A 57,671-nucleotide genomic window follows, 5' to 3' on the forward strand; every position below is an offset into this window, starting at 1 on the left:
AGCGCGACGAGGCCGCCGACTGGCTCCGGGGCTTCCTGGCGGGTGGGCCGGTGCCAAAGGCTGAGGTCGTGGCCGCTGCAAAGTCGAACCGCCACGCCTGGCATACCGTGCGGCGGGCCGCCGACAGCATCGGCGTGGAACACCCGCGCGACGGTTTCGGGCGTGGGTCCAAGGTGCTGTGGAAGCTGCCCGATGGCGCATAGTTGCCCAGAAAGCCCATACATGCCCACGCCTGAGAGTGGACAAGTATGGGGGAAGTGGGCAAGTATCAGGCTGGGCGTGGAATCCAAGCGTCAAGGGTTCGGGCGGGGTCCGACGCACGGGGCCGCAAAGAATCGGACTTGACAAGCGAATGGAAGTATGGTAACATAGATTAGCATGAACACCAGACAAGTGAAACCCACGATGGCTGAGTTGCTTCGGGAGGCCCTGGAGGGCCGCACGGAATCGCTGCGGGCAATCGAGCGGGCCACGGGGGTGAAACACCCTGCGATGGTCAACTTCCTGTCGAGGAAGCGCTCGTTTCACCTGGACAGCGCGGACAAGCTGGCCGCCTACTTTGGGATCGAGGTGAAGCGGCCGCGGAAACGGCGAAAGGGGTAACGCATGGCGTCCATCTTCAAGCGCGGGGGGCGCAAGGCCCCCAAGGGTGCCCCGTGGGTGATCGCCTACTATGACGAGCACGGGGTACGGCGCACGGAAACAACGTGCGCCGACAAGGAAGCCGCGGAGCAGATCGCCCGCAAGCGGGAAACCGACGTGGCGTTGCGGCGGGCCGGCCTGGGCGATCCGCGCGAACGGCAATGGGCGGCGGCAGAGGGCCGGCTGCTGAGTGACCATCTGGCCGACTACCAGAAGGCCCTTGAAGCAGCGGGCCGCACGGCGCAGCATTCCCGTCTGACAAAGGCGCGGGTGACTCGCCTGCTCGACATGACGGGGGCCACGCGCATCAGCAGCCTGTTGCCGGCGGCGTTCCAAGCCGCCGTGGGGAAGCTGATTGAGGGCGGGCTATCGAAGCAGAGCGCCACGCACTACGTCCGGGCCGTCAAAGCCTTCTCGGCGTGGCTCTGGCGGGAGGGCCGCTGCCGTGACGACCGGCTCAAACCGCTGCAAGGCTACAACGCCGCCGAGGACCGCCGCCACGAGCGCGCCCCCCTGAGTGACGACGAGATCGGAAGGGTTGTGCGGGCCGCCCTTGAAGGCCCCACCATCGAGGGGGTAGCGGGCGACGTGCGGGCAATGGCCTATGTTGTGGCGAGCGTGACGGGGTTGCGGGCGAATGAGCTGCGCTCTTTGACTCCGCAGTCGTTCAGGCTCGACGCCGAGCCGCCCGCCGTGGTCGTGGCGGCCCGCAGCAGCAAGCGGCGACGCCTCGACCGTCAGCCGTTGCCGCCTGGGGTTGTGCCCGTGCTGCGGGCGTGGCTGTCGGGGCGGGCAGAGGGCGCGCCGGTGTTTCCGCTGCCGTCCGACACGGCGGGGATGCTGCGGCGCGACCTGGCCGCCGCGCGCGAAGCGTGGCTTGCCGAGGCGGGGCCAGAAGACAGGGCGCGGTGGGAGCAAAGCGACTTCCTGTGCTACCGCGACCATCAGGGCCGCTACCGTGACTTCCACGCGCTGCGGCACGGCTTCGCAACGGCAGTGGCCCGCGTTGCCACGCCTCGTGTCGCGCAAGACCTGGCCCGCCATTCGACGCCGGCGTTGACCATCGGCACCTACTCCCACAGTGACGACGCTGAGCGGTCCCGGGCCGTGGCGCAGTTGCCTCTGGCCCGCAGCGCATGTGCAGCGGTCCGGTGGCACGAGGCAGCACAGAAGGCCATCAATGCAGCGCCTTGCGCTGTACGGCCCGATGTGGTATACTCGATGGCATATGGCGAGAATCGCCGATTTGACAGCGTAGACGCCTGCTGGCGGGTTGGCCGAGTGGTCGAAGGCGACGGTTTTGAAAACCGTTGACGGCAGAAATGTCGTCCGGGGGTTCGAATCCCTCACCCGCCGCCACGGACAGGTTGGCGGCGCGAGGCGCCGGCTGGTGCGGTGCGCGGGCTGGGGGGACGGGGCAGCGGCCCGCGGGCCTCAGGCATACTGCTTGCCGCGCGGCACGACGACAATCCCCTTGGTTGTGACGGTATAAGCGGCGGCATCGGCGGCACGGTCGAGGCCAATGACGGTGCCGTCGGGTATGTGAACTCCCTTGTCAATGATGGCGCGGTGAATTGTGCAGCCGCGGCCGATGGTGCAGTCGTCCATGATGATGGATTCGGTGACGCGGGCGCCTTCCTCCACGCGAACGCTGGGGGAGAGGATGGAACGTTCCACGTAGCCGCCGCTGACGATGCAGCCGGGGGAGATGAGGGAGTTGATGACCATGCCGCGGCGCCCCTGGGGGCCGTCCTCGTTGAAGACGGTCTTCGCGGGGGGAACCTGGAGAGGGGCGGTGCGGATGGGCCAGTCATCGTCGTAGAGGTTGAAGAGAGGGTCGACTTCCACCAGGTCGAGATTGGCCTCCCAGTAGGCGTCGCGGGTGCCGATGTCGCGCCAGTACTTCTGGGGCTTCTTGTTCTCGTCCTTGAAGTCGTGGGCGTAGACGGCGTGGGTCTTGATCATGTGGGGAATGATGTTCTTGCCGAAGTCGTGCTGCGAGTCCCGCTTGGCGTCGGCGATGATCTCCCGGACCAGCACGGGGGTGTTGAAGAGATAGACGCCCATGGAGGCGAGGCAGAGGTTTGGGGAGCCCGGGAGAGTCGGCGGGTCCTCGGCCTTTTCTTTGAAATCTATGATCCGCGATTCGCGGTCCACCACGGCAACCCCAAGGCGTTTGGCTTCTTCCTTGGGCACCGGGATGCAGGCGATGGTGAGGTCGGCGCTCTTCTCCAGGTGCGCGTCGAGCATGGCGCGGTAGTTCATCTTGTAGACGTGGTCGCCGGAGAGGATGAAGGTGAGGTGGGGGCGCTCCTGCTCGAGCGTGTAGATGTTCTGGTAGATGGCATCGGCCGTGCCGAGGTACCAGGAGGTGCTCATCCGCTGCTGGGGGGGAATGCATCGGATGAACTCGCCAAGTTCGTGGCTGAGGATGTTCCAGGCGAAGTGGATGTGGTAGTCGAGGGAACTGCTTTTGTACTGGGTGAGGACGAAGACGCGGCGGATGCCGGAATTGATGCAGTTGGACAGGGTGAAGTCAATGATGCGGTAGGTGCCGCCGAAGGGGACCGCCGGCTTGGCTCGGTCGCGGGTCAGGGGGTAGAGGCGCTCGCCTTGCCCGCCGGCGAGGATCATGGCGATGACTTTGAGGCGCGGACCGTGTGAGGTGATGATCGACATGCGGGGGCTCCGGGGTCACGGGGTCTCGTGGGCGCCGTGCTTGGCCAACACGCGCTTGATCTCGGACTTCAGCTCTGCGAGGTCGGACGACTTGACGACGTAGGCGTCGGCCGACCAGGCCATGAAGTTGTCCTTGTACGTGGCATAGGCGGTGTGGAGGATGATGGGAATGCGGTTGTTCGTGGCCAGGATGCGCCCGAGGGCCTCGATGCCGTCCATGTCCGGCATTGCCACGTCCAGGACCACAAGGTCGGGGGTCACCTTCTTCACGGTCTCGAGTGCTTCGGTGCCGCCGCCTGCCACCACGACATCGTAGCCCTCCTCGCGGAGTTCTTCGGCGAAGAGGAGTTGCTGATGGGCGTCGTCCTCGACAAGCAGAATCAGAGCCATGGTGCGTTCTCCGTGCTGGGGTTCAATGCGTTTCTTTCTCGGGAATGGGCAGCGAGAGCGTGAAGGAGCTGCCCGCGCCCGGTGCGCTGTCAACCAGGATCTCTCCGCCATGGTCGTGGATGATCTTCTGGCTGACGGAGAGCCCCAGCCCTGTGCCGCCGACTTTGGTGGTGAAGAACGGCTGGAACAGGTTCTCGCGGACGCTCTCGGACATGCCTTGTCCTGTGTCCGTAAGCACCACCTCAACCCGGTCCGCGAGGGCTCGGGTGGTGATGGTGAGTTCTCCGCCGTTGGGCATGGATTCGATGGCGTTCTGGCAGAGGTTGAGCAGCACCTGGCGGATCTGCTCCGGGTCGAAGCGCAGGAGCGGGCAGTTGGGGTCGAGCTTCTTGTGCACGACGATGTGGCGTTCGGCGAACACGTTCTCGTGGAAGGAGCAGAGGGCCTCGACCGACTCGTTGAGGTCGCGTTCGCGGAGGACCGGGGTGCCGGGCTTCGAGAAGTTCATCACATTGGCCAGGATTTGCTCCAGGCGTTCCACCTCTTCGAGGATGATTCGCGCGTTGCGTTCGACTTTGGGTGCGTTGGTGGTGGCTCGGAGGATCGCGCGGGAGAAGCCGCCGATGGTGGCCAGGGGATTGCGGATCTCGTGGGCCACGTGGGCGGCCAGCCTGCCGACGACCGCGAGGCGCTCGGAGCGGACGAGGCGGTCGCGCGTCTCCTCGAGTTCGGCGACTTTCTCCTCCAGGCGTTTGTAGGCGGTGGCCGCCGCGATGGCCAGGCCGGCATGGTTGGCGAAGGTCTGAAGCATTTCGACCTCGCGCTCGCCGATGGGATGGTCGGTGAAGGCGTTGTCGGCAATGATGACGCCCAACGCGTCGTCGCGCGCGATCAGGGGCACGCAGACACACTGCCGCGCCCAGAGAAGCGACCGCAGGGAGGGGCTCACCCCGAGGTCGGCGTTGGCCACCAGGAGCGGGCGCTGCTCCACGAGGGCGCGCACGGGCACCTGCTGGGTGTCGGAGAGCGGCATGTGAATCTGGCGGGCCAGATAGCGCATGGCGTTCCCCTCCGCTGTCCTCGCCGCGTCCACCGTCGCCAGCAGATCGTCGAGCGTCTGCGCCCGCTGGGAGAGTTCGCGCCAGATTCTCGATGCCTCCTCGTGAGAAGTCGGCCCGACGCCCAGTTGGCCCTCGAGCAGGGTGCGGTCCTCATTCACCAGGAGCAGGAACGCTCGGTTGAAGCCCAGGCCAGGGCCCGCCGTGACGCAGACGAGCACCATGTGAAGGAGGCGGTCCAGCTCCACAACGCCCTGCATGACCTGGCTCAGCTTGTGGAGGAGGGCGAGGCGCTCGATGTTCTGCACGTGCTCGGTCACATCGGAGGCGAGCATCAGAATCTGGGTGACGTTGCCGGCGGCGTCGCGGATCGGGGCGAAGATGTTCTGGAAGTGACGCGTGCCGAGGCGCTCGCTGTGTCTGCATTGGGTGTCGGACTGTGCTTCACCGGTCGTGAACGTCAGCAGCGCTCGGCAGTTGGGGCAGGGGAGCTGCTGGCTCGAGTGGAGAATGTGGCATTTCTGGCCCACGAGGGAGCTGTCGTTGCCGAACCAGCGGTTGATGGTCTTGTTGCACCACGCGATGGTGAGGTCGGGGTCGATCAGGGCGAGGCCCGCCCCCATGGCCGAAACGACGTCGTCCAGCTTCTGCTTCTCACGCAGGAGGGCCTCTTGCGCGAGGCGGCGGTCGGTGATGTCGTTGATGAACACCAGCGCTCGCCGTTGGGCGCGCCGGGCGACAGGGCTGAGATGAATGTCCGCGATGCACCTGCCACGGGGCAGTGCGATGGGGACGGCGGGGAAGGTCCGCGGCCCCTCGCCGTCAATGAGGGCCTCGATGGCCCGATGCAGCGACGGGGCGAAGGTGGGGTCGAACTCGAGGAAGTGGTCGAGACTCTGGCCGATCAACTCCTCGCGCGGGTGCTGCACTAGCTGGCTGGCGGCGGCGTTGGCGGCCACGATGGTGCGAACGCGATCTACGACCAGCACTGAGGAAGGGATGGCGGCCAGGATGCTCTCGTCGAGCTCTTTGAGATAGCGCATCTCGTCGTACAGGCGGACGTTCTCGATCGCTTGCGCCACCTGGTCGGCAAGGGTCTCGAGCGCCGTCGCGTCCGTGAGATCGAAGGCTCCCTGTTCCGTGCACTCGATGTTGATGACCCCGACGACGTCCCCCGCGATCTTGATGGGGACGACGAGTTCCGAGCGCGACGAGCGCTCGCCCTCGAAGGCCAGGATATAGTGGGGGTCGCGGGTGACATCGTCGGCGAGCAGTGTCTCGCCGGTCTTGGCCGCCCAGCCGACCATGCCGACGCCGATGGCTTGGCGATAGCCGATGACCGAGGCCGCCTTATAGGCGCCCGCTTGGGCGCGCAAGACGACCTCGTTGGCCGGCCGGTCCACCAGGAAAATCGAAACATCGTAGTAGGCGAACTGCTGCTGGATCAGCACCGCGGTCTCGGCCAGCAGGGCGTCGAGGTCCAGAATACTGAGGGCGCGCCGCGCCACCTGATTAATGATGGCGAGGTGATGCGACCGCTTGCGCTCGGCGTCGAAGAGCTTGCCGCGGTCAATGGCCACCGTCACCTGCTCGGCGATGCTGGCCAGAAGCTCGATGTCGGTGGCGGTAAAGGGGTCGAGTGTTCGGCGCGCAAAAGCAAGGGCGCCCAGGACGCGCTGGCTCGAAACCAGGGGCAGTGCGAGGCAGGAGATCACGCCCTCCTCGACGAGCGGGAGGTCGCCCGGAAAGCGAGACTCAACGCGCAGGTCCGCGATGGCCAGGGGCTGGCGGCTCTGAACAACCTCGCCCAGCACGTGACCCTCGAGGTCTATGAGCGCTCCGCTGGAGCGCGTGGTGCCCGGGTGCGAGACGGGAACCAGGAGCCTGAGATGGCGCCCGGCTTCGTCAAGGAGGCCCAGGACGAGGCGGTCGAAGGCCGTGAGGCGGCGGACCTCCTTGGCGATCACGTCCAGGATGTCATTGAGCTCGACCGTGGCATTGATGCTCTTCGAGATCTCGAAGATGCTGCTCAGCCACTCGCGGGTCATCGCCATATTCCGCCCTCCTCCTGGGAGGTGGAGGGATCAGGAGTGGACCTTCAGGTAGAGGGCCTGGTACTCCCGGGCGCTCTTGTTCCACGACCAGTCCTGCCGCATGCCCGTCTGGATGAGTCGGCGCCAGGCGCGCGGGTTGCTGTAGAGCCGCAGGGCGCGCCGCACGGCATGCAAGAGGGCAGGGGCGGCATAGGTCTCGAAGCTGAAGCCATTGGCCGTGCCCTTGGCCAGGCTGGTCGGAGTGCAGTTCGTGATCGTGTCGGCGAGGCCCCCGGTCTTGCGCACGATGGGGGCCGTGCCATATCTGAGGCTGTAGAGCTGGTTGAGCCCGCACGGTTCGTAGCGGGAGGGCATGAGATACATGTCGCAGCCGGCCTCGATCTGGTGGGCCAGCTCGTTGCTGAAGGTCAGGTGCGCGGCAACGTGGCGCGGGTACCGCCTGGCGAAGTCGGCGAAGAGATCCTGGAGAGATTGCTTGCCCGTCCCCAGGAGTACGAACTGAGTGTCCAGCTCGACGAGGTTGGGGAGGATGGATGCGACCAGGTCCAGCCCCTTCTGTTCGTCGAGGCGCGACACGATGCCCAGGAGAGGCACATCGCGTGGCGGCAGGCCCGAGAGTTCCTGGACTTTGCGCTTGCACACCGCCTTGCCCGCGAGGTCGTCTGGGCTGTACGGGGCCGGCAGGTACGGGTCCGTCGCCGGGTCCCAGACGGTGTAGTCAATGCCGTTGATGATCCCGTGCAAGTGGGCTGACCGGTCGGCGAGCACCCCCTCGAGGCCACAGCCATATTCCCTGGTCTGGATCTCCTTGGCGTAACGGCGGGAGACGGTGGTGAGCAGGTCGGCGGCAACGAGGCCGCCCTTGAGCAGGTTGAGCTTCCCGTAGAACTCGAGTTCCCGCCAGGTGAAGTGGGACCAGTCGAGGCCCGTGAGCGCGAATGCCTCGCGAGGGAACACCCCCTGATAGGCCAGGTTATGGATCGTGAGGATTGAGTGAGAGTTGTGATAGAAGCGGTCGGCAGAGTGCGCGGCCCTCAGGTACACGGGCACGAGCGCCGCCTGCCAGTCGTTGCAGTGGTAGATGTCGGGCGCCCAGTTGAGCGCCCGTGTCGCCGCCAGCACGGCTCGCGAGAAGAAGATGAAGCGCTCGGCGTTGTCGGGGTAGTCGCCGGCGGGGGTGCCGTAGAGCTGCGGCCGATCGTAGAAGGGCGGGTGGTCCACCAGATAGACGGGGACGTCGCTCCCCGGCAGGGTGGTACGGAGCAGGGCTGCGGTATGGGTCTCGGCGCCCAGGGGGGCCGAGAGGCGCAGCCCCGTGTCGGCCACTCGATCCGCGAACTTCTGACGGGCCGACTGGTAGTAGGGCATGATGACCGCGACGTCGTTGCCGAGCGCGCGGAGCGCACTGGGGATGGCTCCGGCGACGTCGGCCAGCCCGCCGGTCTTGGCGAAGGGGACGACCTCGGCGCTAACGAAGAGGATTCTCACGCTGGCCTCCGGGTTACTGGGATGCGTCGTGTGGACTCTGCCCTTCGGGGACGTCAGGGCTCGATGTTACGCAGGAACTCCGCCGCGGTCTCCGGTGGCACGGGGTTGATGTAGAAGCCCGTGCCCCACTCAAAACCCGCCACCTTGGTGAGCCGCGGGATGATCTCGATGTGCCAGTGGTAGTAATCAATGGCGCCTACATCGAAGGGCGAGGTGTGGATGATGTAATTGTACGCCGGCATGTTCAGCGCCTTCTCGATCTTGGCCAGCGTCATCCGCAGGCAGTACGCCAGTTCCTCAGTGCCGAGCTTGGCGATCTCCTCGTAGTGCGCCATGTGCTGTTTCGGGAGTATCCAGGTCTCGAAAGGAAACCGCGCGGCGTACGGCTCGTAGGCGAGGAACTTTTCGGTGTCGAGCACCACGCGGTCGCCATCCTCGAGCTCCTGGCTCACGATGTCGCAGAAGATGCAGCGACCCCGGTAGTCGTAGAAGGCCCTGCCGCCGCGCATCTCGTCGGCCACGGTGCGAGGCACCGTGGGCAGCACGATGAGTTGCGAGTGGGTGTGCTCCAGCGAGGCGCCCGCCGTCTTGCCCACGTTCTTGAAGACCATGCCATACGTGAAGCGAACGTCGCGCTTGAGGTCCGCCAGGCGATCGCGGTAGGCCCACAACACGTCCTGGATCTGCGGCTGGCCGAGCGCGGTGAGGGTGGTGGCGTGCTGGGGCGTCTCGATGATCACCTCGTGCGCGCCCACCCCGTTCATCCGGTCATAGAGGCCCACGCCGCGCTTGTCGAGGTTGCCCTCGATCTGGAGGGCGGGGAATTTGTTGGGCACGACGCGCAGGCGCCAGCCGGGGCGGTTGGGCGCCGTTCCGGCCGCGCGGTAGGCGATGATCTCGGGAGGCGTCTTGTCTTCATTGCCCTCGCAGAAGGGGCAGAAGCTTGGTGCGGGCTCGGGGGGTTCGCCGTGGAAGTCCGTCGGGCGTTTCGCCCGCTCGGTGGCGATGATCACCCACCGGCCCATGATCGGATCCTTGCGAAGCTCTGGCATTCGCGCCACTCCTTTATCGTCGGGCGGCCTTCCGGAGGCGCGCTCTGACCCTGGCTCATGCCTGCCACATCTCTCGTTCGAAGTCTGGTGTCGGCACTTCGAACGCCAGCACGCCGGCTCGCGGCGCGCGCTCCACCAGGACGCCGTCGGACATCAGCCGCACGTGAAAACGCACCGGCTCGCGCGGCCGGAACCCGAGGGCGTCAAAGGGGCAGGCGACCTCGAGCACCTCGCGCTGCGCGGCGCGGCACTCTGGGGCGTCGTGTCCGTCGAGGCGGACTCGCAGGGGGGGTGACCCGAGGACGCCGACCTCGACGTTCAGGTCCCGCGGCTCGCTGAAGCACAGGAGCACCCGCGCCGGCCCGTGGAGATTCTGCAGCAGATCGGCCACGAAGTCAAGGCGCAGGTAGAACTCGCGCTCGTCGAAGCCGAAATGGATGCGCTGGATGACGTCGGGGGTCCCCTTCTGCATCACGCCGAAGTCGTGAGTCCGCGTGTAGAGGCCCGCCCCAGCCCAGTCGAAGAAGCCCCCGCCGCTGCCGTCCACCGCTGGCCGAATGAATGCGGTCGGCTGCCTGAAGAGGAGGGCATGCGGCTGCGAGATCGGCTCTGCCAGCTCGTCGGGCACTCGCTCGCCGAGGAGCCGGTAGATGTTGGCGAGGTGCTGGCGGAAGAGGCGGTCGAACTCCGCGTCCTGAAGCGACGATCGATCGTCGCCGTACCACCAGAACCAGTCGCTGCCTTCGGCCACGTAGAGTTCCTCCCAGGCTGCCGCGAGGCCGGGCGTGTCGGGAGCTGCCGCGGAACGGGCGGCGAGAAAGTCGCGGGCCGCCGCCAGCAGTTCCCAGGCTCTGCGGTCCTCCGCGTGGCCGATCCAGACGCCGAAGTCGCTGTTGATCCACGAGCCGGGGAACAGGCGGGGCAGAGTCGCACGCGGCGGGAGGGCCTCGAGAGCTTCAGAAACGGTGAGCGGCCGAATCCCGGGCGTGCCGCCCAGGAGAGAGTAGAGCTCGTGCAGGAAGTCCTCTCCACTGTTGCGGTAATACTCCCAGGCGTTCTCGCCATCCAGGATCACGGCCACCAGCGTGTCTTTGCCGTCCGCCGCCCTCCGGATGGCCAGGAGGCGTCCGACGAAATCCCGCGCGGCTTCCTGAGGGGGCCGGTGATAGTACTGGAAGCCGATCAGGTCCGACAGCACGCGGTCGCGGAAGATGATCGCGATGTCGGCGCCGCCGGCCGCAGTGCGGTACGGTTGGTAAAGCTGGGGCCATTCCGCCAGCAGGCCGCTCGAATCGCGGTGAAGGGCGCAACCGAGACTGCGACAGAGGATGCCCTCGTCCGTGGCGAGCCACTGAATGCCCGCCTCGCGGGCTAGCGGCGGCACCTCGGGGCTCACGGCGCCCTCGGACGGCCACATTCCGCGCGGGGCCCCCCCGAAATGCGCCCTGTGCGCTTCCACCGCGCGCTTGACTTGAACCCGCGCATCCTCGGTGAAATCGGCCATCCGCCGCGGCAGGGTCAGCTTGGGGAGCGCTTCGCGCGCCGACTCCATCCGGCAGAGCAACGGCAGAATGGGGTGGTAGAACGGCGAGACCGTCAGTTCGGCGCTGCCGCGATCCTGAAGTGCGCGGTACATGGGCACAATCGCCGCCAGCACCTCGCGCTGTTTCGCGAGCATCGCTGCCTTGTCGTCTTCCGTGAAGTAGCGCCCCTTTGCCACGAGGGCGCGGAGAACCGGATCGTCGCGCAGCAACCGCGGGAAAAACCAGGCCAGCGTGGCCCACACTTGCAGGTCCAACAAGTCCCGCTGCGAGAACTCCGCCGCCACCTGCGACGCCATCTTCGTCGCGAAGCGGCGCTTCATCAACAGCTCGAAGTAGCGGGGGTGGGGACGGATCATCGTGTCGCGGTTGGCGTGGAAAAACTCGTTCAGCAGGAATTGCACCTCGGAGGGCGTGAGATCGGCGGCAGGCTTGGCCGTCAGCCGGAGGGCGCCCTCCTCGGCCGTGCCGGACGCGTAGTCGTCAAGCTGGGCGATCAGGCTGGGAACCAGGTTGAACGTCAGGTGCACCTCGGGATGCTGCCGCGCAAGCCAGGCCATGCCGTAGTAGTCCTTGATGCCGTGCAGGCGGACCCAGGGCATGGCGTAAGGCCCTTCGGGGCCTTCCCTGTAGCAGGGCTGGTGATGGTGCCAGAGCAGGCAGAAGTAGAGGTCGCCCATGAGTTCTATATGACCGCCCAGCCTGTCGCCATAGCGTCGAAGCTGGTGGAGGGACGTGGAGCGGAGCGTTCAATCTATGCGTATACATTACCAGTACTTGCGCGGCGAGTCAAGGAACCCGAACGCGGGGCATGGCCAGTGAGCCTGGCGCCAGCGCACCTACTCGTCGCCAGGCTCACGCAGATGAGGCACCCCGTTACCCTGCTGCCTCGTTCTCCTGCCGCCGGGAGATGAGTAAGTAGGGCGCTTTGCCGATCCGGGCGGCTCTATGGCCTCTCCGCCCATACTTGCTCAAATCCCTCCCCCCCTCAGTTGAGCAAGTATGGCGCTTTGGCGATTCGGACGGCTCTACGGCCTTCCCGCCCATACGTGCTCAATTCCTCCCACCTCCACGGTGAGCAAGTATGGCGTGGCGGCGCTCCGGGGAGGCGGTTGCAATGTCTGAAGTTGGGCTCTTCGGGGTTTGGCGATCTTGCCTCGCCTGGCCGGTGGAGGGTGTGGGCACGCCCTCTCCTGGCGGACCTGGGGGTTCCTGGGGAGGGCTGTGCCGAGTGGCTGGCGGGCGTCGCCTGTCCATGCTGTATCAACCCTGTGAGGGGGAGAGTGATACAGCATGGGTAGATGGGCGAGAATGGGCGATTCTCGCGGCTCCGGCCATATTCGCTCATCTGCGGGATGAGCAAGCATGTGAGCGGGAATGGCCGGAGGGCGTAAGGCGTTGCGGCATAGAGGGTTATGGCAAGGCCTCGCCACCGCAGCCCTCGTCCCGCGGTCCCCAGCGGCTGCCGCGTCGGGATCGCCAGACCCTGATGAGCCTGAAGTTGTTGAACGCAAGTCACTTGCGCACGGCTTCAGAGGACTGTCCATCAAACCCACCCCCGCCGGCTGCCAATCCATGGCCTTTCCTGAATGTGGCATCCTCTCCGGTGTGATTCTAGACCCCCACAGAGGGCTGCGCTGAGTCGTTGCCATGCCTAGTTCAGACCTCCGCGTGCCCCCGAGGTCTCCCTCCCGAAGGTTTCAACACCTTCGGAAGGGTAACAGAAAAGACGAGCGCCGGGGGCCTTGCCAACCTCCCGCGGGTTCGCAACCCGCGGGAGGTTCCCGCGCTGGGGGGTTAGGCTCCCGAACGTAGTGGAGCGCTCGGGAGAGGTGTGGCTCTCATGCTTGCCCCTATGCTTCCTCACCCTTCTCGCCCCTGCGCTCCGCGTGGGGGCGGGGGTTCGGACGTTCCTGCGTCCAGTCTTCCCCGAAGACGAAGAGGCCGCGCCGGTCAGGAACCGTGCTTTCGACAGACATACATGACGTGGGAGAGCGGGCGCCAGGCGTGAAGGGGAACGAAGGTGGCATCGAGGCCGAGGCGGCCGAAAAGGCCCTCGAACTGCGCCGGAGAGCGGAAGTGGACCCTGCCGCGGTAGAAGAGGGTGTCTACGGGGCGTGTGCATAAGTATTTCCACAGTGGACGTTTGCCGATTTCCTTCACGATCAGTGTGCCGTGCAGAGGGAGCCGCTCGACACAGCGCGCCACCAGCTCATCGCCTTCCGCAATCGAATGGAGATGGTGCAGCACATCGGCGACGACGATCGCGCGGCAGGGGAGGGGCTGCGACCGGAAGATGTCCTGGCAGTGGAACTCGGCGTTGGGAAGGGCCGCCGCGCGGGCCACCGCGATGCGCTGCGGCGACAAGTCGAAGCCGATCACGCGGCGCCGCGGGCTACGGATGGCCAGGTAGTTGGACAGCACGCCGTGGCCACAGCCGAGGTCGAGAATGGTGCCCTCGAGCGGGATGTGGGCCTCGATGCCCGGAATGTTCGAGTGCCAGTAGCGAAGCCAGCAGAAGAGGCTCGTGAGCCCATGCCCCGCGTAGCGTCGGAGCAGTTCGCCTCGCGCCGCTGCCCGGGGCACGATCCCCTCGTGAGCCTGGCCTTGCGGTTCCACGTGTCGAATACCTCTGCGCTCAGCGGACCCCTGGGTAGCGACCCAGGCGGATGTCCCGGCCTATCTGGAACAGTGCCAGCAGCGAGCGCCAGCCGTCGCGCAGCGGCCGAACCTTCGAAGTGGCCTGGACATGCGCCCAGCGGACCGGCGCCTCGCCGATGCGGTACCCGAGGCGCTCGGCGAGGACGAGGACCTCCGCGTCGAAACTCCAGTCGTCTCGGCGCGAGAGGCTGAAGAGGCGCTCGGCGGCGGGGCCACGGAAGGCCTTGAAGCCGCAGTTGAAGTCGGTCACACGGCTGCCCAGGATGCCGCGAGCGAGCCTGACGTAGAACTCGCCGAGGATGTGGCGGTGGGCAGGCGGCCGCGTCTCGATGCGGGCGTCCGGGACGCGCCGCGTGCCGATCGCAATGTCGCAGCCTGACGCCAGGAGCGGCCGGAGGCGCTCGAACTCGTCAATGGGCGTTGAATAGTCGGCGTCGAGGAAAAGGCGGATGTCGCCTGTCGCCGCCAACATCCCGTGGCGCACGACATAGCCCTTCCCCCGATTGGGCGAGCACGGGAGATGCCGGACGCCCGGCGTCCCTGCGGCGAGTTCGCGTTCGATCGCCGGCGTGTCATCCGTGCTCCCGTCGTCCACGAGGAGCAGTTCCCAGGTCATGCCCTGCTGCCGCAGCCATGCGAGCGTCGCCTCCGCAGTGCGGCGGATGTTCGCCGCCTCGTTGTACGTGGGGATCAGCACGGAGAGATCTATCACTCTTGCTTCCACAGGCTACCTAGTCGCTGTGATGCGAGGATGATGAGAAACGGCTCGATCGGCAGCCGATACCGCGTGATGGCCATGAACACCATGTGAAGAACCGTGTAGTAGGCGATGAGCAGGTAGAGGAGGGACAGGTCGCGCCAGCGACGCCGTTCGGCAAAGGCGCCCGCGGCCGCGAGCAGGAGGACCGGCGTGAAGGTCGCTCCCGCGATGACCGCGGGGATGAGGCCCACGGACGGCTCCGAGGCGTGCGGCCAGAGTCTCCAGAAGCGCACGAACTTGGCAGCGGCAAGCTCCAGGAAGCGCCCCGGGTGCGCGCGGATGTACGCCACGCCCAGTTGGTAGAACCTCCGGTCAATCTGCACCTCGCTCAGGCCGTCGAAGCTCGCCTTGTCGTCGGGCCAGAAGCAGTGGCCACCGCCGTCGGCCCGCTCGTTGTTCGTGACCCAGAGAGTGTAGCCTCCCTCCGTGGTTGCTGCGACGAGCGTCTGGTGGATGGCATAATTCCGCCCCCACCAGGCGCCCATCGGGGCGCAGAAGCCCGCGATGACCAAAGCGGCCTCCCAGGCGGCCCAACGCTTCGACGGCCGCGTGAGGAACACCCAGATGGCAACGGGCGCGACGAAGGCCAGCAGGGCGGACCGGCAGAGCGTGGCAAGCCCCAGCAGCGCGCCTGCCAGGGGCCAACGCCAGAGCGCGTTCTGAGCTCTCTGGGCGGTGAGCAAGACATTCACCGCAAGGCAAACGAGGAGTATGTAGGGGGTCTCCGTGACGATGGCGCCCGAGTAATAGATGAACCCTGGGTAGATAGCGGCAAGGGCGCCCGCGATGGCTCCCGCGCGCCGCCCAAACAGCCCCCGCGCCGTGCGAAGCACGACCACGCACGTCGCCGCGCTCAAGAGGGCCATGAACGCCCTGGCCACCGCATAGCTGTGCCCCAGGATGCCGTAGACCGCCGCCAGGAGAAGCGGCAGCAGCGGAGGACGGAACGAGTAGACGCGTATGGCGTGGTTCGGGTCGCTGAAGAGCCCCTGGTAGTCCCACTTGCACAGGCCCTTGCCGTCAAGGACGCTGAGGGCCAGCGCATCGTAGCTCGCGGCATCCGGGCCGAAGAGGGCGCCTCCGCGGCACTGAATGACGCCCACCCACGCCAGGCGCAGCACCAGCGCAAGGGCGAATACGGCGAGTTCCATGCGGCGGTCAGCGGCCAGCCACTTCACGGGAGATACGCTCCAGGCCGTCGGCAAAGGGTTCCCAGGAGAAACGAGCTTCGGCGTATGCGCGGCAGCGCTGCTCGAGGGCGACGTCGCCCTCGAACTCGTCGAGGAAGCGAGCCATCCCTTCCGCCAGCGCGGCGGGGCTCGCATCGCGTGTGATCAGCCGGGGATCGAAAGGTGCGAGCAGCTCCGGCGTCGCTCCCACCGGAGTCCCGAGCACCGGCGTGCCGCACGCGAACGCCTCGGCGGTGACGAGCCCGAACCCCTCCAGCGCGCGCGTAGGCAACACGAAGCAGTCGGCGGCGCGGTAGTAGAGCGGCAGGTCACGTTCCTCGACATAGCCCAGCAGGCGAACGCTCCCCTCGATCCTCAACTCGCGGACCCGCTGGTGCAGGGCCTCCTCGAGCGCCCCACGGCCGGCAACGAGAACAAGTGCCCGGCGCCCCTGATCGCGGAGAAACGCGGCTGCATCAATCAGCTCGAACAGCCCCATCCGATGCTCGAGCCTGCGGCACGTCAGGAAGATCGCCCGGTCGGTCGGCAGACGCAGCCTGGCTCGCGCGTCGCGGCGCGGGGGCTCGGGACGGAAGAAATCGAGGTCCGCGCCGCCGGGCAGCGTCTCGGCCTTCGCGGCTGCCGACGGAGCGAAGGAGGAGAGCAAGCGCCGCATGAAGTCGCTCAAGACGACCAGGCGCCGGCTCCGCGACACTACGGCGCCATCGAGCGCCATCAGAGCCATAGCCGCGAGCTTGCGGCGCAGGGATGCCCGCTCCGCCTCCCCGTGCCGGTCCATGTACTCCATGAAATAGATGGAGTGGAGGATAGCGACGAGGGGGACCTGCCTGAGCGCCCGCGCGCGCGCGGCGGCGAAAGCCGAGACGGGATGATGGGTATGCACCACGTCGAAACCGACCTCGCGTTGCAGGCGGCTCACAAGTTGCCCCACGGCGCGCATTGTGGACCAATAGAAGCGCAACCCGCTCTTGGCGGCCGTGTCGTAGCGGTGGATGTGCATCCCCGCCAGCGCCTCCTCCGCGACATGCCGCGGGTCGAGGCGCTGGGTCGCCACGTGCACGTCGTGTCCGCGTGCAGCGAGTCGGCGCCCCGCCTCATAGACCACGCGAAAGCTGCCCCCCTCGGCATCGGGATGCATCCAGCCCGCGACGACGAGGATTCTCATAGACCCAGCACCTCCCGGTAGATGCCGAACGTCGCCTGGGCGATTCGAGCGTCAGTGTAGTGAGCGAGGACGCGCTGACGCCCGCGCTCGGCCAGGTCGCGGCGGAGTTGCTCCGACCCCATCAGCCGGCCGAGCGCCTCCCCGAGCGCCTCGGGGCTTCCCTCGGGCACGGTGAGCCCGGCGTCCGCGATCACGTTGGGGATTTCACCACAGGTGGAGCCGACGACGGGCACCCCGCAGGCCATCGCTTCGATCAGCACGTGGCCGAACTGCTCCTTCCAGTGCGGTGCCTCGCGCGACGGAAGGACGAGCGCGTCCATGCAGTTCAGATACGACGGCATGTCGGCATGCGGCACGGTGTTGACAAGTACCGCGCGTCCCGCCAGCGGCGGCTGGGCGAAACGGCGGGCAACTTCGTCTCGCAAGGGGCCGCCGCCCACGACGAGCAGACTCCAGCCGGACTGCGGAAGGCGCATAGCGGCCTCGAGGAGCGTGTCAAGCCCCTTCTCGGGCACGAGGCGGCCGGCGAAACCGATCACGAAGGCGTGCAGCCCCAGACTCGCGCGGCGGGCACGCTCGTCCCGGCTCGCGTAACGCAGCTCGTCCACGCCGAACTGAGGAAGCACGTGGACTGGCTTCTGGAAGCCCTTCTCGCGGAGGATCGCGGCCGCCTCGGCATTGCCCGCGATAGCCGCGGCGGCGGCGGCGTGCACAGCGCGTTCGATGCGGTCGTGGGGGAAGCCGTGGCGTTGCCGGAGGTTCTGCCAGGTGAAGAAGATGGCCTTCACATGTGGCCTGCGGCGGCAGTGGCGGACCGCCTGCCACGCGGCGAGGCTCCAGGGCTCTTCCTCGATGTGCAGGATATCGGGTCTGAGGCGGCTGAGAGTGCGCCCAGCCCCCAGGTAGAGAAAACGATAGGTGTGAGACGAATAGAGCGTTCGCAGCGTCGCAATCCTGTAGTCGGGGTGCGCGGTACGCTCGACAGGGTAGACGCCGAACTCGCGGCGCACACGGCGTGGGCAGACCACCGAGAGCTCGATCCCCGGCATCTTCGCCAGGCGCTCCAGCTTCGCGTGGTTAGCCGCCACGACGTAGGAATGAGAGAACACGCACACCCGCATAGCAGCCCCTCTTCTGCCGCCGGAATCCCGGGCGGCCGGCGATCGCCGCGCGGAAGAGACTAACAGGTATGTGTGCGCCCGGCAAGCGGCGCCGTCATTTCAGGACGAAGACGGCGCACACGGGCCCCTGGAAGACCTGCTCCCAGCGATCGTCGGCGCGGAACATGGCCTGAAGCGAGCGCCGTCCCACCAGCGCCACGCGGACATGCCATCGCTCCATCAGCTCACGCCAGGTCTCGCGAGACTCCCAGGCATCCACGTAGGAGCGGAAAAACCGCGGCTCGTAGGCAAGCATCCCACGGCTGTCAATGAACACGGGGCGGCGGGTCCGCCACGCGATGTAGCCGCCGTGCTCGAACTCGTTGAAGAGGTTGCCGGCCGGGTGGTGCTCCTGGATGAACGCGAGCTCATGCTCGGGGAACCGACCATCGGCGATTCCCAGGCCGAACGGCACGGCGGCTCCGCTGGCGGCGGTTGCCATCACCGCGACGCCTGCCAACGCCGCTACCCCCAGCGCATAGAGTAGCGGACGCCCGATGCGGCTCAGGGGCCGGCGAAACAGGGTGCTCAGGCTGCGTGCCGCGATCGGCGCGGCCGCGACAGCGAACAGGTCAATGAAGCGCTCCGAGAACAGGGCCGCCGCCAGGGCGCCGAGGCAGAGGCCGACCTCCGTGACGTCTCGGCGCGAGATCGAGGCCACGAGAGAGCCCAGGGTAGCCACCCCCAGCACCGCGAAGCACGCGTGCCGCGTGCCGAGGTCCGACCACGCCACGGCCGCACGGTCTTGCAGCAACTCTTTGAGACCCGAGGCCACCTGCTTGCCGGCGTGCGTGAACGGCAGGCTCAGAATCTCGGCTCCGCCAGGATTCAGAAGCGTGAGCGGCACCAGCGCGAACGCGACGCCCCAGAGCCATGCCAGCTCGTGTCTGCCGCGGGGTGCAGGCGAAACATCCGCCATTCGCCGGGCCAGGGCCGCTCGAATCGTTTCGCCCGCCGCGAAGCCACCGGCCAGCCCAATGCCCAGGATCGCGCTCCCGTGGACGTTCGCCCAGACCACCTGGAGCGGCACGAGCGCGAGCAAACCGCGCGTCGCGCCGGCCCGCCAGCATTCCAGCACGAAGGCACAAAGGGCCAGCAGCAGCAGCCCGACCACTTGAGGACGCAGCGTGAAACGGAAGCGCGCCGCCCCCGCCGCTACCAGGACGATGACAGCGGCGACCACAAAGTCCGAGCCTTTGCGCCGCGCGGTGGCCAGCACCACGCCGAATGCGGCGGCCACCACGGCGGCCTTGACCAGCGTGGCCGCGTCCAGTCCCCCGATGCGCCACAGGCCGTACAGGCCCGCCTGGAACAGCCACTGGTGGTCAATCGCCGCCCGCTCCGGCTGGGTGTAGGACAGCAGGTTGGCGCGCGGCACCTGGCCGTTCTCGGCCATCCACCGCCCGAGTGAGAGGTGGACCCACGTGTCATACGACGAGACCTTGGTGACCGCCAGGGCGAAGCTCAGCGCGATCGTGAGGATGCCCAGCACCCACCTGGCCGCACGGCGAGGGTCACCCCCATGGCTCCTGGCGGCGGCTTGGTCAGTCATCCCCGGCGCTCCGCTGGTTGATGAATCCGCTGGCACGGGCTATAATACCCCCTGGGCGGGTCACCCTGCAAGGGGAGGGGAGGCGAGGAGCCTGGCAGCCGTCTCGTGCAGCACGCACAAGGAGCGCGTCGCCTCGTTGCGAATCTCTCACCGGGATGAGCCCCGAGCCGCAGGAGCCAGCATGTCTCTAGCCGACGATATTGTCCGATGGATTCGCTCGGTCGTTACCGATGCCGGCGCCGATGGGCTCGTCATCGGCCTGAGCGGCGGCATTGATTCCGCCGTCGCCGGTGCGCTCGCCGCGCGCGCTCTCCCTGGCAAAGTGCTCGGCGCGATCTTGCCGTGTGAGAGCGACCCGCGCGATGCGCACGATGCGCGGCTCGTCGCCGCCCGATTCGACATCGAGACGACCGAGATTGACCTCACGAACGCCTACCTCACGCTCGCCGCCGCGCTGCCCGACGCGCCCGCCCTCACGCGCGCGAACCTCAAGCCCCGCCTCCGCATGCTCGTGCTCTACTACCTGGCGGCCAGCCGCAACGCCCTCGTCTGCGGCGCCAGCAACCGCAGCGAACTTGCCATCGGCTACTTCACCAAGTTCGGAGATGGCGGGGTTGATCTCATGCCCATCGGCGGCCTCCTCAAGCGCCAAGTCAGGGAGCTTGCGGCAGCGCTGGACGTTCCCAAGCCAGTCATCGAGCGCCCGCCTACGGCGGGACTCTGGCCGGGGCAGACGGATGAAGGCGAAATGGGCCTCACCTATGAACAACTCGACGCGGCCCTGCTCGCACTGGACGGCGACGCGACTGTCGCGGTCGCCCCTGAGGTTGTCGCCCGCGTGCGCCGGATGATTCAGAGGTCCGCGCACAAGCGGTCGCTTCCCCCGATCTACACGCCTGCCCGAGTGCCATGAAGAGCTGAGTGGGCGGGCTGCTCGACTCCACGGCGATCCACAGCCCCAGGTATACATTGGCGGAGGGGGTCCAAGGGCTTGTGAAATGCTCCTGGGCAGCGTAGAAAACATAATATATATTATCAGACGTCTTCGGTAGTCGTTGGACGCCCTGCGTCAGCATACGCCGGGCAATCGCCCTCAGGTGCCATGGCTCGGGATTGGGAGGTCGAGACCGGGCGGGCCGGGCTCTCAGTCCGCCCGCCTCCAGGTGGTCGCCTCGATGCGGTAGCCGAGGGCTTCGGCCTGCTCTAGCACGGTGGGAAGCCTGTCAACAGGTATGGTCGCAACGGCGTTGGGGCCGCCAGCCTTCGGGTCGCTGAAGCCCGAGGCGTCGAAGTGCTGAAGAAGCTTGTCATCGGTGGCGCGGGGGGCGGTGAGTGTGAGTGTGGTTGCCTGGCGGCTGGCAAGGTCGGCGATGAGGGTGGCGTAGTGGCCTTTGAGCTTCGTGAGAGTGTCGGAGGTGACGAGCCAGGTGCCGTCGTCGGTGTACTCGAAGGCCCAGGTGGAAGCCGCAGGGAGATAAGCGATGGCGCGCGCTCCATGGCGGGCGCGTCGGGCAGCCTGATCGTAGGTGAAGCCCTCCGCTTTCACGTCGAGTGCGACTGCCTGGGTGAACAGCATGGGCGGCTGGTCGTGGATGCGGGCCGGCCGATACAGGAGATACCGCTCGGGTTGGGGGTCGGTGTCGGTCAGTTCGGAGGCGCCGAGGCGGGTGAAGACTTCGGTGTAGCGTTCGGCATCGGGGGGAACGGCGTCGGGCTTGGTGCGCACGAAGAGGCGGCTTTGTTCGCGGCTGGGCGTCAGGGGCACGTAGTAGAGGTCGGCGTAGAGGAGCTTGCGATAGGACGCGAGGGCCTGGATGGTGAAGGTCTGAGAAAGCTGCTGGCCAGGCAGCAGAATGCGAGGGTGGAGAAAGCGCGAGTCGGGGACGTGGCGCCACTGGTTGCCGTCGCGGGTGTGGTCCACCTCGATGCGGTCGAGCGTCTGGAGGTGGCGCACTTCGGTGGCCTGGAGAGGCTTGTAGTATTCGACTTCAGCGAGGGTGCGTCGTTGGACGAGGTACTGCGCGGCGTCGGGGCGGACGTAGAGGCCCAGGGAGAGCGGAATGATGGGGACGCTGTAGGAGTTGGTGATGGTGAGCGCGACCTGGGTGTTGCTGCCCTCGGTGACGGCGTGGGCGGTGGCCACTGTGAGGAGGCGGCGCGGGCGCGGGTCGCAGGCCGCGGCAGCGAGCGCCAGGATGCCGAGCACAAGGTGGCTGAAACGTGCGTTCAATCGGATGCCCCCTGCCCTGCTAGGTGCGGTTCGAGCGTCGCAGTCAGCGGCGGAGCGCTCCGCCAGCCGTGTCAGTCGTTGGGGTACGCCAGCGATGCCCACAGTTCGTCGTTGCTCAAACGGTGGTCGAGCGACACACCGAAGGCCGTCTCGATGGGTGCGAGGATCTCGGGATTGGCGCGCCACACGGCTCGCGCCGCCTCGCGGACGACGGCCACACCGGCGCGGGTCATATGTCCCAGCGGCCGGCGGCAGCCGGCGCGGATCATGCCGAGCCCGCGCATGAGGGTCTTGATTGGAAGCGGGTTGCGGAACTTGTCGCGAACGGTGAGCGTGCGCCCCGCAATCGTGCGCTCGCTGGCTACGGTGACAGTGACGATGCCGAAGAGCGGTTCGAGGGCATTGGCCAGCCGGTCCCCCTCAGAGCGATTGCCCTGGGCGAGGGCGCGCGCCATGCGCTCGACGGCCGCGGGTGCGACGTTGGAGACGACCGACACGACGCCGCTTGCGCGGATGGCAGGGTCGCTCATCATGGCCGGTGTCAGGTTGTCGTCGCCTGAGAGGATATCGAAGTCGGCGCCGACGAGGGTGCGGGTGGCCGCCATGCGCGCGAGGTCGCCGGTGGCCTCCTTGACGGCCCGGACGTTCGGGTGTTCGAGGGCCAGGAGGGCCAGGTCCTCGGGTGCGAGCGCGGTGCCGCTGCGGCCGGGGATGATGTAAGGCACGACCTTCGCGCCGCGGCAGGCGTCGGCGATGACGCCGTGGTACTCGCGGCGCAGTTCCAGGCTCGACGGGCCGTTGTAATAGCAGTCCACGAGCAGCACGGCTTCGGCGCCCGCCTCCAGGGCGTGGTGGGACCCGCGAAGGGCCTCGGCCGTGGAGTTGGACCCCGTTCCCGCCAGCACGAAGCACCGGCTGCCGCGCAGGCGCAGCGTCGCCTCGATCACTTTGTTGTGCTCGCCCCACGTGAGCGTGGGCGATTCGCCGGTCGTGCCCGTCGGCACGAGGCCGGTGATCCCCTGGCTCACCTGGAAATCCACCAGGCGCTCGAACTCGGGCCACGAGATCCTGTCGCTCCGCGTGAACGGAGTCACCAGAGCCGTCCAGGCCCCCTCGAATCGTCTCAGCTCCACAGGCCATCTCTCCTAGTGTGGGCGTCCGCGGCACGGCCAGCGGCTGCGCGGAATTGCACAGTATTCTAGCAATCGCGGGCGCACGATGCAAGACGTTGACATTCGCGCCCCGCGCTGCTATAGTAGTGACGCCGAGCGACGTTGGGCGGCGCTTGGCCTCGCAGTGCGAATGCGGGCGGCAGGCGCCCGCTCTCCCGGGGACTCCTCGATCTGCCGCTGAGAGGGTAATGAGCAGCTACGAACTGGGCGAACCGGCGCTCGGACCCAGCCAGCGGACCTATCTGACGTCCGGCCTGGCGCGCGCCATTCTCAAGGCGCGCCGCCTGCACGAAGCCAAGGTCACCGTCTCTCTCGACCTCAATCGCACAAGGTCCGTCGTGCATCTTCTGCCCGAGAGCGTCCGCTTCCCCGATGGCAGCGAACTCTCCCTCAAGAAGCTTCGCACGGTGCTCCGCAAGGGCTTGCGCGTCTACCTTGTCGAGAGGGGCGAGCTGATCCCCGTCGAGCGCCGCGGCAACTTCTACTACAAGCTGATGGCCACTGATTCGGCGCCCACGCTGGAGATCAGCGGCATCAAGATGCATCGCAGCGAAGGCTGCTGCCCCTACGCACAGGCCGAGGCCATCGTGCGTACCGTCGTCCGCCCGGGCGACCGTGTGCTGGACTCCTGCGGCGGCCTGGGCTACACGGCCATCTGGGCTGCCCGCCTGGGCGCCGACCGTGTGGTTTCCATCGAGCACGACCTCGACGTGCTGGAGATGGCGCGGCTCAATCCCTGGTCCGAGGAGTACTTCTTCGACGCGCGGATTGACGTGATCCCGGAGGACGTCACGCGGTTTCTCGCAGCGGAGCCTTCAGGGTCGTTCGATGCCATTGTGCACGATCCGCCCCACGTGTCGCGGGCCGGTGAGCTCTACGGACGCGATTTCTACTTCGAGCTGAGCCGCGTGCTGACCGCCACGGGGAAACTCTACCACTACGTCGGCGAGCCCTTTTCTCGGCGCAAGGGCAAGGACATCCACAGCGGCATCTCGGAGCGGCTGGCGAACGTTGGCTTCGAGCCCCGCTATGTGGAGGAGTTGGCGGGCTTCGTCTGCACGAAACGCCGCTGACAAGCCTCAAGGCCCCCCTTATCCCGCCCGGACGAACCGCAGCACGCTGTCGGCATCCGCCAGACTCGCTACTGTAAGGTCCGCCGCGGCCAGCCGCTCAGCCGGCAACGAGTTCGTGATTCCTATACACCGCATGCCCGCCGCCTTGGCGGCCTGGATGCCCAGGGCCGAATCCTCGATCACCGTGCACCGAGCCGGCTCGATTGCGAGCCTCGCCGCAACGTGCAAGTAGATTTCCGGGTGAGGCTTATGGCGCTTCACATCGTCGGCGCCAGCGACGGCATCGAAATGCGAGCGCAGCCTCAGCGCGGCAAGCGCCGTCTCGATGCTCCGCCTAGGCGAGTTCGATGCCACCCCCAAGCGGCATTCGGGGTGCAGGCGTGTGACCAGTTCGACCACCCCGGGGAACGGCCGCACATCTGCCTTGAGAATGCCAGCGAACACCCGACGCTTCTCATCCAGGCACCGGCGCACATCGAGGGCCGGGCCACGCCGCGTGAAGAGCCATGCCAGCCAGTCCCCGTCCGCCATGCCCACGCCGTGTGCGTACTCCTCGTCGCTCACGATGATCCCACATGCCGCGAACACCCGGCGCCAGGCCTCGACGTGCAGGGCCTCGCTGTCCACCAGCACCCCGTCCAGGTCGAAGATCACGGCCCTGGTGCGAACGTCGGCAGGCGACATGGCCGGTTATCGCCTCCTCCGGGCCGGGTCGGGTGCAGGCAGGCTCTCGTAGATTCGGCAGTAGCTTTCGTAGCGCTCGGGGTCAATCGCGCCGCTCTCCACCGCGGCCGCAATGGCGCAGCCGGGCTCATGCCGGTGCGAGCAGTCAGCGAAGCGGCACTGGCCGAACCGCTCGGCCATCTCGGGGAAGCAGTGCTGAAGCTCGTCCCGCTCGATGTTGTAAAGGGCAAATTCCCGAATACCCGGCGTATCAACCACATAGCCGCCGAACTCCAGCGGCAGCAGCGACACGGCGGTGGTGGTGTGCCTGCCTTTCCCTGTTGACGCGCTCACGTCGCCAACGCGCAGGTCGAGCCCAGGCTGCACCGACATCAGCAAGGCGGACTTGCCCACGCCCGACTGCCCTGCGAAGACGGATGTCTTGTCCCTCAGCGCCGCCCGAAGGTCCTCCAGGCCTACACCCGACACTGCGCTGGTCGCCAGCGCGCGGTACCCAAGCCGGCGGTACAGCTCCAACACCGGCTCATAGGCCGCGGCATCGGCCAGATCGATCTTGTTGAGGCACACGGCGACATCGAGGCCGCCGTGCTCGCCGGAGACCACGAGACGGTCGAGCAGACGGCGATTCAGCTCAGGCTCAGCCACCGAGGCGACCACGACGAGCTGGTCCACGTTCGCCGCCACCACCTGCTCCGCCTCGCGCTCCCCCGCGGCCTTGCGCGACAGTTTGCCGCCTTTCCGAGGCTCGACCCCCTCGACCACCCCCTCGCCAGACGGCAGAAGAGAAAAGCGTACCCGATCCCCGACGGCGATGGGGCGTGTCTGGGCACCTTTGCGCAGCCGCCACTTGCCGGGCAGCGAGCATCGCACAGAGCTCCCCCCGCTCAGCACGATGCAGGCGGCTGTGTCAAGCCTGATGATGACGCCTTCTGCCATACTTACGCCGAGACCACTGCAATGTCTGCGGAATATCGAACATGCCGGCTCCATTATCGCCGCCATGTGGTTGATGTCAAGCGGCTGCCCAGGTTCACGCATGAAACGCCGCACGCGCTGCCTGCCTTGAAGGCCGACAGCGCGTGCGCGAGGAAAGCAGACCACGATGGGCCGCCTTGGGAACCTCACTCCCCGTTCGCGAGGCATGTGCAAGGCGAGTTGTTGCACTTGCAGATCTGGATCTTTGCTCCGACGGCGTTGATGTCAATCCACCACTTGCCCATCGCCCTGCCCCGGCTGGACTTGGTGTTGTAGAGTGTGACCACCATCGTGCCGCCGTCCTTCGTCGTCAGGATGTAGCGGTTCTTGTTCTCAAGTACCAGCCTCTCATTGAGATAGGTCTTGTTCTCGAATTCGCCCGTGTAAGTGAGGGAGTTCTGGTTGCCATTGCCCTTGGGTTTGAGCAGGATGTACGACGCGCTCAGGGGGATGCCAAGGTAGCCGTTGGCCTGCGCCGACCCGTTGTGCAGTTCGTCGCGGGTCACGATGATGAGCTCGCCGCCCGTCATGAGACTGAAACGGAGCTCGAACTCGAAGTCGTCGTTATTGTTGGGGTTAAGGTTGATCGAGCCGCCGATGGTTCCATCGGAGGTCACGGTGCCCCCGGAAGTGGTGCCACCCGTGCTTCCACCCGTGGTGGTGGTGGTGGTGGTCGTCGTCGTGGTGGTACCGTCCGTGCTGCCATCGGTAGGGGCCGTTGCATCCCCTGTGTTGGTGGATGTGTCCGAGGTGGCGCCAGGCGTCGTTGGCGATGTGGTTGGAGCCGTGGTATCGGTGCCCGGCTGGGATCCAGAAAGGATCGCGACGACAGTGGCCGGGTCCTCGGGAAGCGCGAGATTGTCTATCCGCTCCACAATACTGCCCGTCTTCAGGACGACGGCGGTCGTGCCATCCTCAGTCACGAAAGCGGTGAGGTAGTGGCCGCTGGCGTCCGCTTCGTTGTCGTAGGGCTCGAGATAAAGCTTGCTGAGGGTCTCGCCCGGGGTTGCCTCCTCCGCCAGCGGATTGCTGAACACATCAACGTTCGAGACGAATGGAGCGAGGAAGGTCGCCAGGTTGGCGCCCTCCGGCGGGTAGCACTCGTACTTCCTGCTGAACAGTTCGAGCGCCATGCCCACCTGTTTGAGGTTATTGGCCGCTACCACGACCCGTGCGGAAAGCCTCGCGCCCCTGTAGACGCTGAACCCCAGCGAAAGCAGTATGCCGATGACAGCGATGACCGCGAAGAGCTCGATGACGACGAATGCCCTGCGACCAGCTCCCACTCTCCTGACCATGGCGGGCCTCCTTGCCAAGCATTCCCTGGATCGGGACCCCGCCAACGTCTTCTAGCTCGAGCAACTCTTGTGCCAGTCGAGACAGGCATTTCCGGGGATAAACTCTAACACCCACGCGGAACGCAGCTTAGACCTCCTGCTGCACGCTCCGCCGCGCAAGGCCACGCAGCGGCAAAGACGCGTCGCCACCGATCTCCAACGAGAATACCCGCCACGCGGGGCCTCCACGGCCCTCCCGCTGGTCCTGTCGCACGCTGCCTTGGGCTGCACCGGCTGGGTACAGACACGCGGCGCTCGCCTTGTTGGCGAGCGCCGCGTGATGTCAAGCGGACCGGCTTGGTGGCCCTACTACTCTGGCTTGCACACACAGGGCGTCTGGTTGCACTTGCAGATCTGGATCTTCGCCCCGACGGCGTTGATGTCGATCCACCACTTGCCCATCGCCCTGCCCCGGCTGGACTTCGTGTTGTAGAGCGTGACCACCATCGTGCCGCCGTCCTTCGTCGTCAGGATGTAGCGGTTCTTGTTCTCGAGGCGCAGCGTCTCGTTGTTGTAGGTCTTGCCTTCGAATGTGCCTGTGTAGGTCAGAGAGTTCTGGTTGCCGTTCCCCTTGGGCTTCAGGAGAATGTAGGAGGCGCTCAGGGGCACGCCGAGATAGCCATTCGCCGCGGCGGAGCCGTCGTGCAGGTTGTCGCGCGTCACGACGATGAGTTCACCGCCCCCGATCAGGTTGAAGCGAAGCTCGAACTCGAAGTCGTCGTTGTTGTTGGGATTCAGATTGATTGACCCGCCCACCGTGCCCTCAGGCGTGGTGGTGGCAGGAGGCGTACTGGTGCCCCCACCCGTGCTCGTGCCGCCCGTTCCAGAGCCGCCCGTGCTGTCGGGGCTCGTCGGGGGCGACGTGCTGGGTTCAGTGGTCGTCGGGGGCGGCGTGCTGGGCTCCGTGGGTGTCGGAGGCGGTGTGCTGGGCTCGGTGGTTGTTGGAAGCGGCGTGCTCGGCTCCGCGCTGGGCGGCGTCCCCGACAGAATCGCGACGATGCTGTCCGGATCGCTGGGCAGCGACAGGTTGTCTACCCGCTCCACAATGTTGCCCGTCTTCAGGACGACGGCGGTCGTGCCGTCCTCGGTCACAAAGGCTGTGAGATAGGAACCCGGTCGGTCGGCCTCCTCATCGTAGGGTTCTACGTAGAGTTCGCTCAGGGTCTTGCCGGGGGTCGGCTCGTCCGCCAGCGGGTTGTTGAAGACCTCTGGATTCTGCACAAACGGGGCGAGCATGGTGGCAAGGTTGGCGCCTTCGGGCGGATAGCACTCGTACTTCTTGTTGAAGAGTTCGAGCGCCATGCCCACCTGCTTGAGGTTGTTGCTCGCCACCACAACCCGTGCGGACAGCCTCGCGCCCTTGTAGACGCTGTAGCCGAGGCTCAGCAGCACCGCGATGATGGTGATTACCGTGACCACCTCGATGATCACGAAGCCACGACCCCGCCGCTTCACCATGCGAAGTCTCCTTTCAGCACCAGAGGGCACCTGAAGGAAGCAAAGACCGAGACTATGTAGGGGAAGTGGAGGCAGCCACAAGACTTGTGACTTGCCTGGCTGCCGCCTTGTCGTGCCGCCCGTCGTCCCGCCACGTGAGGTCCCGCCGCTTGAGTACCACATGCGTGATACAATCAAACCACCGCTGGCTCATCCACTTGTATTATACCCCAGATCACTGGGATTGCAAGGCGGCGGTGCCAACCCAGATACGTAGCCGATGCCACCATTCCCTGAGTGGCTGCCGGCTAGTCCTGTCGCCCGAGTGCCATTGCCTACAAGTCAATGAGCCGCTAGCTCTGGATCTCGGTCTCAGCAAATCCAGTGCCCGCCTCGGACGGAATTAGCGGTAGATGGCTTAAGTGTTTATCTTGGAATATCTTACGAGGCCATGGCGAGCGCGCTGGCTTGCCGCGCCTATGGGCGGCTCGCACGGCTTCCGTGCCAATTACCCGTAAAGCGGGACCCTTCCCGGCCATCCTTGCGGCCCGGCCTGGCCGCGCGGCGCTCTGCCCGGGCAGCCTCCCGCGCCGATCCACAGGAACCAGGCGTCCGGGGCCTGGCCTTGCTGCACCAGCATCCTTGTGGTACCATTCATTTGTGTTGCAGCAGGACGGCCCGACCTTGCGCGTTCCAGCCGGCGAGGCACCCGAATGGCTCGGATAAGGCTGCTTCAGGTTCTCGAGGCTAACGTGGGCGGCGCGCGCAAACACGTCTACCAGCTCGTGCGGGGCCTCGACCAGTCGCGCTTCGAGGTGCACCTGGCGTGTTCGCTGGAACGCGACCGCGGCGTGGAGCGCGAACTGGCCGGGCTGAACGCGGCGGGGATTCGAACGGTTCCCATCCGCATGCTCCGGCGCCCTGCCCCACTGGCGGATCTGGCCGCGCTCCGTGCCCTCAGCCGCCTGATGCGGACGGAGCGGTTCGACATCGTTCACACTCACGCGTCTAAGGCGGGCTTCCTGGGGCGCCTGGCGGCCCGGCGCGCCGGCGTGCCAGCGATTGTCCACACGCCCCACACCTTCCCGTTCGAGCGGCGCGATACCCGCCTCGCCCCTCTGTACCGGCTTCTGGAGCGCATCGCCAGCGGGTGGGCGCATCGGATTGTCTTGGTGTCGGCGAGCCAGCGCGCGATTGCGGAGCAGGCGGGGCTCGGCGCCCGCACCCAACTGGCCGTGGTGCCGAACGGCATCCGACTGCCGGCGGCGGACCCCGCTGAGACGCGGCGCAGGCACCGTTCTGAGCTGGGATTGGGCAGCTCGGACCTCGCGGTGGGATTCGTCGGGCGCATCTCGCCGCAGAAGGACGTGCAGGCGTTCCTGGCGGCGGCTGGTGCGCTCAGCCGCGAGTTCCAGGGCATGCGGCTGTTTCTGGCGGGAGGGGCTGACGATCTGCGGTACCTGCGGGCGCTGCGTCCGGCGATCTCGCCCGAGGCATGGGGCGTGGCCACGGGCGCCATTGCGGCGAAGGCGCGCGTCTGCTGGTCACGCGAACTGCCCGTCGAGGTGCTTGGCTACAGGCCCGATGCCCCAGAGCTCGTGGCGGCGTTCGATGTCGTTCTCCTGCCCTCGCGCTACGAGGGGCTCCCCTACTCTCTTCTCGAGGCGATGGCTCAGCAGGTGGCTGTCGTGGCCTCCGATGTCACGGGCAACCACGACGTGCTGGAGCATGGCCGAACCGGCTTCCTGGTCCCCGTTGGCGACGTGTCGGCGCTGGTGGCCTGTGCGCGCCGGGCCCTCGCCGACCCATTGCTGCGTCAGTCTCTGGGACGCGCTGCCAGGGAGCGGGTGGCGTCGGAGTTCACGGAGGAGGAGTTCCTGAGGCGGATGACGGGGCTCTATGAGCAGTTGCAGGCGCAGTGAGCGCCGGCGGCGGGCTCATGTGCCCGTCGCCTTAGGCATCTGGCGCTCCGCCACCTCGATGGCGCGGAGCAGCGCTCGGGCCTTGTTGATGGTTTCCTCATACTCAAGGGCGGGCACTGAGTCGGCCACGACGCCGCCGCCCGCCTGCACGTAGGCTTTGCCGGCATGGAAGACGAGGGTGCGCAGCGTGATGCAGGTGTTGATATTGCCGAAGTAGTCCATGGCGCCCACCGCGCCGGCGTACGGGCCGCGGCGGGTGCGCTCCATTTCGTCAATGATCTGCATCGCCCGCACCTTCGGCGCGCCGGACACCGTGCCCGCGGGCATGCACGCCCGCAGCACGTCGAACGGGCTGTGGCGCTCGCGGTCGAGCCGCCCCTCGACATTTGACGTGATGTGCATGACGTGCGAGTAGCGCTCGATCACCATCTCCTCGGTGACGCGGACCGTGCCGTATCGGGAGACGCGGCCCACGTCGTTGCGGCCGAGGTCGAGGAGCATCACGTGCTCGGCGCGCTCCTTGGGGTCGCGGAGGAGTTCCTCGGCCAGCGCGTCATCCTCTTCCGGCGTTGCTCCGCGGCGCCGCGTTCCGGCGATGGGGCGCACGGTGATCTTGTCGCCCTCGAGCTTGACCATGACCTCGGGCGAAGCGCCCACCAGCGTGACATCGTCCAGCTTCAGGTAGAACATATACGGGGAGGGGTTTACGACTCTCAGCGCCCGGTACACGTCGAACGGGTCGGCGTGTGTCTCGACCTCGAGCCGCTGGGAGGGGACCACCTGAATGATGTCGCCGGCCTTGATGTACTCCTTGCAGCGGAGGACCACATCCTCGTAGTCGGCCTGCGAGATGTTCGATCGGTATCGGAGCGTGATGTCGCCCACCGGGCGGATGTCGTCGGTGAGGGTCATCACCGGGGTGCGCAGGCGCTCCACCACGGCGTCCACGGCGGCGACCGCCTCGTCGTAGGCTTGCCGCGCCGAGCGCCCGCCGAGACGGGCGTTGCTCACCACCTTGATGGTCTTGAAGACGTGGTCGAACACCACCAGGGTGTCGCAGGCCATCAGGCAGTAGTCGGGGAGGCCTCGGTCGTCCGGCGGAGCGTTGGGCAAGTGCTCCACGTAGCGCACCACATCGTAAGCCAAATAGCCCACGACGCCGCCGGCGAAACAGTCCAGCCCCTGGACCCGTGCGGGCCGGCTCTGAGCCAACAGGCTCTCGATGTCGCGCAACGGGTCGCTCGATTCGTTGCGCGCGACTTCGGCCCCGCGGATGACCTCCACAAGGTTGCGCGTGGCGCGGATGATGGCGCGCGGCTCGGCGCCGAGGAACGAGTAGCGCCCGATGCGCTCGCCGCCGGTGACGCTCTCGAGGAGGAAGCCGTGCCCGGCGACCCCGAGCTTCTGGAACGCCGAGACCGGGGTCAGCGTATCCGCGAGAAGCTGGCGATAGACGGGGACCACGTTGGCGGTCTGGGCGAGCCGCTGGAATTCGTCAAATGGCGGGTAGTGCACGCGCAGGCTCTCTTCCGAAGTGCCAGGCCCTTGTCACATTGGCCCTATGATCTTAGGCTTGAAGGCCATGCTGTCAAGTGGCCCGCGAAAAAAAACTTTGACCGGAACGCCCCTGTGGGCTAAAATAAAGTGCTTTACGGCAGTTGCCCAGGCTGCGTTCCGGCAGCTCACGCTTCTAGTCTGCGCGTACTTCCACAGGAGGCGCTACGTGCCAATCCAGGTGTTTGCACACCATATGCAGTTGCCCGACGATCTCCGCGCGCGTGTGGTCGAGAAGGCACAGCACATCCGGCGAATCTTCGACGGCGTAGTCACGGTGCACGTGACACTGGACGCGGAGAAGGAGCGTCGGCTGGTGGAGGTGGTGGCCAACGTGAGCCACGGTGCGCCGGTGGTCGCTCGGGTGACCACGCAGAACTTGGCGGAGGCCATCGAACTGGCCTTCGACAAGGCTGAAGCTCAGCTTCGCAAGCACAAGGACAGGATTCGCGACCACAGGCCGCGCGAACATGGTGTGGAGGTTCCACCGCCCACGTCTCCCGACGCAGATGAGGAGGCGGGTGAGGAGCCAGCAGGCAAGTGTTAGGCCCCCAGAGCCCCGAGCGTGACCGTCATGGCCGAACCGGAGCAGGCGCCGTATGCCGCGGCACTGGTGTGCGTTGAGCAGGAGGTGGAAATCCCCAATCCGCAGGGGATCCACGCCCGGCCTGCCACGCTGATCGCGAAGACAGCGGCGCCCTTCAAGAGCCAGGTGACTTTGCGCCGCGACGATGCGAGCGCCAATGCGAAGAGCACCATCCAGGTGCTCACGCTCGCGGCCGAGCAGGGGGCGAAGGTGACGGTGCACGCCTGTGGCGAGGACGCGCAACAGGCGGTCGAGGCCCTTGTCGCCCTCGTGCGTCGCGGCTTCGACGAAATGTAGCCCGCGCCTTCGGGAAGAGGTGAACGGAGCCATGATCGAGAAGAAAGGCGTCGCCGCATCGCCCGGGGTGGCGATCGCCGAGGCCCTGGTGCTCGACAGCCGCGAGTTCCCGGTCTCGCACCGCAAGCTCACCGCCGAGGAAGTGCCCGCCGAGCGCGCACGGTTCGAGGCCAGCGTGCAGGCCGCCATCGCCGAGACCCAGGCCATCCAGAAGATGGCCGCCGAGAAGGCCGGCGGCGAATACCTGCGCATCTTCGACGCCCACATTTCCATGCTCCGCGACCCCGAGCTCCACAAGGAGGTCCTCGACACCATCGAGGCCACCCAATGCACGGCGGAGTTCGCCGTCTCCAAAGTCATCAAGAGGCACGCACGCATCCTGCTCGCCGCCGATTTCCTCAAGGATCGCGTGCGCGACCTCTACGATATCGAGCACGCCATCCACCGCCACCTCCAGGGCACCAAGCGCGAAGACATCGGGCGCCTGGAAACCAACGTGATCGTGGTGGCCCATGACCTCACGCCGTCCCAGACCGTCACGCTCGACAAGTCCAAAGTCGTCGCCCTGGCCACGGATGCCGGCGGCCGCACCTCGCACACGGCCATCATCGCGCGCGCTCTCGGCATCCCCGCCGTGGTGGGCCTCGGGACCCTTACCGCCGAGGTGGTTGCCGGCGACCTTCTGGTGGTGGACGGCTCGACCGGCACCGTTGTGGTCAACCCCGACGCCCGCACCCTCGACGCCTACCATGCCAAGGCCCGCAACCTCCAGGAGCACGAGGTGCGGCTGGCCCGGATCCGGCAACTCCCCGCCGAGACGCCCGACGGCCACCGCGTGCGCCTGTACGCCAACATCGAGTCGCCCGAGGAGATCGAGATCGCCCTTCAGCGCGGGGCGGAGGGCGTGGGCCTCTACCGCACGGAGTTTCTCTTCTTCGAGAAGGGCTCGCCGCCCACCGAGGAAGAGCACTACCAGGCCTACCGCCGCGTGGCGCAGGCGCTCGGCAACCGCCCGCTCACCATCCGCACGTTCGACATGGGCGGCGACAAGCTTGAGCCGGGCGGCCAGTGGACAGAGAAGAACCCCTTTCTCGGCTGCCGTTCCATTCGCCTCTGCTTCCAGCGGATGGACCTCTTCCGCACGCAGCTTCGCGCCATTCTGCGCGCCTCTGCCGGCTCGCGTACCAGCATCCTGTTCCCGATGATCACCGACCTGCGCGAGATCCGCCTCGCCAAGAGCATCGTCCGCGAGACCATGGCCCAGCTCGACGCGGCCGGTATCCCGTTCGACCCGCGCATCGAGATGGGCATGATGATCGAGGTGCCCGGCGCGGCGCGCATTGCCGACCTCCTCGCCAAGGAGGTCAACTTCTTCTCCATCGGCACCAACGATCTCGTGCAGTACACGCTGGCCGTGGACCGGGGCAACGAGTGCGTCTCCGCCCTCTACCAGCCCGCCCACCCGGCCATCCTGCGGATCGTGCGCGACGTGATCGAGGTCGGACGCCGCACCGGTACCCGCGTGGCCATGTGCGGCGAGATGTCCGGCGACCTCGTCTACGCCATCCTGCTCGTGGGCCTCGGGCTCGGGGAGTTCAGCGTCAGCCCGGCCGTGTTGCCGCAGGTCAAGGAACTGGTCCGCGCCGTCACCTACGAGCACGCGCGCCAGGTGGCGGCCAGAGCGCTCACCTTCGAAGACCCCGAAGACACGCTGGCCTATCTCAAGGCCGTCAGAGAGGAGGCGCTCCCTGCGGATTCGTGAGCCCCTGGCCCAAGCCACCGCCAGGAGGCGGAGAGGCCGAGATAACGGTACACTCAGGGACCTCGGATGGACGCGCTGCGAGTGCTGGTGCGATTCGCGAAGGAGGGGGACGCACGGTGGCTGTCCCATCGCGACCTGATGCGGCTGTTCGAGCGGGCGCTGCGCAGGGCGGGTCTGCCGGTGCGGATGACCCAGGGCTTCAATCCGCACCCGAAGCTGAGCATCGCGGCGGCCCTGCCCCTGGGGCTGGAGGCCTGCGACGAGGCCCTGGAGGTGGAGCTGGAGCCCACGGTGTCGCCCGACGATGTGCTCCGGCGCCTGGGCGAGCAACTGCCCAACGGGGTTCGGTTGCGCTCCGCCGCCGCCGTGCCCCACGGGGCGCGGGCGCGTGTGGCGTCGTTGGAGTACGAGGCGGAACTGCCGCCCGACTGCCCGCTGACGCCGGGCGACCTCGAGAGTGCGAGAAGCCGCGCGACGCTGCCCGTGCGGCGAGCGAACGGCGAAGAGCGGGATGTACGGCCCGCCCTGCTCGCCCTGAACCTGGAGGCGGGCCGGCTGCGATTCGAGGTGGCGGCATGCGACCGCGGCACACCACGCGCCGCTGAGGTCCTCGCGGCGCTGCTCGGAGACGACTCGGAGGTACTGCGACGGATACGACTGCGACGAACGCGAGTGAGCCTGATGCTCAGCCCGCCGGGGCCGCAGAGCGGCACAGGCGTGACTCGGTGCCTGAGAGGGTGAGCGGCATGCAGCGCAGAATGGTGATCAACGCGCTCGAGCCGGAGGAGAGCCGGATCGCGGTCCTGGAAGACGACGTGCTCCAGGAACTCTACATCCAGCCCACGGCCAGCGAGCAGTGCCTGGGGAACATCTACAAGGGCCGCGTGACGAACGTCGAGCGAAGCATCCAGGCCGCGTTTGTGGATATCGGGCTCCCGAAGAACGCCTTCCTGCACGTCTCGGACGTCAAAGGGGGCAGCGCCGACAACTGGCTGCCGACCGACAGCCCGACCCCCAAGCGCCGCAAGGACGACACGCCGATCCAGAACCTGCTCCAGAAGGGCCAGGAGGTGGTGGTCCAGGTCATCAAGGAGGCCATCGGCAACAAAGGGCCGAGCGTCACGACCTACCTGAGCATCCCCGGCCGCTCGCTGGTGATGATGCCGGGCGTCGTGCACCACGGCGTCTCGCGCAAGATCACCGACGAGGCCGAGCGCGAGCGCCTGCGCAAGCTGCTCGACGAGCTGCCGCTCCCAGCCAACATGGGCTTCATCGTGCGCACGGCAGGCGCGAACGCGCGCAAGGCCGACCTCCAGCGCGACCTCCAGTACCTCCAGCGCCTGTGGTCGGCCGTCGAAGAGCAGACCCGCACGGGCCCCGTGCCCAAGCTGGTGTACCAGGAGAGCGACATCGTGCTGCGCTGCATGCGCGACCTCTTCGCAACCGACATCTCGGAGATTGTGATCGACTCCGAAGACGTGTGCCGCCAGGTGGCCGAGTTCCTGCGCGTGGCCTCGCCCAGCCACCGCAACCTGGTCAAGCTCTACCGCGGCGCTGCGCCCATCTTCGACCACTATCGCATCGAGCCGGAACTCCAGAAGACCTTCGACAACGTGGTGGCCCTCAAGAGCGGCGGCTCCATTGTTATTGACCAGACCGAGGCCCTGGTGGCCATTGACGTCAACTCCGGCCGCTACACGAACGAGGCGGACGTGGAGGAGACCGCGTTCCGCACAAACCTCGAGGCGGCCCGCGAGGCGGCCCGCCAGCTTCGCCTGCGCGACATGGGCGGGGTGATCGTGATCGACTTCATTGACCTGCGCCTCGAAAAGCACCGCCGCGAGGTCGAGAAGACCATGGCGAACGAACTCAAGCGCGACCGCGCCCGCAGCCGCGTGCTCCGCATGTCGCGGTTCGGCCTCATGCAGATCACCCGGCAGCGGGTGCGCCAGGGCACCAAGATGGCCCTCTACGACCGCTGCCCCACGTGCGCCGGCTCGGGCCTGGTCCGCAGCCTCCAGAGCATGGTGCCCCACGTCATGCGCCAGATCCGCCTCGCCCTGTCGAAGAAGGACGTCGAGAGCGTGGAGATCGCCAGCCACCCGAGCGTGGCGGAGCAGATCGCGAACACCAAGCGCCGCGAGCTGGCCCGCCTGGAAGAGCAGGCTCACGCCACGCTTCGCATCACCGGCAGGCCGGACTTCCGGCCCGGCCAGGTCCAAGTCGTTTGCCATCTCAGGGACGGCAAGAAGGCAACCCTCTGAGTCAAGGAGACGCCATCGTGTACGCTGTGATTGAGACCGGCGGCAAACAGTACAAGGTGTCGCCCGGCGAGACCATCGAGGTCGAATCCCTGCCCGACCACGCCGGGGAGCCGGTCGAGTTCGACCGCGTGCTCTTCTACAGCAACGGCGAGGACGTGCGCTGCGGGGCGCCCACCGTGGCCGGCGTGCGTGTGGTGGGCACCGTGGTGGCCCAGGAGCGGGGCGCGAAGATCATCGTCGGCAAGTTCCGCCGCCGAACCGGCTACCACCGCAAGCAGGGCCATCGCCAGGCCATTACCCGCGTGGCCATCGAACGCATCGTGGCCAACTGAACGGAAGGAGATTCCTCCATGGCGCACAAGAAGGGACAAGGCTCGTCCAGGAACGGGCGCGACAGCAATCCGCAGAACCGGGGCGTGAAGCGCTTCGGGGGCCAGCTCGTGGATGCCGGCACCATCATCGTCCGCCAGTGCGGCACCCACTTCAAGCCAGGCGCCAACGTCGGCCGCGGAAGGGATGACACCCTCTTCGCCAAGGCCGCCGGGCGCGTGGAGTTCGGCGCGGGCCGCCGCGTCAATATCCTGCCCGTCTGAGCCCTGGGGGCATGCCGCCGTCATGTTCCTCGACGAGGCATTCATCCAGGTGAAGGGCGGCGACGGCGGCCACGGCTGCGTGAGCTTCCGCCGCGAGAAGTACGTGCCGCGCGGCGGACCCGACGGCGGCGACGGCGGTCGCGGAGGGGACGTGAGCCTCGTCGCGGACCCCGCCGTGGACACGCTCTACGAGTTCACGTTCCACCATCGCATCGCCGCGAGCAACGGCCGCCACGGCAGCGGCGCGAACAAGACGGGCGCCAGCGGCGAGCCGGTCGAGGTCCGCGTGCCCGTCGGCACCCTTGTCTACGATGCCGACACGGGGCTGCTCTTGCGCGACCTCGACCAGCCGGGCGCGCGCATCATCGTGGCCGCCGGCGGCAAGGGCGGGCGTGGCAACCGCCATTTCGCCACCGCTACGGACCGCGCCCCGCGCCAGGCCGAACGCGGCGAACCCGGCCAGGAGCGCAAGCTCCGGCTCGAGCTCAAGCTGCTCGCCGACGTGGGCCTCGTCGGCCTGCCCAACGCGGGCAAGTCTACCCTCATCTCCCGCGTGTCGAACGCGCGCCCCAAGGTGGCCAACTACCCCTTCACCACCCGCTATCCCTGCCTGGGCATCGCGGACGTCGGAGGCTACCGGCGGCTCGTGATCGCCGACATCCCCGGCCTCATCGAAGGCGCCCATCAGGGGCATGGCCTCGGCACCGAGTTCCTCCGCCACATCGAGCGCACGCGGGTCCTCCTGCTCATCCTGGACGCCGCGGGCGTGGACGGCACCCCTCCCCTGCAAGCCTACCGCACGCTGCGCACCGAGCTTGGCCTCTACGGCCATGCCCTGGCCGAGCGGCCACACCTGGTCGCGGTCAACAAGATTGACCTTCCGGACGGCCGCGCAGCCGTCGAGGAACTCCGCTCGGCCCTGCCCGTGGAGGTGCACGCCATTTCCGCCGCCACGGGCGAGGGCGTGGCCGCCCTCCTGGCTGCCCTCACGCGCGTTGTGGATGGCGTTGCGGCGCAACCTTCAGCCGCGGATGCCGCCGGGAAAGAGCCGCAGCAGAATCTCTGAGAGCGCCGGGCAGAAGACGATCACCATCAGTGCCGCCACCTCGGCCAGAATGAACGGCATCGCCGCGCGCGCGACCCGCTCCAGCGGCAGCCGGGCCACCCCGCAGGCCACGAACAGGTTGACCCCCACCGGCGGCGTCACTTGCCCGATGGCCAGGTTCACCGCCAGAATCACCCCGAAGTGCAGCGGCGGTACCCCCAGATGCTTCACCACAGGAAGCAGGATGGGCACGAAGATGTAGTAGATCGAGATCGCGTCGGCCACGCAGCCCGCGGCCAGCACCGCGGCGTTGATCATCAGCAACATGGCCCATCGCGGCACCGGCAGGCGGCTCAGCCAGCTCACCGCCGCCGTAGTGATCCCCTGATCCTCCAGCACCCAGGCGAACAGCGACGCCGCTGCGACGATGACCAGCACCTGGGAAGACACGATCGCCGCTTCCCGGAACACCCCGATCAGCGCACGCAGGCCGAGGTCGCGGTAGAACACCACGTCCACGGCCACCGCGTACGCCACGGCCACTGCCGCAACCCGGGTCGGGCTGGAGAAGCCTCCATAGATGCACACCAGGATCACCACTGGCGCCGCCAGCCCAGGCAGGGCCGCCACCAGGGCGCGAAGCAACTCGCCCCGCACGGCCCGCTCGGCGGCCGAGCCGTAGCCTCGACGCCACGAGGCCCACACCGTGTAGCCGATCAGCGCCGCCCCCACCACGACGCCCGGCAGCACCCCCGCGATGAACAGGTGAAGCACGTTTTCCTCGGCCAGCAGGCCATAGATGACCATAGCGATGGACGGCGGGATGATGATGCCGAGTCCTCCACTTGCGGCCAGCAGGCCGGCAGCGAAGCCGCGGTCGTAACCATTCTCGGCCAACGCGGGGATCATCAGCGACCCGATTGCCGCCACCGTGGCGGGCCCCGAACCCGACATGGCCGCGAAGAACATCGAGACGGCTACGGCCACTACGCCCAGCCCGCCCGGCAGCCCGCCCACCACCAGGCGCGCCAGGCGCACCAGCCGACTCGCCACCCCGCTCTTGGAGAAGGCCAGGCCGGCCGCAATGAATAGCGGGATCGCCATCAGCGATTCGTGCATCAGCGAGCCGACGACCTGGTGGGCGAAGATCGCCAGACCCTGGCCCGGGAGGAAGAGCAGGATGGCGGCCAGAGCGGAAAGGCCGAGGCTGAACGCGATCGGCACCTCCAAGAGGGCCAGGATCACGAACAGCCCCACGAGCGTTGCTGCGACGGCTGCCTGCACGCGCTCAACCCTTTCCTCCCCCGCTTGACGGCGGGGTCTCCCCTTCCCTGCCCTCCCGACCCGATGCCCTGCGCCTCTCGCGCCAGCACTGAATCGCGCGCACACACGACAGCGCGCCCGCGAGCGGCACACACAGCGTCACCACCCAGTCCGGGCACCACGTCACCAGCGAGCGGTTGTGCCCCCGAACCTGGCCCCAGCACACCTGGACCCCCGCCACGGCCAGAGCCAGGAAGAACACCAGCGCGGCCGCGAGCCCAAGCGCCTGGAGCCTCCGGCGCCATCGGCTCGATGCCAGCCGGCTCACGAGGCCAAGGCTCAGGTGCGCATCGGCGCGCGTGGCGGCAGGCACACCCAGCAATGTGGCCCAGAAGAACAGCGCGAGAACGATCGGCGTGATGGGCGACGCGAGACCCGGCAGGACGCGCGCCAGGATGAGCTGCACGGTGAGCAGAACGGCGACCGCGGCGAGGAGGAGGCCCGCGAGAAGCCCCTCAACGTTCCTTGGCAGCTTCATCTTCACGGGGCTTCGATTCCTCGACCTGGCTCTTCACCGCGGCTTCGAAGCGCTCGAGGAGCTCTTCGCCGACGAGGCTTTCGAATGGCCCTCGCAGCCCTTCCTGGGCCTTGGCCTTGAACGCCTCTCTCTCGGCGTCGCTGAGTCGCGTGACCACCATCCCTTCCGCCGCGAGGGCGGCCGGCAGCTTCTCGTCCGCCTCCGCGACCAGCCGCCGCTCGTAGATCATGGCCTCGCGGGCACACTCCCGCAGAATCTTCTGGTCGTTGCCGGGAAGCGCGTACCAGAGATCCCGGTTGATGCACAGCACGATCGGGTCATAGACGTAATTCCACAGCGTCACGTGCTTCTGCACGGTGTGCAGCTTCGCCGTGTAGATCACCGAGAGGGGATTCTCCTGTCCGTGGAGATCGCCCCGGTCGAGGGCCAGGAACAGGTCGCCGAAGTTCATCTGGTGCGTGGTCGCGCCAAAGTGCTCGAACAACACGGAGGGCAGACCCTGGGGGACTCGGATTTTCAGTCCCGCGAGGTCCTCGGCCTTGCGGATCGGCCGCAGGCTGTTGGTGATCTGGCGGAAGCCGTTGGCCCCGTAGGCGATGCCCACGAGGTTCCGATCCTTGAGCAGTTCCAGCATCTCCTCCCCCACCGGCCCATCGCACACGGCATCGGCGGTGGCGTGGTCAGGGAAGAGCCAGGGGAAGCAGAACACGGCCCAGCGGGGGTCCACCGTGGAGAGCAGGATCGTGGATTCGAGCGACGCCTCGAGCTGGCCTTGCTGCACCATCTGGAGTTCGGTGGACTGGTTGCGGCCGGAGCGGGTGGCGTTGGGGATGATATCCACGCGGTAGCGGCCGCTCGTGCGTTCTTCAACGAGCTGCCGCCACCGGAGCGCGCCCTGGAACCACTCGGAGTTGTCGCCCAGGATCAGGCTCAGGCGGATGCGGCGTGGGCGGTTCTCCTCGCTGCACCCGACCAGCGCGGTTGCTGCGGCAAGACAAGCCAGGAGGCAGGCCGCGTCTCTCGTCTTCGCCCTCATGGCACCGGCTCCCTCTCTCCCCCGTGGACAAGGTCGAGGATCAGTTGTACCGCCTCGGCGAGATCGCGCACGACATGGTGAGCGCGGGTCTCCGCCGGCAGCTCAGCGTTCGGGCCGGCCACGCGCAGCGTCCTACAGCCCCGTGCAAGGCCCGCCTCGATATCGCGCTCCGAGTCGCCGACCACGAAGCTCCGCTCCGGGGCCACCCCGAGCTCGCGGGCCGCCTGGTCTATGAGGCCGGGCCTCGGCTTGCGGCAGAGGCAGCCGTCGTCGTTCGTGTGGGGGCACAGGTAGACGCCCGCAATCGAGCCGCCCGCCGCGGCCACCGCCTCGACCATCCTGCGGTTGATCCCCTCGATATCGGCCAGCGAAGCCAGCCCGCGCCCCACGCACGACTGGTTCGTGATGACGGCCACGACGAAGCCGGCCTCCCGCAGCCGCCGCAGGGCATCGAGCGCCCCGTCCGCGAAACGGAAGTCGTCCCAGCGGAACACCCAGCTCCCCGCCGGCGGCGGCTCGTTGATGACGCCATCGCGGTCGAGGAACACTGCGCGGCCGGGTTCGATCGTTGCCTGGGCGCTCATTTCGCGGTATTATAACAGCCGCTCATGAGGCCCGCAAGAAAGGCGCCGGTTCGTGGACGGATTGGTCAGGATAGACGGCTCGGAGGGCGAGAGCGGCGGGCAGATGCTGCGCACGGCGCTGGCGCTGTCCATGGTCACAGGCCGCCCGTTCGAGATCGTCAATATCCGGGCCAGGCGGCAGAAGCCCGGCCTGCGCCCGCAACACCTCGCCTGTGTGAAGGCCGCGGCGAAGATCAGTTCGGCCGCCGCGGAGGGCGCGGCCCTCGGCTCGCGTGCCCTCCGATTCGAGCCGGGCGCCGTACGGCCAGGCACCTATGACTTCGTCATCAAGTCCGCGGGCTCGACCTCGCTCGTGCTCCACACGCTGTACCTGCCGCTGGCCTTGGCGGGCGCGCGTTCGGTGCTCACCATCAGCGGGGGCACCCACGTGCCCTTCAGCCCGAGCTTCCACTTCCTCCTGCACCAGTGGGCCGTGCTGATGCGGCGCCTGGGGCTGGATGTGGAGCTGACGATGGCCCGTGCGGGTTACTACCCCGAAGGCGGCGGCGCCATCCGCGCGAAGGTGTTCCCGGCGGGCCGCGTGCGCCCGTTGGTCCTCGGTCCGCGCGGCGCGCTGGAGCGGCTGGAAGGCATCTCGCTCGCGAGCGGCCTGGCCCGTTCGGTGGCCGAACGCCAGCGCCAGCAGGCTCTGGCCCGACTGGAGGCCGAGGGCCTGGCCGCCGGCATCGAACTGGCCGAAGCCCCGTCCTCTGGGAAGGGCACGTCGTTGTTCCTGCTCTCGACCTACCAGGGTGGCGGCCGGGCGGCGGCCGACGCTCTCGGAGCGCTGGGCAAGCGCGCCGAGACGGTGGCCGACGAGGCGTGCGACCAGTTGCTCGCCTTCCTCCGCACACGGGGCGCCGTGGACGCTCATTGCGCCGACCAACTCCTCCTCCCGCTTGCGCTGGCTACGGGCCCCTCGGAGTTCCCCGTCCCCGCCGTCACCTCCCACCTCCTCACCAATGCGCAAGTCATCCAGCGTTTCGTCCCTGCCCTCCTCTCCATTGACGGCGAACCAGGCGGCGAGGGAACCGTCCGCGTCACGCCGCGGCCTGCCTGAGAGGGAAATTGCCCGGCTTGTCGCGCCACGCCCCGCACGCTATACTATGTGGCGGATACGAGGAGGCCAGGATGGACACTCGAGAAGCGCTGGACACGATTCTGCGCGAGGTGAGCGGTGTGCTCAGCCATGTGAGCCCCGCCGCCGTCGAGCGTCTGCTCGAGGCGGTGCTGTCGGCCAGGCGCATCTATGTGGCCGGCGAGGGACGCTCGGGCCTTGTGGCACGCACCTTCGCCATGCGGCTGGTGCACCTGGGCCTGACGGCCTACGTTTGCAGCGAGACGATCACCCCCGCCATCGAGGCGGGCGATCTGTGCGTGGCCTGCTCCGGTTCGGGAGAGACCCCGATCACCTGCCATCGTGCGGAACTCTCCAAGCGCGTGGGCGCCACCATCGCCGCCGTTGTGGCGGCTCCCGGCACACCTCTGGGCGCCAACGCCCATATCGAGGTCATTCTGCCGGCGCCGGCCAAGGGCGCCCGCAAGGCGCCCTCGGTGCAGTTCGGCGCCACCCTCTTCGAGCAGGCGCTCTTGCTCTTCCTGGACGCCGTGGTGCTCCTCCTCCAGGAGCGGCGCGGCGCGTCGCCCGAGAGCATGCTGGCCAAGCACACCAACCTCGAGTAGCCTTTCCCCACAAGGCCGATTCCGGTAGAATGGTGCGTGTGAGGAGGCCAGGCATGGCGCTCGGACGCTGCGGGGCATTGTGGATGACGGCTCTCGCCCTGGTGGGATGCTCGCCGCCCGTGCGCGCGGCAGAGGCCCCGCTGGTGCGCGTCTCCGACGGCGCGACGCCCATGGGCACGTACATGGTGGTCACCGTGTACGCGCCTGATGAGGCCGCGGGCCGCGCCGCCATCGCCGCCGCCTTCGCCCGCGTGGAGGAGGTCGAAGCCGCGACCAGCCACTACCGCGAAGCCAGTGACCTCTCGAAGCTCAACCGCTCAGCCGGCGGTCCGCCGATCGCCATCAGCCGGCACCTGTGGACCGTCCTGCGCCGCGCGCGAGAGATCTCGGAGGAGACGGGCGGGGCTTTCGACGTCACCGTGGGCCCACTCGTCGAGCTCTGGAAGCGCACGTGGAAGCAGGGCACCCTGCCCACGGAGGCCGACGTCGCCGCCGCCCGGGCGCTGGTGGACTATCGCCTGGTGCGCGTGGCGGCCGACGAGCCTCGCGCCCAACTGCTCAAGCAAGGCATGCGGCTCGACCTCGGCGCCATCGGCAAGGGCTACGCGGCCGACCAGGCCATCGCCGCCCTGCGCGAGCGCGGCATCGCGATCGCCCTGGTGGCCGTGGCAGGAGACATCCGCGCGATCGGCGCGCCGCCCGGGCGCCAGTGGTGGCTCGTCGGCATCCGCGACCCCGCCCGCCCCGACGGCATCCTCCCCGCTCCGCTCGGCATCCGCGACCGGTCAGTCTCCACCTCCGGCGACTACGAGCAGTTCGGCATGGTTGCGGGACGCCGCGAGTCTCATATCCTCGACCCGCGTTCGGCGAAGCCCGTGGAGGGGGTGCGGAGTGTCACAGTGGTGGCTTCCGACTCGATCACCGCCGACGCCTACGCCACGGCCCTCAGCGTCCTGGGCCCCGATGCGGCTATCGCCTTCGCCGAGAAGCGAGCCGACATCGAGGCGCTTGTCATCTACGAGCGTGATGGAAAACTCCACACTGCCCGCTCGAAGGGTTTCGAGAAACTCGAAGTCACCCCAGCGGGCAGCCGCTAGCTCCTCGGAGAACCGTCCAGTGCCCGATCTCAGGCCGTTCCGTGGGTTACGCTTCAGCCCCAAGGCAGGCAACCTGGCCGACCTCGTGGCCCCGCCCTACGACGTCATCGGCGCCGAACAGTACCAGGCCCTGTGCCGTCGCAGCCCTCACAACGTCGTGAGGCTGATCCTCGATAAGGGTTACTCCCCCGACGTGCTTCCACCGTGCGAGTGGTACGACCAGGCAGCCGCGCTGCTCGCCGGGTGGCGCAGCGAAGGCCTGATCGCCCCTGACTCGGACCCGGCGTTCTACCTCTACAGCCAGGTCTTCCCCCACCGAGGGCGGCGTGTGCGCCGCAAACTGCTCGTAGGCGCCCTGCGGCTCGAGGCCTATGGCGCCGGACGGATCTTCCCACACGAGAACACAACCCCGGGACCCAAGATCAGCCGCCTGCGTCTCATGCAGGCCTGCAAGGCGAACCTCAGCCCGATTCTGGCGTTCTTCCCCGACCCTGGCGGCGCGATTAACGGAGTGCTGGACGACCTGGCGTCGGAGCGCCCGATGGCCGCCTTCAGCGATGACGAGGGGATCGAGCACGAGCTTTGGCGCATCACGGATGCCGCGCGGCAGAGCGAGCTTTCGGCCGCACTCGGCCCCTTGCCGCTCTACATAGCCGACGGCCACCACCGCTACGAGACCGCCGTCGTCTACCGCGACACCGAGCGAGCCAAGCTCGGGGCGTCCGCCGCGACGGAACTGCCGCTGGACTTTATGCTTACGGCCTGCATGTCGGGCGCGGACCCAGGGCTTGTCATTCGACCCACCCACCGGGTGGTCACTTGGCAGGGCGACTTCTGGGCGAGTGATTTCCTGGACGAGGCCGAGGAGTGGTTCAGCGCCCGCAGGCTTGGCGCGAGGACGCTCCAGGATGCTCTCGCTGTCCTGGACGCCCGCCGTGACGAACCCCTCTTCATCATCTACGGGGGCAAGGCCGCGGGCTACATCGTCCTCCAACTCCGCAGCGAGGAGGCCCTGCGGGACGCCCCGTATCCCCTGGGTTCCCCCCTTCGAAGGCTCCCCGCAGCCGTCTTCAGCCAAGCCTTCCTGGCGAAGCTGCCGGGGCTTCGGGGCGCCACCGTTACCTATACGGCTGATCCCGAGGCGGCCATCCGGCAGGCCGAGGCCAACGAGCGGTCGCTAGCCTGCCTGCTTCCCAGCGTCAGCCCTGGCGAACTCATGGGCGTTGTGGACGCGGGCGAGCGGATGCCACCGAAGTCCACCTACTTCTGGCCCAAGCCAATGACAGGCATCGTGTTACGATCGCTGGCATCATTCTGAAGTTTTTCCTATGGTTCCTTGACAAACGCCCGCGATCAGGTATAATCAAGGTGATGTCAGTGTAAGAGCCTGAGGCCTTTTCACCACGAAAGGAGGTGAGAAAATGCAGAAGAGGCAAGGCTTTACGTTGATTGAGCTCCTGGTCGTCATCGCCATCATCGCTATCTTGGCGGGCATGCTTCTGCCCGCTCTGGCCAGGGCTCGTGAGGAAGCCAGGCGCATTCGCTGCCGCAACAACCTGAACCAGCTGGCGAAGGGTATGGCGACGTACTTGAACGAGTGCGGCGACAACCGCTTCTATCCGTGGCCGGCTGCGCGTCCAGGCTGCGGCACCAAGGCCGACCCCAACTTCGGCGGCGCGGAGTGGCTTGCCTCCTTGTACTGGACCAAGATCATCCCCGATCCCGGCGTATTCAGCTGCCCAAGCTCGCCGGATAGCAACGAATCGGGGCTGGAGCTTGGCTCCAACGGCACCCCGGGCGGCAGACCGCTGTCCAGAGACGCCGTGAGCTATGCAGGCATGGGCGACAAGAGCGTCGGCATCTACCTGTATAGCAAGCAGAACAAGGGTGGCAGCTACGCGTCCTCCGAACTGGCCATCCGCGATGACTTCCCCCCGAACGAGCCCATGGCCACGGATGACACCGACGAGCCGATCAACCACGGTGAAAGGGACAACGGCGGTATGTCGGTCCTGTTCTTCGACAGCCACGTCGAGTACTGGACTCATACCCGTGTTGACCTGGAAACCGGCGTCGGCGCTGGTGATCTGTGCGCTCTGATGAACTGAGGTAGACCGAAGCGTCACCTACCTGAATAGCCCGCCCTTCGGGGCGGGCTATTCTTTTGGCCTCTCGCCGCCCTGCCCTCTCTCCGCATGGTCCAGGCGCCGCAGCCACGCGGCCAGACCCGGGTACTCCGCATCGAGCTTCTGAACCGCGATGACCTGCTCGCGAGCCTTGGCATACAGCCCCTGCCGCTCGTAGGCGCGAGCCAGGCGCGCATACGCCTCGACGTTCTTGGGCAGCAGCCGGGTCATGGTCTCATAGACCTCCAGAGCGGCCTGCTTCCTTCCCTCCGCCTCCCGGCGGCGCGCCAGGGTGTCGTAGAACTTTTCCAGACCACGGTTCACCAGCGACACGTGGTCAGGGTCGAGCGACGCCGCGCGTCCCCAGGCCAGCGACACGTCCATGTATTGCTCCCAGGCGCGCTCGTAATCGTTCGCGTCCAAGTAGGCCGTCGCCAGGCCGATCCGCATCACCGGGATGCCCGGCCACTTCGACACCCCGTCCTGCCAGAACGTGCGGCTGTCCGCCCACACGCGATTCCGGCTGTGCGCGCCCAGCGCGAGCGTGGCGAGCACGGCCCCAGTGCAACCGAGCGCGACCGCAGCCCGCCGGCGGGTCGTCATCACGCTCCCCAGGAGCTCGGCTCCGAAGGCGCAAGCCCCCACCAAAGGCAGGTACAGGTATCGCTCTGCCACGAGGACGCTGATCGGGATGAAATTGGCCACCGGCAACAACAGGAGGAACCACCACCCGATGCAGAAGGCGGCTGAACTGCGCCGTGGCGCGGCCCACCACGCGGCGAGCACGACCGCGGCCGCCGCGGCAGCCAGGAGAGCGATCCGAGGCCCGTCCGAGGCCCAGCGCAGCGACCCCTCGCCATGGGGTGCCACGAGGTGCACGGGGAAGAACAGCAACTGCCAGTACTTGGCGAAGATCAGAGGCACGTTGGCCAGGCTGGCGTCGAAGGCCTGGCCTTTGACGATACCGGCCTCGTGCGCCACGAGCGTGTGCACCGCTGTAAGGCCGATTGCCAGCACCCAATGCGGCAGGGTGGCGGCCAGCCGTCCCCACAGGCGCTCGTCGCTGCCGTCGCCCGACGTCAACACCGCCAGCCCCAGTGCCGCGGGCAACGTCATGGCCGATGCCTTCGACAGGAGCGACGCAGCCAGGCAGGCCAGCGACAAGCCGTAGAGCACCCAGCGGCCTCTTCCCTCGCGGCGCTCGTGCGCCACGAACGCCAGGAAGGCGAGAAGGTAGAAGAGGGCGTAGAGCACGTCGCGGCGACCGGACACCCAGGCCACGGACTCCACCTGGGCGGGATGCACTGCGAAAGCCGCCGCCCCGAGCAGCGCCAGGCCCTGGCGCCGCAGCAGCCACCGCAACACGCCGTAGCAGAGGACCGTGTTCGCTGCATGGAGCAGCACGTTCGTCAGGTGGTAACCAACGGGGTTGAGGCCCCAGAAGGCATAGTCCACCGCATAGCTCAGCTCGCGCAGCGGGAGCCACGCGTGGCTGCTGGGGTCCTTCGAGACGAGCATCGCGGCGATGCTGCGCGGCGCGAGCGAGCGGATGCGCTCGTTCTCCTCGACGAGGAACCAGTCGTCGAAGCTGATGAACTGGTTCCACAACGTGTTGCCGAAGGTGCAGAGCGTCAACGCCACGAGGGCCAGACACGCCAGCATCTGCCGGCACGCGGGAGAGGCCCGGTGCCAAACGCCTTGCTCCGTGTTCGCGCTCACATTGCTTCGTCCTCGCCCCCCGATGCGACGCCGGAGGCCGCGTGGTCCTGCTGCTTCCTGTGGCGCACGTATGACTTCACTTTGCGGAACAGGGCGATCTCGGGCGGAATGCGGGGCACGTCAATCTCCAGGTCGCCCCCGCGCGGCAGCAGGAAGTCGGTGCGGTCCACCTGCTCGAGGACGTAGCGGCAGACCCTGTGCGGCTTGCAGCGCCCGAGGCCCAGCTCGTGCTGGCGCGGCTTGCTCTGCTGGAGCACGTAGGTGAGGTAGCGGGGGAAGAAGCATTTCATGAACGCGCGCAGCTCCCCATTGAGTTCGTCGCGCAAGCGCCTCAACTCATCGCGCGCCGCCACAAGGCTGTGGAACACCTCCACCAATTGCTGGGCCTCCGTCGGGCAGACCCTCTCGATGTTCTCCCAGTCATTCGACGCCTGAATGACGGCCCGGGAACCTGAGAAGGCGAACGCCAGGCGATCGACCTTGCGCTGCTTGAGTTCGTAGTTGATCCGCACACCGTCCAGCACGCGCGTGAACTGTTCGAGCCCCTGCCGGAAGCGTGCGGCGGCCTCGCGCGCGCAGCGCAGGATGTTCGCCACGTAGGGGTCGCCCACCACCATGGCGGCCCAGCGGCGGAGGATGTTCTTCGTGCTCGTCTGCTCCTCGAGGGAGTCGAAGAGCACGCTGCTCTTGCGGTCGGCGGCCTCGTTCTCGACCAACTGCCCCAGGGGCAACCCGGCCAGCAGCAGCGACCGGAAGGCGTCGAAGGCGATCGGCCCGTCGCCCGGGGCGCGCTTCTCCTGGCTCGTCAGGCGGCCCGTCGTGAGCGCCTGCGTGGCCTCATCGAAGACGGCGACCTCCACGTGCGCGGGGTCGGGCCCGCGGCCCTCGCGCAGGAGACAGGCGGCATACTGGCGCTTGAGGGCCTTGAGGTCAGCCTCGGCGCGCTCGAGGTCCGCGTGTGCGCGGCTCAAAGACTTCTGCGTGGCCTCGGTGCCGGCCGCGGGGCCGCTCTCCAGCGTGTGCACGAGCTCCTCGAGCTCGCGCACGGCCGCGGCCTGGGCGGCGATGCGCCGTTGGTAGTCTTCAATGGAAGGGGGCGCTTCTTGTGCCATGGGTCGCCTAGGTCTCCGGTGGGTTCGCCTCGGGCTTCGGTTCGGGTCTCGGCTCCGCACTCGGCTCAGGCTTGGCGTCGCTGGGGCCCGGCGCCGGCTCGGGGGCATTCCACAGCGTCTTCACCAGGGCGAGAGTCTCGCGGGCCGAGTGCTGTTCCGCCTCCTTCTTGTTCCTGCCCCAGCCGGTGCCATACTCCACCCCTTCGATCATCGTGACCACTCGGAACGACTTGGCGTGGTCCGGTCCCGACTCCTCGATGACACGATAGGTGGGGGTGCAGCCGCGCCGGCGCTGGACGAGCTGCTGGAGGGCCGACTTGCAGTTCTTGATCAGCTTGGTGCGTTCGGCGTCGTGGATCTCGCGCTCGAGGTTGCGCAGCACGAAGGCGCGGGCGGCCTCGAGGCCCTGGTCGAGGTACACCGCGGCCACCAGCGCCTCGAAGACGTTGGCGACCACGGAGTTGGGGAGCCGACGCCCGTGGCTCATGCCCCGGCCCACGGAGAGGAACTGGTCGAGGTGCAGCGCGCGGCTCTGGCGGGCCAGTGTGCGCTCGCTGACCACGATGCTCTTCACCGCGGTCAGCTCCCCTTCGGGGTGTCCCTGATAGGTCTGGAAGAGGTACTCGGAGACGACCATGCCCAGGATGGCGTCGCCGAGGAACTCCATCCGCTCGTTGCTCAGGCCGAGGTCCGACCGGTTAGAGGAATGGGTGAGAGCCTTCTCCAGCCACGCGGGCTCGCGGAACTGGTGGGCGATCGCCTCCTGGCACGCCGCGATGCGGTCCTGCTCCATACAGAGTCCCTTGCTGTCAGACGCGCAACGGGCATGGCCCGGTTCGGACGTGCCATCGGGGAGGGTCCGAAGCGGGCCAGGCCCCACCGGGGGCGGATAGACCGGCACCGAATCTACCAGATCGGGCCTTGGCGCGTCAAGCGCGCTCAACGCGTCGCCGTGCGCAGCGGCGGCCTGTAGTCGAAGGAGTCCCAATAGGCGCGGTCGGTGGCATAGGGGTTCACGGGGTCGGTAGGTTTGAGGTCCTTGGGCAGAATGCCGAAGCGCTGCATCTCGCGGATGTAGTGCTCGGTGGGGCGGAAGCCGGGCATGTCGAAGCGCTTCCCCTCCATGAGGCGCCGCTGGGCGTCCTGGATCCGCGCGAGGAGATTCTGGTAGAGCGGGTCGCTGGCGGAGGCGAAGACGGGCTTCTTGCACAGGCCGAGGCCGCCGGCCTCCCTGGCGAGCATGGCCTTCAGCAGCAGGGACTTCTCCGGGCGCGTGAGGTTGTAGAGCGGCCCGCGCCCGCCGAGGCGGTGCCCGCCGAAGACGAGGGCGTCCACCTTGCCGGCCTGGCGATCCTGCACGCTCTGGATGTGGCATTCGCCGCAGCGCTTCGTCATCTCGGCCAGGTCGGCGGGGGCGAAGTGCACGGGGTAGAAGCCGTTGCCCAGACAGGCATAGGTGCCGGGGTAGCAGGCGCTCGTGTCAATCCACAGCCGCAGCACGGTGGCCTCGTGGGCGCTGAGCTTCGCCTGGTAGTGGGTGCCGTCAATGAGCTTGAGCAGGCGGCTGGCCCCCGAGCCGATCACATAGGGGCCGTAGTTGCTCTCGGGGCGGTTGCGGTTGTCCGACACCAGGCCGCGCGTCTGCATGGTCCAGTAGCTGATCGTGTACATGGGCGTCTTGTCGCCGCAGAGGTCCACGCGGCCCTCGGGCTTGTCGGGGTTGTGGCACGAGACGCAATGCTTATCGAGGATGGGTTGCACGTCGCGTGGGAAGTCTATCACGCTGGGCACGCCATTGAAGGGTTCGATGCGCGAGGGCGGCCGTTGCATGGCGAGCGGCGAGGTTGCCAGCGTGGTGCGGGGCGTGTCGGTGCGCAACTCGTGGCACCCCACGCAACTCGTCGTTTCGCCCGGCTGCGCGGTGTGGAAGCTGTGCATTCGCTTGACGGCGAGGTCCTGGCCGTCGAGGGCCACGAAGAAGACGCTCTTGAGGGCGGGGACGTCGAAGTAGGCCGAGCCGTCGGGTTCGACGGGCACGGTGCCGAGGATTTCGGCCAGGGTGAACGAGCCGCCGATGGTGAGCGGCTCCATGCCGCCGGAGTGGTTCACCGGCTTGGGAAGCTGCTGGAGGACGAGGAGCTTCTTGATCGAGCCGCGCGGCACGTCGGCCATCTTGCGCCCGTGATAGATGTCGGTGAGGAACAGGCGCCCAGTCGGGCTGGCCAGCTTGACCCGCGGTGGGATCACCCGCTCGCGGGGCCTCGGGGTGAGCGGCCGTGGCTCGTGGACCTGGAATTGCCGCTGATCGGGCGGCAGCGAGTAGACCAGCTCGGAATCGCCCGTGCCGTTCATCACGAAGAGCCCGCGCGGGCTGGCGACGAGGAAGCACGTCTCGCTGAAGGCCCAAGGGTCCTTCCAGTCGCCGCCCTTGCTCACGATGCGTGCGGCGCTCTGCATGTCGGGGCCGAGCGTGGGGTCCACGATGGCCACGGGGCCGAGGTGCTCGGGCCGCCCGTGGCCGGGGGAGTACGACACCACGACCTTGTTCGAGCCGGGGATCGGCTTCGCGTCGAGCATGGCCGTGTTGCCGAAGCCATTGCCGAAGAACACCGTCTGGTTCGTGCCGTCGGGATTCATCGCCCACAGGTGGTGGTAGTGAACCTGCGAGCGGTCCACGTACTCCCAACGCATGTACAGGATGCGCCCGTCGGGCAGGGGCCAGGGGGTGTTGTCGTGGTCGTTGTTGCTCGAGAGCATCCGCACGTTCGAGCCGTCGGCGTCGCAGCGGTACAGCGTCGCCACGCGCGTGTACCAGCAGTTCACGAAGCGGCGGCAGCGCGACGAGCAGAACACGATGCCCCCGTCGGCGCAGTACGTCGGCTCGATGTCGTCGTCCGGGCCGTCGGTGAGTTGCTTCAGGCCCGAGCCGTCGGCGTTGATCTCGTAGAGGTGGAACGTGTGGGTGCCGCCCTTGCGGTAGGAGAACAGAATCCTCTCGCCGTCGTAGTGCACCTGGGGGTCGCGCACGCCGCCCTTCGGGTCGTCGAGCAGCACCTGGAGGGCGCCGGTGCGCAGGTTCAGGCGGCACAGGCGGCCTCCCTCGCCATAGCCCCAGTAGACGCCGTCCTCGAACTTGAAGCCGAGCTGCTTCGCCGGCGACTCGGAGTGGTCCGCATAGTTGCCGAACGTCACGTACCAGTGGTCCCGGCCCGGCACGCGGACGGCGAAGACGATCTCGTCCACGCCCTTCATCGGCCCGGCGTCGAGGAAGGCCTTGAGCATCGGCCCGGCGCGGAAGCCGCCCGGGTCGGCGGGGGCCGGAGCCGTCGGGGCGGCTTTGGGGGCGGCCTTCGGCGGCGGGGCCTGGCCGGCCATCGCCCATCCCACCCACACCACAGCCACGCACAGAGCAATGGGTTTCACCGCTTTTGCCTCCGAGCCGAGCGTGCCAGCCTCGTGACCTCCCGCTGCTTGCCAGCCCGCGGGCGGTTCAGGGGTGAATGATACGCGACATCCCCGGGGGAATCAAGCCCCAGTTTGACCCGCAGCTGCCAGGCTCGTAAACTGACGCCCAGAGAGGAGAGAGCCGTGGCCAAGGCTCCCAGCGACATCCTTCGCGTCGGCCTCATAGGCTGCGGCGGGCGCGGCACGGGGGCGGCGATGAACGCGATGAACGCCGACCCCGGCGTGCGCCTCGCCGCGCTGTGCGACGTGTCGGCCGAGGCCATCCGAATCCGCCGAGCCGGCCTCCAGCAGCAGAAGCCCGACCAGGTGACGGTGGACGACGCTCGCTGTTTCGTGGGCCTCGACGGCTATCTCAAGCTGATCGAGTGCGTGGACGTGGTGCTCATCGCGGTCGCCTCGAAGTTCCATCCGCTCTACATCAAGACGGCCATCGAGGCGGGGAAGCACGTCTTCTGCGAGAAGCCGCATGCCATTGACCCGCCCGGCGTGCGCCAGCTCGTGGCCGCCTGCGACCTGGCTCGGCAGAAGGGGCTCTCGGTCGCCTCGGGCTTCCACAGCCGCTACGAGCCCGGCTACCAGGAGACGGTCAAACGCCTCCGCGACGGGGCGATCGGCCAGGTCGTGGCCATCGAGGAACACCTGCTGCGCGGCCCCTATGCCCCCTATCGCCGCAACCCCGCGCACTCGGAGATCGAGCACCAGTTCGCCAACTGGGCCAGCTTCGCCTGGCTCTCGGGCGACGACCTGCTCCAGGGCCTCGTGCACAACCTCGACCGCGACAACTGGCTGATGGGCGACAAGCCGCCGCTCAGGTGCCACGGGCTCGGCGGCCGCTCGTCGGCGCCCGACGACTGCCGCGGCTCGCTCTTCGACCACCATTCGGTCGTCTATGAGTACCCAGGCGGCGCCCGCCTCTACGCCTTCTGCCGCACCCAGAACGGCTGCCACAACCAGACGTCCAGCGTCGTCCTCGGCACGAAGGGCAGGTGCGATCTTCTCCGCTGGCGGATCGAGGCCCGGGGCCAGGTGATCTGGCAGTTCCGGCGCCCCGACGGCCCGCGGCTGAGCGCCTTCGATGCCGAGCATCAGGCTTTCTTCAAGGCCATTCGAGCGGGCGGGCGGCTCGACGAGAGCGCGATCATGCTCCACGGCACGATGGCGGCCGTCATGGGCCAGCTCTCCTGCTACACGGGCAGCGAGGTCGGCTGGGACCAGGCCATGGGGTCCGGCTTCGCCCTCGGCCCGGCCCCCGAGGCGTGCAGCCTGGCGATGCCGCCGCCCATTGCGCCCGGCCCCAACGACCTCTATCCCGTGCCGATTCCGGGGATGACGCGACTCACTTGAAGCGGCCATCGGCGGCGACCAGGCGGGATACTTGGATGGGTGGATGAATGGATGGTTGCCTGACTCACATCCACTCCTCCATTCCCCCATTCATCCCGTGGTGGCCCTCTCATAGCACCGTCGCGGGTCACCACGGCGGAGTGTGATGTGCAGACCACCGCCCTCCTCCTCGTCGCGGCCTCGGCCCTCCTCCACGCCGTGTGGAACCTGCTGCTCAAGAAGGCCCGCGACCGCGTGGCGTTCGTGTGGTGGTACCTCCTGGTTCCGCTCGTGCTGTTCTCGCCTGCGGCCTTGCTCTCGACGGGCGGCTGGGAGGCGGCGACGGCGCTCCGAAGCGTCGGCTGCGGCGTCGCAAGCGGCGTGCTTCAAGCGGCATGTCTGCTGGCGATGGCGTTGGCCTACGAGCACGGCGACCTGTCGGCGGCCTATCCCTTGTCGCGCGGCGCCGCGCAGATTCTCATCGTGGCGCTTGGCATGGCCCTCCTGCGCGAGCGGGTGAGCGCGCTGGGCTTCGGCGCCATCGGCCTGATGGTGGCTGGCGTGTACGTCGCCTTTCTGCCGTCGCTGTCGCGCGGCGCCCTGTTCGAACCGTTGCGCGCGCTCTCGCACCGCAGCGCCCGCGCGGCGCTGGGCGCGGGCCTCGCCATCGCTCTCTACCACCTGATTGACCGCGTGGGCGTGCAGGGGGCCAATCAGGTCCACTACGTCCTTCTGCTTTTCGCGGCCGACTTGTGCACGGTCACCCTCTTCATCGCCTTTCACCACCATTGGGAGCGCGTGAGGGCCGAATGGCGGCTGAACCGCCGGAGCATCGTCGTCGCCGGTGTCAGCAGCCTCATCTCTTACCTGCTGGTCCTCTACGCGCTGTCGCGCGAGCGGGTCACCTATGTCGGCCCCGCCCGCAATCTCGGCATCGTTTTCAGTGTGGTGCTGGGCGCGCTCGTCCTGGGCGAACGGCACACGCCGATGCGGCTGGCGGGGTCGGTGCTCATCATCACGGGCATCGCGGTAGCCGCCGCGGCGGGCTAAAACGCGTTAATGGCCCAATTGGCCCAGGACCAATTCCGACTCACGAGTCGGGATTCCTGGGCCGTAAACGTAACAATATACTAAATAGACGTTTCGGGCTAGGCCCAGCCCACGCTTGCGCCCGAAGGTCTCCCAGGTCAAGCGATCACACCGGAACGCCTCTGGGGCCAATTGTACGCGTCCAGGATTCCAGACAGCCAACACATCTGTAAGTATAAATGCACCAAACCCTTCCAGATTCATCGCGGTCGGCGAACCTCGCCTTGACTTTCCCAGGACCAACCGGTAAGCTGACAGAGACCCTCTGGCCGCCCCACCCAGGAGCTCCCTCATGACTCAACTACGACCCTCGTGGTTTCTAGCCGCCATTTCGGCTTGTGCTCTCTTGATGGCGTTCGGTGCCGAGAAGCCCCCCGTGCCCGACCTCACGACAGGCGGCGAGCCCGACAAGACGCACGACTGGACGCTCGGCCCCACCGGCGCCCGCGGGTGGATGTGGGGCTGGATGGGCCACACCACCGACGCCCGCCAGATCCTCATCACCGATGTCGCCAAGGGCAGCCCCGCCGACGGCGTCCTGGCCAAGGGCGACGTGATCCTGGGCCTCGGCGGCAAGCCGTTCGCTGACGACGCGCGTATCGCTCTGGCCCGCGCCATCACCGCGGCAGAGACGGAGAGGAACGGAGGCGTCCTCCGCCTGGTCCGCTGGCGAGGGGGGCGCACCGAAAACGTCGAGCTCAAGCTCGCCGTCCTGGGCGCCTACAGCGACACGGCGCCCTATGATTGCCCGAAGACCAAGCGCGTCTTCGAGATCGCCTGTCAGGCCATTGCGCGCAAGGGCCTCGAGCAGGTATCCATTCCCAACGATATGAACGCCCTCGCCCTCCTCGCTTCGGGGCGGCCCGAGTACCGGCAGATCGTGACCGATTACGCGCGCAAGGTGGCCGCCCATCAGCCCGGCGGCCACGTCACCTGGGGCTACGCCTACGCCACACTGTTCCTGGCCGAGTACGCCCTGGCCACGCGCGATGAGACCGTGATGGGGGGGCTGCGGCGCCTGTCGCTCGACATCGCGCGCGGCCAGAGCGGCGTGGGCACCTGGGGCCACGCCTTCGCGCGCCCCGACGGCATCCTCAACGGCTACGGCGCGATGAACCAGCCGGGCATCGTGCTCACCATCGCCATGGCCCTCTCCCGCGAGGCCGGCGTGAAGGACCCCGTGCTCGACGGCGCAATCGCCAAGGCCGCGGCATTCCTGCGCTGGTACGTGAACAAGGGCGCCATCCCCTACGGCGACCACGACCCGTGGCCCTGGCACGACGACAACGGCAAGTGCTCGAGCGCGGCCGTCCTCTTCGACCTCCTGGGCGACCGCGAGGCCGCCACGTTCTTCGCCAAGATGGCCCTGGCGGCCCACGCCGAGCGCGAGAGCGGCCATACGGGCAACTTCTTCAACGTGCTCTGGGCGCTGCCGGGTGTCTCGCGCGCCGGCCCTGCCGCCACGGCTGCCTACCTCAAAGAGCAGGTCTGGTACTACGACCTGGCGCGCGGCTGGGAGGGCACCGTTCTCTACCCAGGAGTGCCGGCCAACTGGGGCGGCCACAGCTACGGCGGGTGGGACTGCACGGGCGCCTTCCTCCTCGGTTACGCTCTGCCGCTCAGGAGCCTCTACCTCACGGGCAGGAAACCCAGCGTCGTGCCCGCGCTCTCGGCCGCCGAGGCGAGGGCAGTGATTGACGCGGGGCGCGACTTCACCTATTGGACGCAACACAACTGCTACGACGGTCGCGACACCGAGGCGCTCTTCGCCGGGCTTGCCAGTTGGTCGCCCGCCGTGCGCAAGCGCTCGGCCCAGGCGCTCGGCCGCCGAGAGGGCGACTTCGTGCCGCGCCTCCTCAAGCTCCTGACCAGCAAAGACATGAATGCGCGCTACGGCGCCGTGGAGGCGCTGGGCCTCCTTGGCCCGCGGGCCGATGCCGCAGGAGCCCAGGTGCTCGCTCTGCTGCGCGAGAGCGACCCTTGGCTCCTTTGCCTCGCAGCCGAGACCCTCGCCCGCATGGGACCGGAGGTCCGGAAAGCCGCCGTGCCCGAGTTGCTCCGCCTCTCGGTGCGCGACAACCCCGCCGACCCGCGCCGCCACGTGCAGCGCGCCGTGAGCGTGGCGCTCTTCTCCCCCATGCCCGGCAAGCGCGAGCCGAGGAGCATCCTCGCGGAATCGCTCGACGGGGTGGACCGCGCCCTGCTCTACCCCGCCGTGCGAAGCATCCTCGAGAACGAGGACGGCGCCACCCGCAGCCTCCTGGGCCGCCTGTA

General features: G+C 67.5%; 48 protein-coding genes and 1 tRNA gene (2 of these 49 cut by a window edge). 22 read left to right on the forward strand and 27 right to left on the reverse strand.

The genetic code is table 11. The features are described from left to right. The 3 genes from PLE19_06510 to PLE19_06520 form a co-directional block, all read left to right on the forward strand. Positions 1–203: the 3' end of an AAA family ATPase gene (locus PLE19_06510; GenBank protein HPD14580.1), read on the forward strand. 1,291 nt of this gene lie to the left of the window's left edge; only the last 203 of its 1,494 coding nucleotides appear in the window; the start codon falls outside the window, past its left edge; it ends in the stop codon at positions 201–203. A 202-nt stretch (positions 204–405) separates the two neighbouring features. Beyond that, positions 406–603 carry a hypothetical protein gene (locus tag PLE19_06515; GenBank protein HPD14581.1) on the forward strand — a complete coding sequence of 66 codons (198 nt, stop codon included), beginning with the start codon at positions 406–408 and terminating at the stop codon, positions 601–603. A 1,306-nt stretch (positions 604–1,909) separates the two neighbouring features. Continuing rightward, positions 1,910–2,001, forward strand: a tRNA-Ser gene (locus tag PLE19_06520). 75 nt (positions 2,002–2,076) lie between these two features. On the opposite strand, the gene glgC is transcribed toward PLE19_06520, so the two are convergent. The 12 genes from glgC to PLE19_06580 form a co-directional block, all read right to left on the reverse strand. Next, a complete protein-coding gene (gene glgC / locus PLE19_06525) occupies positions 2,077–3,321 on the reverse strand; it encodes a glucose-1-phosphate adenylyltransferase (protein ID HPD14582.1) in 1,245 nt (414 codons plus the stop codon). Between the two features lie 15 nt (positions 3,322–3,336). Continuing rightward, a complete protein-coding gene (locus PLE19_06530) occupies positions 3,337–3,711 on the reverse strand; it encodes a response regulator (GenBank protein ID HPD14583.1) in 375 nt (124 codons plus the stop codon). 22 nt (positions 3,712–3,733) lie between these two features. After that, positions 3,734–6,823, reverse strand: coding sequence for a GAF domain-containing protein (locus tag PLE19_06535; GenBank protein HPD14584.1), 3,090 nt, complete (start codon positions 6,821–6,823; stop codon positions 3,734–3,736). Between the two features lie 30 nt (positions 6,824–6,853). After that, complete coding sequence (glgA, locus tag PLE19_06540) at positions 6,854–8,311, reverse strand: glycogen synthase GlgA (protein ID HPD14585.1); 1,458 nt, start codon at positions 8,309–8,311, stop codon at positions 6,854–6,856. A gap of 53 nt (positions 8,312–8,364) precedes the next feature. After that, positions 8,365–9,363: a galactose-1-phosphate uridylyltransferase gene (gene galT, locus PLE19_06545; GenBank protein ID HPD14586.1), complete on the reverse strand. Its 999-nt coding sequence runs from the start codon at positions 9,361–9,363 to the stop codon at positions 8,365–8,367. A 55-nt stretch (positions 9,364–9,418) separates the two neighbouring features. Beyond that, positions 9,419–11,584: a glycoside hydrolase family 57 protein gene (locus PLE19_06550; GenBank protein HPD14587.1), complete on the reverse strand. Its 2,166-nt coding sequence runs from the start codon at positions 11,582–11,584 to the stop codon at positions 9,419–9,421. Positions 11,585–12,857: 1,273 nt separating this feature from the next. Next, positions 12,858–13,523 (reverse strand): class I SAM-dependent methyltransferase, encoded by a 666-nt coding sequence (locus tag PLE19_06555; GenBank protein HPD14588.1) that lies wholly within the window; start codon positions 13,521–13,523, stop codon positions 12,858–12,860. A gap of 19 nt (positions 13,524–13,542) precedes the next feature. Beyond that, complete coding sequence (locus PLE19_06560; GenBank protein HPD14589.1) at positions 13,543–14,277, reverse strand: glycosyltransferase family 2 protein; 735 nt, start codon at positions 14,275–14,277, stop codon at positions 13,543–13,545. Next, positions 14,274–15,503 (reverse strand): glycosyltransferase family 39 protein, encoded by a 1,230-nt coding sequence (locus PLE19_06565; protein ID HPD14590.1) that lies wholly within the window; start codon positions 15,501–15,503, stop codon positions 14,274–14,276. Before PLE19_06565 ends, PLE19_06560 begins: the two co-directional genes overlap by 4 nt. Further along, positions 15,484–16,680, reverse strand: coding sequence for a glycosyltransferase family 4 protein (locus PLE19_06570; GenBank protein HPD14591.1), 1,197 nt, complete (start codon positions 16,678–16,680; stop codon positions 15,484–15,486). The genes PLE19_06565 and PLE19_06570 overlap by 20 nt, the downstream gene beginning before the upstream one ends. Then, entirely contained in the window at positions 16,677–17,801 is a 1,125-nt protein-coding gene (locus tag PLE19_06575) for a glycosyltransferase (GenBank protein ID HPD14592.1), read from the reverse strand. The genes PLE19_06570 and PLE19_06575 overlap by 4 nt, the downstream gene beginning before the upstream one ends. A gap of 94 nt (positions 17,802–17,895) precedes the next feature. Next, a complete protein-coding gene (locus tag PLE19_06580) occupies positions 17,896–19,392 on the reverse strand; it encodes a hypothetical protein (GenBank protein ID HPD14593.1) in 1,497 nt (498 codons plus the stop codon). Positions 19,393–19,573: 181 nt separating this feature from the next. Here PLE19_06580 and PLE19_06585 point away from each other — a divergent pair, with 181 nt between their 5' ends. Next, the gene (locus tag PLE19_06585) at positions 19,574–20,305 is read left to right on the forward strand and encodes an NAD+ synthase (protein HPD14594.1); all 732 of its coding nucleotides are present in this window, start codon (positions 19,574–19,576) and stop codon (positions 20,303–20,305) included. Between the two features lie 231 nt (positions 20,306–20,536). On the opposite strand, the gene PLE19_06590 is transcribed toward PLE19_06585, so the two are convergent. Together PLE19_06590 and PLE19_06595 are read right to left on the reverse strand one after the other, a co-directional pair. After that, complete coding sequence (locus PLE19_06590) at positions 20,537–21,622, reverse strand: hypothetical protein (GenBank protein HPD14595.1); 1,086 nt, start codon at positions 21,620–21,622, stop codon at positions 20,537–20,539. A 71-nt stretch (positions 21,623–21,693) separates the two neighbouring features. Continuing rightward, on the reverse strand, positions 21,694–22,755 hold the full coding sequence (locus PLE19_06595; GenBank protein HPD14596.1) for a dihydrodipicolinate synthase family protein: 1,062 nt from the start codon (positions 22,753–22,755) through the stop codon (positions 21,694–21,696). A gap of 227 nt (positions 22,756–22,982) precedes the next feature. On the opposite strand from PLE19_06595, the gene PLE19_06600 reads away from it, so the two are divergent. Then, entirely contained in the window at positions 22,983–23,867 is an 885-nt protein-coding gene (locus PLE19_06600) for an SAM-dependent methyltransferase (GenBank protein ID HPD14597.1), read from the forward strand. Between the two features lie 18 nt (positions 23,868–23,885). Here the strand turns inward: PLE19_06600 and PLE19_06605 are convergent, their stop codons facing one another. The 4 genes from PLE19_06605 to PLE19_06620 form a co-directional block, all read right to left on the reverse strand. Further along, positions 23,886–24,551: an HAD family phosphatase gene (locus PLE19_06605; protein HPD14598.1), complete on the reverse strand. Its 666-nt coding sequence runs from the start codon at positions 24,549–24,551 to the stop codon at positions 23,886–23,888. A gap of 6 nt (positions 24,552–24,557) precedes the next feature. Next, complete coding sequence (gene rsgA / locus PLE19_06610) at positions 24,558–25,421, reverse strand: ribosome small subunit-dependent GTPase A (GenBank protein ID HPD14599.1); 864 nt, start codon at positions 25,419–25,421, stop codon at positions 24,558–24,560. Positions 25,422–25,672: 251 nt separating this feature from the next. After that, complete coding sequence (locus PLE19_06615) at positions 25,673–26,824, reverse strand: type II secretion system protein (GenBank protein ID HPD14600.1); 1,152 nt, start codon at positions 26,822–26,824, stop codon at positions 25,673–25,675. 348 nt (positions 26,825–27,172) lie between these two features. After that, complete coding sequence (locus PLE19_06620; protein ID HPD14601.1) at positions 27,173–28,321, reverse strand: prepilin-type N-terminal cleavage/methylation domain-containing protein; 1,149 nt, start codon at positions 28,319–28,321, stop codon at positions 27,173–27,175. Positions 28,322–29,052: 731 nt separating this feature from the next. Here PLE19_06620 and PLE19_06625 point away from each other — a divergent pair. Continuing rightward, positions 29,053–30,222 carry a glycosyltransferase family 4 protein gene (locus tag PLE19_06625; protein HPD14602.1) on the forward strand — a complete coding sequence of 390 codons (1,170 nt, stop codon included), beginning with the start codon at positions 29,053–29,055 and terminating at the stop codon, positions 30,220–30,222. Positions 30,223–30,237: 15 nt separating this feature from the next. Here PLE19_06625 and trpE read toward each other — a convergent pair whose 3' ends face one another. Next, complete coding sequence (trpE, locus tag PLE19_06630) at positions 30,238–31,737, reverse strand: anthranilate synthase component I (GenBank protein ID HPD14603.1); 1,500 nt, start codon at positions 31,735–31,737, stop codon at positions 30,238–30,240. 208 nt (positions 31,738–31,945) lie between these two features. Between trpE and raiA the strand changes: the two genes are divergently transcribed. The 8 genes from raiA (at position 31,946) to obgE (ending at position 38,344) form a co-directional block, all read left to right on the forward strand. Next, a complete protein-coding gene (gene raiA, locus PLE19_06635; protein HPD14604.1) occupies positions 31,946–32,323 on the forward strand; it encodes a ribosome-associated translation inhibitor RaiA in 378 nt (125 codons plus the stop codon). Positions 32,324–32,350: 27 nt separating this feature from the next. Continuing rightward, entirely contained in the window at positions 32,351–32,659 is a 309-nt protein-coding gene (locus PLE19_06640) for an HPr family phosphocarrier protein (GenBank protein HPD14605.1), read from the forward strand. A 31-nt stretch (positions 32,660–32,690) separates the two neighbouring features. After that, positions 32,691–34,421: a phosphoenolpyruvate--protein phosphotransferase gene (gene ptsP, locus PLE19_06645; protein ID HPD14606.1), complete on the forward strand. Its 1,731-nt coding sequence runs from the start codon at positions 32,691–32,693 to the stop codon at positions 34,419–34,421. A 66-nt stretch (positions 34,422–34,487) separates the two neighbouring features. Further along, positions 34,488–35,162, forward strand: coding sequence for a TIGR03936 family radical SAM-associated protein (locus tag PLE19_06650; protein ID HPD14607.1), 675 nt, complete (start codon positions 34,488–34,490; stop codon positions 35,160–35,162). Then, on the forward strand, positions 35,147–36,685 hold the full coding sequence (locus PLE19_06655) for an Rne/Rng family ribonuclease (protein ID HPD14608.1): 1,539 nt from the start codon (positions 35,147–35,149) through the stop codon (positions 36,683–36,685). Before PLE19_06650 ends, PLE19_06655 begins: the two co-directional genes overlap by 16 nt. A 17-nt stretch (positions 36,686–36,702) precedes the next feature. After that, positions 36,703–37,017 (forward strand): 50S ribosomal protein L21, encoded by a 315-nt coding sequence (gene rplU, locus PLE19_06660; GenBank protein ID HPD14609.1) that lies wholly within the window; start codon positions 36,703–36,705, stop codon positions 37,015–37,017. An 18-nt stretch (positions 37,018–37,035) separates the two neighbouring features. Next, positions 37,036–37,278, forward strand: coding sequence for a 50S ribosomal protein L27 (gene rpmA, locus PLE19_06665; protein HPD14610.1), 243 nt, complete (start codon positions 37,036–37,038; stop codon positions 37,276–37,278). 22 nt (positions 37,279–37,300) lie between these two features. Beyond that, the gene (gene obgE, locus PLE19_06670; GenBank protein HPD14611.1) at positions 37,301–38,344 is read left to right on the forward strand and encodes a GTPase ObgE; all 1,044 of its coding nucleotides are present in this window, start codon (positions 37,301–37,303) and stop codon (positions 38,342–38,344) included. On the opposite strand, the gene PLE19_06675 is transcribed toward obgE, so the two are convergent. From PLE19_06675 to PLE19_06690, 4 genes are read right to left on the reverse strand one after another with little or no spacing between them, the layout of a single operon-like run. Further along, a complete protein-coding gene (locus tag PLE19_06675; protein ID HPD14612.1) occupies positions 38,300–39,607 on the reverse strand; it encodes a TRAP transporter large permease in 1,308 nt (435 codons plus the stop codon). The genes obgE and PLE19_06675 overlap by 45 nt on opposite strands. A gap of 4 nt (positions 39,608–39,611) precedes the next feature. Next, positions 39,612–40,124, reverse strand: a complete 513-nt coding sequence (locus tag PLE19_06680; GenBank protein HPD14613.1) for a TRAP transporter small permease — start codon at positions 40,122–40,124, stop codon at positions 39,612–39,614. After that, complete coding sequence (locus tag PLE19_06685; GenBank protein ID HPD14614.1) at positions 40,102–41,160, reverse strand: DctP family TRAP transporter solute-binding subunit; 1,059 nt, start codon at positions 41,158–41,160, stop codon at positions 40,102–40,104. Before PLE19_06685 ends, PLE19_06680 begins: the two co-directional genes overlap by 23 nt. After that, positions 41,157–41,744, reverse strand: a complete 588-nt coding sequence (locus PLE19_06690) for an HAD family hydrolase (GenBank protein HPD14615.1) — start codon at positions 41,742–41,744, stop codon at positions 41,157–41,159. The genes PLE19_06685 and PLE19_06690 overlap by 4 nt, the downstream gene beginning before the upstream one ends. A gap of 52 nt (positions 41,745–41,796) precedes the next feature. On the opposite strand from PLE19_06690, the gene rtcA reads away from it, so the two are divergent. From rtcA to PLE19_06715, 5 genes are all read left to right on the forward strand, one after another. Then, a complete protein-coding gene (rtcA, locus tag PLE19_06695; GenBank protein HPD14616.1) occupies positions 41,797–42,843 on the forward strand; it encodes an RNA 3'-terminal phosphate cyclase in 1,047 nt (348 codons plus the stop codon). Between the two features lie 71 nt (positions 42,844–42,914). After that, the gene (locus PLE19_06700; protein ID HPD14617.1) at positions 42,915–43,466 is read left to right on the forward strand and encodes an SIS domain-containing protein; all 552 of its coding nucleotides are present in this window, start codon (positions 42,915–42,917) and stop codon (positions 43,464–43,466) included. A gap of 53 nt (positions 43,467–43,519) precedes the next feature. Continuing rightward, the gene (locus PLE19_06705) at positions 43,520–44,563 is read left to right on the forward strand and encodes an FAD:protein FMN transferase (GenBank protein HPD14618.1); all 1,044 of its coding nucleotides are present in this window, start codon (positions 43,520–43,522) and stop codon (positions 44,561–44,563) included. A gap of 19 nt (positions 44,564–44,582) precedes the next feature. Beyond that, a complete protein-coding gene (locus PLE19_06710) occupies positions 44,583–45,881 on the forward strand; it encodes a DUF1015 domain-containing protein (GenBank protein ID HPD14619.1) in 1,299 nt (432 codons plus the stop codon). A gap of 103 nt (positions 45,882–45,984) precedes the next feature. After that, complete coding sequence (locus PLE19_06715) at positions 45,985–46,671, forward strand: prepilin-type N-terminal cleavage/methylation domain-containing protein (protein ID HPD14620.1); 687 nt, start codon at positions 45,985–45,987, stop codon at positions 46,669–46,671. A gap of 48 nt (positions 46,672–46,719) precedes the next feature. Here PLE19_06715 and PLE19_06720 read toward each other — a convergent pair whose 3' ends face one another. The 4 genes from PLE19_06720 to PLE19_06735 all read right to left on the reverse strand — a co-directional run bounded on the left by PLE19_06720 (position 46,720) and on the right by PLE19_06735 (position 52,943). Beyond that, positions 46,720–48,408 (reverse strand): tetratricopeptide repeat protein, encoded by a 1,689-nt coding sequence (locus PLE19_06720; GenBank protein HPD14621.1) that lies wholly within the window; start codon positions 48,406–48,408, stop codon positions 46,720–46,722. Next, on the reverse strand, positions 48,405–49,520 hold the full coding sequence (locus PLE19_06725; GenBank protein HPD14622.1) for a hypothetical protein: 1,116 nt from the start codon (positions 49,518–49,520) through the stop codon (positions 48,405–48,407). Before PLE19_06725 ends, PLE19_06720 begins: the two co-directional genes overlap by 4 nt. Before the next feature lie 7 nt (positions 49,521–49,527). Further along, entirely contained in the window at positions 49,528–50,313 is a 786-nt protein-coding gene (gene rnc, locus PLE19_06730; GenBank protein HPD14623.1) for a ribonuclease III, read from the reverse strand. Positions 50,314–50,459: 146 nt separating this feature from the next. Then, positions 50,460–52,943: a hypothetical protein gene (locus tag PLE19_06735; protein ID HPD14624.1), complete on the reverse strand. Its 2,484-nt coding sequence runs from the start codon at positions 52,941–52,943 to the stop codon at positions 50,460–50,462. Between the two features lie 165 nt (positions 52,944–53,108). Between PLE19_06735 and PLE19_06740 the strand changes: the two genes are divergently transcribed. The 3 genes from PLE19_06740 to PLE19_06750 all read left to right on the forward strand — a co-directional run. Further along, positions 53,109–54,329, forward strand: a complete 1,221-nt coding sequence (locus PLE19_06740; GenBank protein ID HPD14625.1) for a Gfo/Idh/MocA family oxidoreductase — start codon at positions 53,109–53,111, stop codon at positions 54,327–54,329. 147 nt (positions 54,330–54,476) lie between these two features. Then, complete coding sequence (locus tag PLE19_06745) at positions 54,477–55,358, forward strand: EamA family transporter (protein HPD14626.1); 882 nt, start codon at positions 54,477–54,479, stop codon at positions 55,356–55,358. Positions 55,359–55,689: 331 nt separating this feature from the next. Beyond that, a protein-coding gene (locus PLE19_06750; GenBank protein HPD14627.1) for a DUF6288 domain-containing protein crosses the window boundary here: on the forward strand, positions 55,690–57,671 show its 5' portion. The gene runs 433 nt beyond the window's last position; the window shows 1,982 of its 2,415 coding nt (coding positions 1–1,982); the start codon lies at positions 55,690–55,692; its stop codon lies off the right edge, out of view.

Source organism: Planctomycetota bacterium (assembly GCA_035384565.1).
Taxonomy (GTDB): Bacteria; Planctomycetota; PUPC01; order DSUN01; family DSUN01; genus DAOOIT01.

Excerpts from the sequence above, each read along its gene's own strand:
- PLE19_06535 (HPD14584.1), bottom strand. The coding sequence starts at position 6,823 with ATGGCGATGACCCGCGAGTGGCTGAGCAGCATCTTCGAGATCTCGAAG.
- PLE19_06685 (HPD14614.1), bottom strand. The coding sequence starts at position 41,160 with ATGAGGGCGAAGACGAGAGACGCGGCCTGCCTCCTGGCTTGTCTTGCC.
- PLE19_06550 (HPD14587.1), bottom strand. The coding sequence starts at position 11,584 with ATGGGCGACCTCTACTTCTGCCTGCTCTGGCACCATCACCAGCCCTGC.
- PLE19_06605 (HPD14598.1), bottom strand. The coding sequence starts at position 24,551 with ATGTCGCCTGCCGACGTTCGCACCAGGGCCGTGATCTTCGACCTGGAC.
- PLE19_06580 (HPD14593.1), bottom strand. The coding sequence starts at position 19,392 with ATGACTGACCAAGCCGCCGCCAGGAGCCATGGGGGTGACCCTCGCCGT.
- PLE19_06585 (HPD14594.1), top strand. The coding sequence starts at position 19,574 with ATGTCTCTAGCCGACGATATTGTCCGATGGATTCGCTCGGTCGTTACC.
- galT (HPD14586.1), bottom strand. The coding sequence starts at position 9,363 with ATGCCAGAGCTTCGCAAGGATCCGATCATGGGCCGGTGGGTGATCATC.
- PLE19_06640 (HPD14605.1), top strand. The coding sequence starts at position 32,351 with ATGGCCGAACCGGAGCAGGCGCCGTATGCCGCGGCACTGGTGTGCGTT.
- PLE19_06575 (HPD14592.1), bottom strand. The coding sequence starts at position 17,801 with ATGCGGGTGTGCGTGTTCTCTCATTCCTACGTCGTGGCGGCTAACCAC.
- PLE19_06530 (HPD14583.1), bottom strand. The coding sequence starts at position 3,711 with ATGGCTCTGATTCTGCTTGTCGAGGACGACGCCCATCAGCAACTCCTC.
- glgC (HPD14582.1), bottom strand. The coding sequence starts at position 3,321 with ATGTCGATCATCACCTCACACGGTCCGCGCCTCAAAGTCATCGCCATG.
- rnc (HPD14623.1), bottom strand. The coding sequence starts at position 50,313 with ATGGAGCAGGACCGCATCGCGGCGTGCCAGGAGGCGATCGCCCACCAG.
- PLE19_06515 (HPD14581.1), top strand. The coding sequence starts at position 406 with ATGGCTGAGTTGCTTCGGGAGGCCCTGGAGGGCCGCACGGAATCGCTG.
- PLE19_06620 (HPD14601.1), bottom strand. The coding sequence starts at position 28,321 with ATGGTGAAGCGGCGGGGTCGTGGCTTCGTGATCATCGAGGTGGTCACG.
- ptsP (HPD14606.1), top strand. The coding sequence starts at position 32,691 with ATGATCGAGAAGAAAGGCGTCGCCGCATCGCCCGGGGTGGCGATCGCC.
- PLE19_06600 (HPD14597.1), top strand. The coding sequence starts at position 22,983 with ATGAGCAGCTACGAACTGGGCGAACCGGCGCTCGGACCCAGCCAGCGG.
- PLE19_06650 (HPD14607.1), top strand. The coding sequence starts at position 34,488 with ATGGACGCGCTGCGAGTGCTGGTGCGATTCGCGAAGGAGGGGGACGCA.
- PLE19_06690 (HPD14615.1), bottom strand. The coding sequence starts at position 41,744 with ATGAGCGCCCAGGCAACGATCGAACCCGGCCGCGCAGTGTTCCTCGAC.
- PLE19_06570 (HPD14591.1), bottom strand. The coding sequence starts at position 16,680 with ATGAGAATCCTCGTCGTCGCGGGCTGGATGCATCCCGATGCCGAGGGG.
- obgE (HPD14611.1), top strand. The coding sequence starts at position 37,301 with ATGTTCCTCGACGAGGCATTCATCCAGGTGAAGGGCGGCGACGGCGGC.
- PLE19_06680 (HPD14613.1), bottom strand. The coding sequence starts at position 40,124 with ATGAAGCTGCCAAGGAACGTTGAGGGGCTTCTCGCGGGCCTCCTCCTC.
- PLE19_06615 (HPD14600.1), bottom strand. The coding sequence starts at position 26,824 with ATGGTCAGGAGAGTGGGAGCTGGTCGCAGGGCATTCGTCGTCATCGAG.
- rpmA (HPD14610.1), top strand. The coding sequence starts at position 37,036 with ATGGCGCACAAGAAGGGACAAGGCTCGTCCAGGAACGGGCGCGACAGC.
- PLE19_06705 (HPD14618.1), top strand. The coding sequence starts at position 43,520 with ATGGCGCTCGGACGCTGCGGGGCATTGTGGATGACGGCTCTCGCCCTG.
- PLE19_06715 (HPD14620.1), top strand. The coding sequence starts at position 45,985 with ATGCAGAAGAGGCAAGGCTTTACGTTGATTGAGCTCCTGGTCGTCATC.
- PLE19_06700 (HPD14617.1), top strand. The coding sequence starts at position 42,915 with ATGGACACTCGAGAAGCGCTGGACACGATTCTGCGCGAGGTGAGCGGT.
- PLE19_06725 (HPD14622.1), bottom strand. The coding sequence starts at position 49,520 with ATGGCACAAGAAGCGCCCCCTTCCATTGAAGACTACCAACGGCGCATC.